General features: G+C 66.3%; 52 protein-coding genes (2 of these 52 only partly in view). 30 read left to right on the top strand and 22 right to left on the bottom strand.

What is annotated here, in order from left to right:
• Positions 1–599, top strand: the 3' portion of a protein-coding gene (locus tag ACMGDH_RS14285; RefSeq protein WP_436828627.1) for an S-methyl-5'-thioadenosine phosphorylase. 268 nt of this gene lie to the left of the window's left edge; 599 of the gene's 867 nt are visible here — the last part of the coding sequence; its start codon lies off the left edge, out of view; the stop codon is at positions 597–599.
• Positions 600–803: 204 nt separating this feature from the next.
• Here ACMGDH_RS14285 and acnA read toward each other — a convergent pair whose 3' ends face one another.
• Together acnA and ACMGDH_RS14275 are read right to left on the bottom strand one after the other, a co-directional pair.
• On the bottom strand, positions 804–3,473 hold the full coding sequence (gene acnA / locus ACMGDH_RS14280; protein ID WP_436828626.1) for an aconitate hydratase AcnA: 2,670 nt from the start codon (positions 3,471–3,473) through the stop codon (positions 804–806).
• A 556-nt stretch (positions 3,474–4,029) separates the two neighbouring features.
• Positions 4,030–5,622 carry a peptide MFS transporter gene (locus tag ACMGDH_RS14275; RefSeq protein ID WP_436828625.1) on the bottom strand — a complete coding sequence of 531 codons (1,593 nt, stop codon included), beginning with the start codon at positions 5,620–5,622 and terminating at the stop codon, positions 4,030–4,032.
• A 123-nt stretch (positions 5,623–5,745) separates the two neighbouring features.
• Between ACMGDH_RS14275 and ACMGDH_RS14270 the strand changes: the two genes are divergently transcribed.
• From ACMGDH_RS14270 to lepB, 3 genes are read left to right on the top strand one after another with little or no spacing between them, the layout of a single operon-like run.
• Positions 5,746–6,345 carry a nitroreductase family protein gene (locus ACMGDH_RS14270; protein ID WP_436828624.1) on the top strand — a complete coding sequence of 200 codons (600 nt, stop codon included), beginning with the start codon at positions 5,746–5,748 and terminating at the stop codon, positions 6,343–6,345.
• A gap of 18 nt (positions 6,346–6,363) precedes the next feature.
• A complete protein-coding gene (locus tag ACMGDH_RS14265) occupies positions 6,364–6,720 on the top strand; it encodes a GntR family transcriptional regulator (RefSeq protein ID WP_436828641.1) in 357 nt (118 codons plus the stop codon).
• A 5-nt stretch (positions 6,721–6,725) separates the two neighbouring features.
• Positions 6,726–7,589 (top strand): signal peptidase I, encoded by an 864-nt coding sequence (gene lepB / locus ACMGDH_RS14260; RefSeq protein ID WP_436828623.1) that lies wholly within the window; start codon positions 6,726–6,728, stop codon positions 7,587–7,589.
• On the opposite strand, the gene ACMGDH_RS14255 is transcribed toward lepB, so the two are convergent.
• Positions 7,579–9,270: an acyl-CoA dehydrogenase family protein gene (locus ACMGDH_RS14255; RefSeq protein ID WP_436828622.1), complete on the bottom strand. Its 1,692-nt coding sequence runs from the start codon at positions 9,268–9,270 to the stop codon at positions 7,579–7,581. The two genes, lepB and ACMGDH_RS14255, sit on opposite strands and share 11 nt — an antisense overlap.
• A 110-nt stretch (positions 9,271–9,380) precedes the next feature.
• On the opposite strand from ACMGDH_RS14255, the gene ACMGDH_RS14250 reads away from it, so the two are divergent.
• Positions 9,381–10,286, top strand: a complete 906-nt coding sequence (locus ACMGDH_RS14250) for an L-threonylcarbamoyladenylate synthase (protein ID WP_436828621.1) — start codon at positions 9,381–9,383, stop codon at positions 10,284–10,286.
• An 89-nt stretch (positions 10,287–10,375) separates the two neighbouring features.
• Complete coding sequence (gene aqpZ / locus ACMGDH_RS14245) at positions 10,376–11,107, top strand: aquaporin Z (RefSeq protein ID WP_436828620.1); 732 nt, start codon at positions 10,376–10,378, stop codon at positions 11,105–11,107.
• Positions 11,108–11,284: 177 nt separating this feature from the next.
• Here the strand turns inward: aqpZ and msrA are convergent, their stop codons facing one another.
• Positions 11,285–11,830 carry a peptide-methionine (S)-S-oxide reductase MsrA gene (gene msrA, locus ACMGDH_RS14240; RefSeq protein ID WP_436828619.1) on the bottom strand — a complete coding sequence of 182 codons (546 nt, stop codon included), beginning with the start codon at positions 11,828–11,830 and terminating at the stop codon, positions 11,285–11,287.
• Positions 11,831–11,925: 95 nt separating this feature from the next.
• Between msrA and galE the strand changes: the two genes are divergently transcribed.
• Positions 11,926–12,924: a UDP-glucose 4-epimerase GalE gene (gene galE / locus ACMGDH_RS14235; RefSeq protein ID WP_436828618.1), complete on the top strand. Its 999-nt coding sequence runs from the start codon at positions 11,926–11,928 to the stop codon at positions 12,922–12,924.
• An 18-nt stretch (positions 12,925–12,942) separates the two neighbouring features.
• Here the strand turns inward: galE and ACMGDH_RS14230 are convergent, their stop codons facing one another.
• From ACMGDH_RS14230 to ACMGDH_RS14215, 4 genes are all read right to left on the bottom strand, one after another.
• Entirely contained in the window at positions 12,943–13,653 is a 711-nt protein-coding gene (locus ACMGDH_RS14230) for a phosphatase PAP2 family protein (protein ID WP_436828617.1), read from the bottom strand.
• 22 nt (positions 13,654–13,675) lie between these two features.
• The gene (locus ACMGDH_RS14225; protein ID WP_436828616.1) at positions 13,676–15,787 is read right to left on the bottom strand and encodes a TonB-dependent receptor; all 2,112 of its coding nucleotides are present in this window, start codon (positions 15,785–15,787) and stop codon (positions 13,676–13,678) included.
• 112 nt (positions 15,788–15,899) lie between these two features.
• Positions 15,900–16,619: an energy transducer TonB gene (locus ACMGDH_RS14220; RefSeq protein WP_436828615.1), complete on the bottom strand. Its 720-nt coding sequence runs from the start codon at positions 16,617–16,619 to the stop codon at positions 15,900–15,902.
• Positions 16,620–16,630: 11 nt separating this feature from the next.
• A complete protein-coding gene (locus ACMGDH_RS14215; RefSeq protein ID WP_436828614.1) occupies positions 16,631–18,718 on the bottom strand; it encodes a TonB-dependent receptor domain-containing protein in 2,088 nt (695 codons plus the stop codon).
• Positions 18,719–18,834: 116 nt separating this feature from the next.
• Here ACMGDH_RS14215 and ACMGDH_RS14210 point away from each other — a divergent pair, with 116 nt between their 5' ends.
• The 9 genes from ACMGDH_RS14210 to ACMGDH_RS14170 all read left to right on the top strand — a co-directional run bounded on the left by ACMGDH_RS14210 (position 18,835) and on the right by ACMGDH_RS14170 (position 26,735).
• Positions 18,835–19,626: a DUF4198 domain-containing protein gene (locus tag ACMGDH_RS14210; RefSeq protein ID WP_436828613.1), complete on the top strand. Its 792-nt coding sequence runs from the start codon at positions 18,835–18,837 to the stop codon at positions 19,624–19,626.
• Positions 19,627–19,652: 26 nt separating this feature from the next.
• Complete coding sequence (locus ACMGDH_RS14205; protein ID WP_436828612.1) at positions 19,653–20,138, top strand: EF-hand domain-containing protein; 486 nt, start codon at positions 19,653–19,655, stop codon at positions 20,136–20,138.
• Between the two features lie 11 nt (positions 20,139–20,149).
• Entirely contained in the window at positions 20,150–20,596 is a 447-nt protein-coding gene (locus ACMGDH_RS14200) for a hypothetical protein (protein ID WP_436828611.1), read from the top strand.
• Positions 20,593–21,408, top strand: coding sequence for a ferredoxin--NADP reductase (locus ACMGDH_RS14195; RefSeq protein ID WP_436828610.1), 816 nt, complete (start codon positions 20,593–20,595; stop codon positions 21,406–21,408). Before ACMGDH_RS14200 ends, ACMGDH_RS14195 begins: the two co-directional genes overlap by 4 nt.
• A 63-nt stretch (positions 21,409–21,471) precedes the next feature.
• On the top strand, positions 21,472–22,752 hold the full coding sequence (locus ACMGDH_RS14190; protein ID WP_436828609.1) for a BNR repeat-containing protein: 1,281 nt from the start codon (positions 21,472–21,474) through the stop codon (positions 22,750–22,752).
• Positions 22,753–22,844: 92 nt separating this feature from the next.
• Complete coding sequence (locus ACMGDH_RS14185; RefSeq protein WP_436828608.1) at positions 22,845–23,702, top strand: GNAT family N-acetyltransferase; 858 nt, start codon at positions 22,845–22,847, stop codon at positions 23,700–23,702.
• A 6-nt stretch (positions 23,703–23,708) separates the two neighbouring features.
• Entirely contained in the window at positions 23,709–24,440 is a 732-nt protein-coding gene (gene recO / locus ACMGDH_RS14180) for a DNA repair protein RecO (protein WP_436828607.1), read from the top strand.
• 139 nt (positions 24,441–24,579) lie between these two features.
• Positions 24,580–25,632: a 3-isopropylmalate dehydrogenase gene (leuB, locus tag ACMGDH_RS14175; protein ID WP_436828606.1), complete on the top strand. Its 1,053-nt coding sequence runs from the start codon at positions 24,580–24,582 to the stop codon at positions 25,630–25,632.
• The gene (locus ACMGDH_RS14170) at positions 25,629–26,735 is read left to right on the top strand and encodes a glycosyltransferase family 2 protein (protein WP_436828605.1); all 1,107 of its coding nucleotides are present in this window, start codon (positions 25,629–25,631) and stop codon (positions 26,733–26,735) included. Before leuB ends, ACMGDH_RS14170 begins: the two co-directional genes overlap by 4 nt.
• A 3-nt stretch (positions 26,736–26,738) precedes the next feature.
• On the opposite strand, the gene ACMGDH_RS14165 is transcribed toward ACMGDH_RS14170, so the two are convergent.
• Positions 26,739–28,061, bottom strand: a complete 1,323-nt coding sequence (locus tag ACMGDH_RS14165) for a glycosyltransferase family 39 protein (protein WP_436828604.1) — start codon at positions 28,059–28,061, stop codon at positions 26,739–26,741.
• A gap of 62 nt (positions 28,062–28,123) precedes the next feature.
• On the opposite strand from ACMGDH_RS14165, the gene ACMGDH_RS14160 reads away from it, so the two are divergent.
• From ACMGDH_RS14160 to ACMGDH_RS14145, 4 genes are read left to right on the top strand one after another with little or no spacing between them, the layout of a single operon-like run.
• A complete protein-coding gene (locus ACMGDH_RS14160) occupies positions 28,124–29,329 on the top strand; it encodes a trans-sulfuration enzyme family protein (RefSeq protein WP_436828603.1) in 1,206 nt (401 codons plus the stop codon).
• 2 nt (positions 29,330–29,331) lie between these two features.
• Positions 29,332–29,736: a Co2+/Mg2+ efflux facilitator ApaG/CorD gene (apaG, locus tag ACMGDH_RS14155; RefSeq protein ID WP_436828602.1), complete on the top strand. Its 405-nt coding sequence runs from the start codon at positions 29,332–29,334 to the stop codon at positions 29,734–29,736.
• A complete protein-coding gene (locus ACMGDH_RS14150) occupies positions 29,733–30,524 on the top strand; it encodes a LysR family transcriptional regulator (protein WP_436828601.1) in 792 nt (263 codons plus the stop codon). The genes apaG and ACMGDH_RS14150 overlap by 4 nt, the downstream gene beginning before the upstream one ends.
• A 14-nt stretch (positions 30,525–30,538) precedes the next feature.
• A complete protein-coding gene (locus tag ACMGDH_RS14145) occupies positions 30,539–30,799 on the top strand; it encodes a hypothetical protein (RefSeq protein WP_436828600.1) in 261 nt (86 codons plus the stop codon).
• Between the two features lie 238 nt (positions 30,800–31,037).
• Here ACMGDH_RS14145 and ACMGDH_RS14140 read toward each other — a convergent pair whose 3' ends face one another.
• Genes ACMGDH_RS14140 through ACMGDH_RS14125 form a run of 4 tightly spaced genes read right to left on the bottom strand, consistent with a single transcriptional unit; the run spans position 31,038 to position 34,307 of the window.
• Positions 31,038–31,538: a hypothetical protein gene (locus ACMGDH_RS14140; RefSeq protein WP_436828599.1), complete on the bottom strand. Its 501-nt coding sequence runs from the start codon at positions 31,536–31,538 to the stop codon at positions 31,038–31,040.
• Complete coding sequence (locus tag ACMGDH_RS14135; RefSeq protein ID WP_436828598.1) at positions 31,535–31,789, bottom strand: hypothetical protein; 255 nt, start codon at positions 31,787–31,789, stop codon at positions 31,535–31,537. The genes ACMGDH_RS14140 and ACMGDH_RS14135 overlap by 4 nt, the downstream gene beginning before the upstream one ends.
• Before the next feature lie 53 nt (positions 31,790–31,842).
• Complete coding sequence (locus ACMGDH_RS14130; RefSeq protein ID WP_436828597.1) at positions 31,843–33,018, bottom strand: glycoside hydrolase family 88 protein; 1,176 nt, start codon at positions 33,016–33,018, stop codon at positions 31,843–31,845.
• Entirely contained in the window at positions 33,015–34,307 is a 1,293-nt protein-coding gene (locus ACMGDH_RS14125; RefSeq protein ID WP_436828596.1) for an oligosaccharide MFS transporter, read from the bottom strand. The genes ACMGDH_RS14130 and ACMGDH_RS14125 overlap by 4 nt, the downstream gene beginning before the upstream one ends.
• Before the next feature lie 155 nt (positions 34,308–34,462).
• Here ACMGDH_RS14125 and ACMGDH_RS14120 point away from each other — a divergent pair, with 155 nt between their 5' ends.
• The 6 genes from ACMGDH_RS14120 to ACMGDH_RS14095 all read left to right on the top strand — a co-directional run bounded on the left by ACMGDH_RS14120 (position 34,463) and on the right by ACMGDH_RS14095 (position 45,605).
• Positions 34,463–35,530, top strand: coding sequence for a LacI family DNA-binding transcriptional regulator (locus tag ACMGDH_RS14120; RefSeq protein ID WP_436828595.1), 1,068 nt, complete (start codon positions 34,463–34,465; stop codon positions 35,528–35,530).
• Positions 35,527–36,444 (top strand): ROK family protein, encoded by a 918-nt coding sequence (locus ACMGDH_RS14115; RefSeq protein ID WP_436828594.1) that lies wholly within the window; start codon positions 35,527–35,529, stop codon positions 36,442–36,444. The genes ACMGDH_RS14120 and ACMGDH_RS14115 overlap by 4 nt, the downstream gene beginning before the upstream one ends.
• Before the next feature lie 278 nt (positions 36,445–36,722).
• Positions 36,723–39,629 carry a TonB-dependent receptor gene (locus tag ACMGDH_RS14110; RefSeq protein ID WP_436828593.1) on the top strand — a complete coding sequence of 969 codons (2,907 nt, stop codon included), beginning with the start codon at positions 36,723–36,725 and terminating at the stop codon, positions 39,627–39,629.
• A 112-nt stretch (positions 39,630–39,741) separates the two neighbouring features.
• Entirely contained in the window at positions 39,742–41,121 is a 1,380-nt protein-coding gene (locus ACMGDH_RS14105; protein ID WP_436828592.1) for a glycosyl hydrolase family 28 protein, read from the top strand.
• Between the two features lie 52 nt (positions 41,122–41,173).
• Complete coding sequence (locus ACMGDH_RS14100) at positions 41,174–43,138, top strand: glycoside hydrolase family 97 protein (RefSeq protein WP_436828591.1); 1,965 nt, start codon at positions 41,174–41,176, stop codon at positions 43,136–43,138.
• 103 nt (positions 43,139–43,241) lie between these two features.
• Complete coding sequence (locus ACMGDH_RS14095) at positions 43,242–45,605, top strand: glycoside hydrolase family 95 protein (RefSeq protein WP_436828590.1); 2,364 nt, start codon at positions 43,242–43,244, stop codon at positions 45,603–45,605.
• Between the two features lie 18 nt (positions 45,606–45,623).
• Here ACMGDH_RS14095 and ACMGDH_RS14090 read toward each other — a convergent pair whose 3' ends face one another.
• Entirely contained in the window at positions 45,624–46,445 is an 822-nt protein-coding gene (locus tag ACMGDH_RS14090) for an IclR family transcriptional regulator (protein ID WP_436828589.1), read from the bottom strand.
• Between the two features lie 135 nt (positions 46,446–46,580).
• On the opposite strand from ACMGDH_RS14090, the gene ACMGDH_RS14085 reads away from it, so the two are divergent.
• The 3 genes from ACMGDH_RS14085 (at position 46,581) to ACMGDH_RS14075 (ending at position 49,152) form a co-directional block, all read left to right on the top strand.
• Positions 46,581–47,594, top strand: coding sequence for a zinc-binding alcohol dehydrogenase family protein (locus ACMGDH_RS14085; RefSeq protein ID WP_436828588.1), 1,014 nt, complete (start codon positions 46,581–46,583; stop codon positions 47,592–47,594).
• Positions 47,595–47,680: 86 nt separating this feature from the next.
• Positions 47,681–48,475, top strand: a complete 795-nt coding sequence (locus ACMGDH_RS14080) for an ATP-binding cassette domain-containing protein (protein WP_436828587.1) — start codon at positions 47,681–47,683, stop codon at positions 48,473–48,475.
• Between the two features lie 44 nt (positions 48,476–48,519).
• Entirely contained in the window at positions 48,520–49,152 is a 633-nt protein-coding gene (locus ACMGDH_RS14075) for a TetR/AcrR family transcriptional regulator (RefSeq protein WP_436828586.1), read from the top strand.
• Here ACMGDH_RS14075 and ACMGDH_RS14070 read toward each other — a convergent pair.
• The 8 genes from ACMGDH_RS14070 to ACMGDH_RS14035 form a co-directional block, all read right to left on the bottom strand.
• Positions 49,144–49,383: a hypothetical protein gene (locus tag ACMGDH_RS14070; RefSeq protein WP_436828585.1), complete on the bottom strand. Its 240-nt coding sequence runs from the start codon at positions 49,381–49,383 to the stop codon at positions 49,144–49,146. The genes ACMGDH_RS14075 and ACMGDH_RS14070 overlap by 9 nt on opposite strands.
• 110 nt (positions 49,384–49,493) lie before the next feature.
• The gene (locus ACMGDH_RS14065; RefSeq protein WP_436828584.1) at positions 49,494–50,000 is read right to left on the bottom strand and encodes an Hsp20/alpha crystallin family protein; all 507 of its coding nucleotides are present in this window, start codon (positions 49,998–50,000) and stop codon (positions 49,494–49,496) included.
• 73 nt (positions 50,001–50,073) lie between these two features.
• Complete coding sequence (locus tag ACMGDH_RS14060; RefSeq protein ID WP_436828583.1) at positions 50,074–50,568, bottom strand: Hsp20 family protein; 495 nt, start codon at positions 50,566–50,568, stop codon at positions 50,074–50,076.
• Positions 50,569–50,703: 135 nt separating this feature from the next.
• Positions 50,704–50,952 (bottom strand): usg protein, encoded by a 249-nt coding sequence (locus tag ACMGDH_RS14055; protein ID WP_436828640.1) that lies wholly within the window; start codon positions 50,950–50,952, stop codon positions 50,704–50,706.
• A gap of 17 nt (positions 50,953–50,969) precedes the next feature.
• Positions 50,970–51,206, bottom strand: a complete 237-nt coding sequence (locus tag ACMGDH_RS14050) for a hypothetical protein (RefSeq protein WP_436828642.1) — start codon at positions 51,204–51,206, stop codon at positions 50,970–50,972.
• Positions 51,207–51,329: 123 nt separating this feature from the next.
• Entirely contained in the window at positions 51,330–53,312 is a 1,983-nt protein-coding gene (parE, locus tag ACMGDH_RS14045; protein ID WP_436828582.1) for a DNA topoisomerase IV subunit B, read from the bottom strand.
• A 245-nt stretch (positions 53,313–53,557) separates the two neighbouring features.
• Entirely contained in the window at positions 53,558–54,652 is a 1,095-nt protein-coding gene (locus tag ACMGDH_RS14040) for an FUSC family protein (protein WP_436828581.1), read from the bottom strand.
• A 253-nt stretch (positions 54,653–54,905) separates the two neighbouring features.
• Entirely contained in the window at positions 54,906–55,556 is a 651-nt protein-coding gene (locus ACMGDH_RS14035; protein WP_436828580.1) for a GcrA family cell cycle regulator, read from the bottom strand.
• 52 nt (positions 55,557–55,608) lie between these two features.
• Between ACMGDH_RS14035 and ACMGDH_RS14030 the strand changes: the two genes are divergently transcribed.
• Positions 55,609–56,060: the 5' portion of an ABC transporter permease gene (locus tag ACMGDH_RS14030; RefSeq protein ID WP_436828579.1), read on the top strand. It continues 391 nt past the right edge of the window; 452 of the gene's 843 nt are visible here — the first part of the coding sequence; it begins with the start codon at positions 55,609–55,611; the stop codon falls past the right edge of the window.

Raw genomic sequence — 56,060 nt, 5'->3', positions numbered from 1 at the left:
GGAGCCTGGTCGAGGAGCGGCCGCCGGGGAGCTTCACGATCGTCGACCAGTTCATCGACCGGACCAAGGGGCGCCCTTCGAGCTTCTTCGGCAGCGGGATGGTGGCACATGTGTCGATGGCAGACCCGGTCTGCCCGCGGCTATCCGCGCTTGCTGCCGAGGCGAGCCGTGCGGCGGGCGCCGATACGCATGTCGGCGGCACCTATCTGGCGATGGAGGGGCCGCAGTTCTCGACTCGCGCCGAAAGCCATCTCTACCGCAGCTGGGGCTGCCATGTCATCGGCATGACTGCGATGCCCGAGGCCAAGCTCGCTCGCGAGGCCGAGCTTCCCTATGCGCTGGTCGGCATGGTCACCGACTATGACTGCTGGCGCGAGGGCGAGGAAGCAGTGGATGTCGCGCAGGTGATCGCACAGCTATCGGACAATGCCGGGAAGGCGCGGGCGCTGGTGATGCACCTGCTGCGTAGCCTTCCCGAAGAACGTCCTCCGTCGCCAATCGACACCTGTCTGGACACCGCGCTGATCACCGCGCCGCATGTCCGCGATCCGGCTCTGCTGGCGAAGCTCGATGCCGTCGCGGGGCGGGCGCTGGGCTGAGCTCGGCCGCCAGTTTTGACTCTTTCACGGAAACGCGATCAATCTCGTAATTTTATTTCGCGCCGCTAGGCATTCATCTGCGCTGTGAAAGATCAGGCGGCGTGTAGCCGCCGATCCAGGCAAGCAGACGAAATCCTATTCTTCAAGCGCTTTTTGCGGAGCCGCCGCCCGGCCGAGACCGGTGCGGCGGCCGCAAAGCCCTCCTCAGGCTGCGAGCTTGCGCAGCACGTAATGGAGGATGCCGCCGTTGAGGAAATACTCCAGCTCGTTGACGGTATCGATCCGGCAGCGGGTGAGGAAAGTCTCACTGCTGCCGTCGGCGCGGGTGAGCTTGACCTCGACGTCCTGGCGCGGGCGCAGGTCTGCGACACCGGTGATAGTGAAGGTCTCGCTGCCGTCGAGCTTGAGCGTCTCGCGCGTCACCCCTTCGGCGAACTGGAGCGGGAGCACGCCCATGCCGACGAGGTTCGAACGGTGGATGCGCTCGAAGCTCTCGGTGATCACTGCGCGGACGCCGAGCAGGTTGGTGCCCTTGGCCGCCCAGTCGCGCGACGAGCCGGTGCCGTACTCCTTGCCCGCGACGATCACGAGCGGCGTGCCGTCTGCCTTGTGGCGCATCGCTGCGTCATAGATCGGCATCACCTGGCCGCCGTACCTGGTCATGCCGCCTTCGACGCCCGGCACCATCTCGTTCTTGATGCGGATGTTGGCGAAGGTACCGCGGACCATCACTTCGTCGTTGCCGCGGCGCGCGCCGTAGCTGTTGAAGTCCTTGCGGGAGACCTGGTGCTCCTGGAGGAAGACGCCCGCAGGGCTGTCCGCCTTGATCGAGCCCGCCGGCGAGATGTGATCCGTGGTGATCGAATCGCCGAGGATCGCGAGCGGCTTGGCCTCGACGATGTCCTGCACCGGTGCCGGCGTCATCGACATGCCCTCGAAATAGGGCGGATTGTGGATGTAGGTCGAGCTGGCGGGCCAGCGATAGGTGTCCGAACCCTCGACCGTGATGCCCTGCCAGTGGCGGTCGCCCAGATAGACGTTGCCGTAGCGCGAGCGGAACATGTCGTCGTCGATGTTGGCGGCGATCAGCCCCTGGATCTCCTCGTTCGAGGGCCAGATGTCCTTGAGGAACACGGGGCCGTTGGTGCCCTGGCCGATCGGCGTCTCGTACATATCCTCGGTCACCGTGCCCTTGAGCGCATAGGCGACCACGAGCGGCGGCGAGGCGAGGAAGTTGGCGCGTACGTCGGGCGAGACGCGGCCTTCGAAGTTGCGGTTGCCCGAGAGGACCGAGGCGGCGACGATGTCGTTGCCGTTGATCGCGGCCGAGATGGGCTCGGCGAGCGGGCCCGAGTTGCCGATGCAGGTCGTGCAGCCATAGCCGACCAGATTGAAGCCGATCGCGTCGAGATCCTCGCTGAGGCCGGCCTTGTTGAGATAGTCGGTGACCACCTGCGAGCCCGGGGCGAGCGAAGTCTTGACCCAGGGCTTGCGCGTGAGGCCGAGCGCGCGCGCCTTGCGGGCGACGAGGCCGGCGGCGATCAGCACCGAGGGGTTGGACGTGTTGGTGCACGAGGTGATCGCGGCGATCACCACGTCGCCGTCACCGATGTCGTGGTCCTTGCCCTCGACCGGAACGCGCGCGGCGTGCTCCTTCTTGTAGACCTTGATGAGATCGCCGTTGAACACTTCGTCCACGGCATCGAGACCGACGCGGTCCTGCGGGCGCTTGGGGCCTGCGAGGCTGGGCTTCACCGTCGACATGTCGAGCTCGAGCGTGTCGGTGAACACCGGCTCGGGACTGTCGACGTCGTGCCACATGCCCTGCGCCTTGGCATAGGCTTCGACCAGCGCGATGGTCTCGTCGGGGCGGCCGGTGAGGCGCATGTAATCGAGCGTCTTGTCGTCGATCGGGAAGAAGCCGCAGGTTGCGCCATATTCGGGCGCCATGTTGGCGATCGTCGCGCGATCGGCGAGCGTCATCGAGTGGAGGCCCGGGCCGTAGAATTCGACGAAGCGGCCCACCACGCCCTTGGCGCGCAGCATCTGGGTGACGGTGAGCACCAGATCGGTGGCGGTGATGCCTTCCTGCAGGCTGCCGGTGAGCTTGAAGCCGACGACTTCGGGAATGAGCATCGACACGGGCTGGCCGAGCATCGCGGCCTCGGCCTCGATCCCGCCGACGCCCCATCCGAGCACGCCGAGGCCGTTGACCATCGTCGTGTGGCTGTCGGTACCGACCAGCGTATCGGGATAGGCGATCGTCGCGCCGTCGGGTGCCTGCGACGACCAGACCGACTGGGCGATATATTCGAGGTTCACCTGGTGGCAGATGCCGGTTCCCGGGGGGACGACCTTGAAATTGTCGAGCGCCTTCGAGCCCCATTTGAGGAACTCGTAGCGCTCGTTGTTGCGCTCATATTCGAGCTCGACATTCTGGCCGAACGACTGCGGCGTACCGAACTCGTCGACCATCACCGAGTGATCGATGACGAGGTGGACGGGGACCTGCGGGTTGATCTTGGCCGCATCGCCGCCGAGCTTGGTGATCGCGTCGCGCATCGCCGCGAGATCGACCACGCAGGGGACGCCGGTGAAGTCCTGCATCAGCACGCGCGCCGGGCGATACTGGATCTCGCGGTTCGAGCGCGCGTCCTTCTGCCAGTCGACGATCGCCTGGGCATCGTCCCTGGTGACCGTCACGCCGTCGTCGAAGCGGAGCATGTTCTCGAGCAGCACCTTCATCGAGAAGGGCAGGCGGCTGATATCGCCCAGCTTCTTGGCCGCCTTGGGCAGCGAATAATAGCTGTAGCTCTTGCCGCCGACGTCCAGCGTGTCGCGGGTGCCGAGCGTGTCGTTGCCAATGGCGGTCATGGGCGCGGGTTTCCTTCCCTGTCTGTCCGGTCCCGGGGCGCTCGGGGAGGCGGCAGAGGCCGCGCGGGCGCGCCGGAAGATGTGCGAATGCCAAGATTCGTGTGCGCCTTAGCGCGGGACTCGGGCGGGGGGAAGGGCGAGGGTGTCCAGAAGGCGAAGTGATCGGCGCCGGCACGGCTTCGGGGCAGATGTGCGCCGCGCGCAGCTTGACTCAGCTTGACTCGTTTACGGGTTTTGCGGGGCGGGTTGCCATGGGCGTGTCGCGGGATTGTGCGCGTGGGAAACGCAAGGGAATTCAAACCGCTCATTGCGATTATGCAGCAGGCGAAATCCTATTTTGCAAGGGTGTTAAGGGCGGAGGTTGCCAACCATTTGGTTGGGTTGGAGTCCAGGACTGACTCCCCTCCCTGCAAGGGAGGGGCGGGGGGTGGGTTGCGAGCGCAAGCGAGCATTTCAGCCGTTCGGGTGAAAGAAAAGACCGGGCATCGAGCCCGCTCTTTTCTACCCACCCCCGACCCCTCCCTTGCAGGGAGGGGAGAGAAAAAGTGGCCCCCGCTCAAATCCGCTCGTTGTCGGTTCGGGTTCCGGGGGCTGCGGGCTCGGCGAGTTGCTTTTCGCCCGCCAGCGCGTGGCCGATTTCGTCCTTGCCGATGGTGTCGAGGTGCATCAGCCGGGTGATCAGCCAGCTGACGGGAATCGCGGCCACGCCGATCAGGATCGTGCCCCAGCCGATCCAGCTGTAGACGACCAGAACCTGATCGGGGTTTGCGCCTTCGGTCATCTTGGCGATCTGCGCGGCGAGGAAATTGCCCGCTGCGGTGCCGAGGAACCAGGTGCCCATCATCAGCCCCACCATCGAGCGTACCGACAGGCGCGTCATGCTCGAAAGACCCACCGGCGAAAAGCACAGCTCGGCGGTGGAATGGAACAGGTAGAGCAGGACGATGAAGAGCATCGGAGTCAGTGCGTCGCCGCGCGCTGCGCCCCAGACAAGCACGACGAAGCCGAGGCCGACCTGTACCAGCCCGAGCGCGAACTTGAGCGATGCGCTGGGCTCGAGCCCGCGTTTGCCGAGCCACACCCAGAGCGCGCCGAACAGCGGCGCGAGCGTGATGATCCAGAAGCTGTTGACCGACTGGAACCAGCTCGCCGGCATTTCCCAGCCGAACAGGTGCCGGTCGACGCGTTCGTCGGTGAAGACGTTGAGCGACGAGCCGGTCTGCTCGAACAGCGCCCAGAACAGCGGCGAAAGCAGGATTAGATAGAGCGCGGCGAGGATGCGGTTCCGCTCGACCTTGGGTAGCGTGAACAGCCCGCGATAGAAGATATAGAGGAAGGTGATCCCGAAGCAGCCCAGCAGTAGCGTGCCGACCAGGCTCTCGTCGCGGATCAGCCACCAGGAGAGCGCAACGCCGCCGAGCGCGCCGAGATAGATCGTCCATTCGTGCGAGAGGCCGATGACGGTGCGGCTGCGGAGCATCGCCGGATCGATGGGCTCGCCCGCGCCGTGGAGCTCGCGACGGAAGAGGACGAATACCACCAGCCCGAGCAGCATGCCGATGCCGGCGGCCCCGAAGCCATAGGACCAGCTCACGCGCTCGCCGAGATAGCCGATGATGATCGGCCCGATCAGCGCGCCCAGGTTGATCCCCATGTAGAAGATCGAGAAGGCGCCGTCGCGGCGCACGTCGTCTCGCGGATAGAGCTGGCCGACGAGCACCGAGATGTTCGCCTTGAGGAAGCCGGTGCCGACGATGATGAAGGCGAGGCCGAGATAGAAGCCGTTGAGGTGGAAACCCTGCGCGCCCTGTGGCCCTTCCATCAGTGCGATGAACAGATGGCCGATCGCGATCAGCACGCCGCCGGCGAGCACGGCCTTGCGCGCGCCCAGATATTTGTCGGCAAGATAGCCGCCGATCACCGGCGCGATGTACACCATCGAGCCATAGGCGCCGTAGACCGCATAGGCGGGATCCTTGGCGAACAGAAAGTGCTTGGTCAGGTAGAAGACCAGGATCGCGCGCATGCCGTAGAAGGAGAAGCGCTCCCACATCTCGGCGAAGAACAGCATGTAGAGGCCGCGCGGATGGCCGAGAAACGTCTTGGCGTGGGCGGGGACGCCGCCGCCGGCTGAAGCTGTGGTGGCCATGCGACCGATGCACCTTTCGGATATTCTCATGCCCGTTGCGGGCTAAAACGCGGCAGACTAGCGGCGAATCCCCGAGTGTGAAGAGCGGTTGTTGCGGATGAAACCAGTTGATAGGGCGCCCGAATGATCTTCAACGACCGCTCGACCCCGCTCAGCCTCCTCAAGACCCGTCGCTCGGGCAAGCCACGCGACCTGGTGGCACCGGGGCCGGGCCCCGAGCAACTGCGCGAGATGGCGGCGATCGCGGCGCGCACGCCCGACCACGGCAAGCTCGCACCGTGGCGCTTCGTGATCGTGCCCGACGCGCTGCGGGGCACGCTCGCGGAGAGGCTGGTCGCGATCCAGCGCGCCGAGAAGCCGGACGCTACGGCGCGCGACGAAGAGGCGACGGTGCAGTTCGTCATGCAGGCGCCGGCGCTGGTGGTGGTGCTCTCGGCGCCGCACGAGGAGCACAAGATTCCGCTATGGGAACAGCAGCTCTCGGCAGGGGCGGCGTGCATGAACCTGCTCCACGCCGCGCATGCGATGGGGTTCGCGGGCGGCTGGCTGACCGGCTGGGCAGCCTATTCGGATGCGGTGCGCGACTTGTTCGGCGCCGCGCCGCAGCGGATCGCGGGGTTCGTCTTCATCGGCACGCCCGGGCGCCCACTGGAGGAGCGGCCGCGCGGCGAACTGTCCGAAATCGTACACGAGTGGAGTCACGGGGCTGGACCCACTGGCTGATTGGTGTATTATCGCACCATGACAGCGCTCGAGCATGAAGACAGCCCCGTTTACCTGAAGCTGCGCGCCAGCATCGCAGCGGCGATCCTGCGCGGCGAATACAAGGCCGGGGACCAGCTTCCCTCGGTCCGCGCGCTCGCTGCCGAGCATGGCGCCAACCCGCTCACCGTCGCCAAGGCCTATCAGAGCTTTCAGGACGACGGCTATGTCGAGGTGCGCCGCGGCGTGGGCATGTTCGTGCTGCCCGGCGCGGTCGAACGGCTGCGGCTGGCCGAACGCGAGCGTTTCCTCACCGGATATTGGCCGCGGGTGAAGGAGCATATCGCGCTGCTCGGGCTGGACGCGCGCGAGCTACTGGACCGCGAGCTGGCCTGAGTCCGATGGGCGTGGGGAACGACACGCCGAAGGGTAGCTGGTTGCGCTCGCTGGGTGGCTGGCTGCTGATACTCGCGGGCATTTTCGCCTTTCAGACCGTCGCCGCCAAGCCCTTCTACATTCCCTCCGGCTCGATGATGCCGGCGCTGATCAAGGGCGATCGGCTGGTCGTCAGCAAATATCCCTATGGCTGGTCCTATGCCTCGCTGGCGCTCCACGGCAGCAGCGTGGTGCCGGGCCGGCTGCTCGCGCGGCTGCCCGAGCGCGGCGACATCGTCACGGTGGCGCGGCGCGGCGACGGGGCGGACCTGATCAAGCGGGTGATCGGGCTGCCGGGCGACACGGTGGAAGTGCGAAACAGCCGGCTGGTGCTCAACGGCAAGGCCGTGCCGCGCGTGGCGAACGGAACGGCGATGCTGCCGGTGGACGCCAATCTGCCGTGCGACGACGCGGTCGTCGTGCGGTTCCGCCGGCCAGGGCCGGACGGCAAGCTCTACTGCCAGCTGCCGCTGTTCCGCGAGACGCTGCCGGGTGGGGCGAGCTACGACACGGTCGACCTAGGCAACACGATCCTCGGCGGCGGCTATGTGAGTCCGGGGGACAATTTCGGGCCGGTACGGGTGCCCGAGGGACATGTGTTCCTGATGGGCGACAACCGCGACCAGTCGGCCGACAGCCGCTTCGGACTCGACGAGAAGGGGCTGGGCGGGCCCGTGCCGTTCGAGACGATCGGCGGGCGGGCGGAGATCATCACCCACTCGTACGATGGCAGCGCTTCCTGGCTCAACCCGGTGAGCTGGATGACGGCGCTACGCGGTGGACGCGCGGGCGAAGGGCTGCGGCCCGAGCATTCCGACGTCAGGCGGTGAAGGCCGCGGCATCGATCGAATAGAGCATGTCCGCGCTCGCCATTGCCGATGCGCGGAGGCCCAGCGCCTCGGGGACGATCTGGGCGACGTAGAAGCGGGCTGCGGCCTGCTTCATCCGGAGGAAGGCGGGATCGCCTTCGCTGCCGGCGGCGACGCGGCCCTGGTCCTCCATCAGCCAGCCGCATACCGCGACCGAGAGCATGGTGAGGAAGGGGTAGCTGCCGGCGAGCTTGTCGTCGGTATCGGCGCCGAGCAGGTAGCGGCCGACTTCCTCGCAGGTGTCGACGAGCTGGAGCAGCACCGGGTCTTCGGCATCGCCGCGCATCTCCGCCAGGAGCGCGAGCAAGGTCGCGCCATTGTCCATGCCGAGCTTGCGGCCGACGAGATCGGCGGCCTGGATGCCGTTGGTGCCTTCGTAGATCGGCGTGATCCGCGCGTCGCGGAAATGCTGGGCGGCGCCGGTCTCCTCGATATAGCCCATCCCGCCATGCACCTGGATGCCCAGGCTCGCGACTTCGTTGCCCAGATCGGTGCCGTGCGCCTTGGCGAGCGGAGTCAGCAGCTCGACGCGCTTCTCGGCAGCGACGTCGCCCGCGCGGGCGCGGTCGAGCTGGCCGAAGGCGTAATGGACGAGCGCGCGTGCGGCCTGGGTCTGCGCTTTCATCCGCAGCAGCATGCGGCGGACGTCGGGATGCTCGACGATCGCCGCGGGCGCGCCGGCGCGGGTGCCCTGGATGCGTTCGCGGGCGTAGGCGACTGCGCGCTGGGTGGCGCGCTCGGCGACCTGGACACCCTGCAGGCCGACGTTGAGCCGGGCGTTGTTCATCATCGTGAACATCGCGCGCATCCCCGCGCCCTCGGCACCGACGAGCTCGCCGATGCAATCGTCATGATCGCCGAACGAGAGCACGCAGGTGGGCGAGGCGTGGAGCCCCATCTTGTGCTCGATCGAGACGGTGCGGACGTCGTTGAACGCGCCCGGCGTGCCGTCTTCGTTCAGCCGGTATTTGGGGACGAGGAAGAGCGAGATGCCCTTGGTGCCCGCGGGCGCGCCGGGCGTGCGGGCGAGGACGAGATGGATGATGTTCCCGGCCATGTCGTGATCGCCGAACGAGATGAAGATCTTGGTGCCCTTGATCTTCCACTTGCCGTCGCCGGCCGGTTCGGCGCGGGTCTTGAGCGCGCCGACGTCCGAGCCGGCTTGCGGCTCGGTGAGGTTCATCGTGCCGGTCCATTCGCCGGTCGACAGCTTCGGAAGATAGAGCGCCTGCTGCTCGGGGTTGCCATGATGGATCAGTGCCTCGACTGCGCCGACCGTGAGGATGGGCGCGAGCGCGAAACCCATGTTGGCGGTGCCGAGCGTCTCGAGCACGGCCGCCGTGAGGCTCACCGGCAGCCCCTGGCCGCCGAACTCGGCGGGCGAGCCGATCGTGCCCCAGCCGCCCTCGACATAGGCGCGGTACGCATCGGCGAAGCCCGCGGGCATCTTCACGCCCTGCTCGGTCCACTTCGGGCCGTCGGTATCGCCGAGGCGGTCGAGCGGCGCCCATTCGCCCGCGGCGAACTGGCCCACGCCTTCGAGCACTGCGCCGGCCATTTCGGCGGCCTCTTCGCCCAGATCGGCGAGGCGGACGACATGATCGAGCACGAAGCGCTGCTCGGCGGTGGCGGGAGTGAACATGGCATCCTCTCTTGTGGCTCGCTTGCCGGGCGTATAGCCCCGCCGAAGTGAGCCCGACAAATCCACGGATATTACCCTACGGCGAGGCCGCGATCGCGGATGCCGCGCACATGATTCGTGCGGGCGGATGCGTCGCGGTACCCACCGAAACCGTCTACGGGCTCGCTGCCGATGCCACCGATTCGCGCGCGGTAGCGGGCATATACGCGGCCAAGGGACGGCCGAGCTTCAACCCGTTGATCGTGCACGTCCCCGACCTTGCCGCCGCCGAGCGGATCGCAGTGTTCGACGATGCCGCGCGCGATCTCGCCCGGCGGTTCTGGCCGGGACCGCTGACCCTGGTGCTGCCGGTGCGGCCCGAGGCCGGGATATCGTCGCTGGTGACCGCGGGACTCGACACGATCGCGCTCCGGGTGCCCGACCACCGCGCGATGCAGGCACTGCTCGATGCGGCCGGGCTGCCGCTCGCGGCCCCGTCGGCCAACGCCAGCGGGTCGATCAGCCCGACGCGCGCGGAGCATGTCGCGAAGAGCCTTGGCGGAAGGATTCCGCTGGTGATCGATGACGGGCCGACGCCGGCGGGGATCGAGTCCACGATCGTGTTCGGGCGTGAGGTGCTGCGACCCGGGCCGCTCAGCGAAGCCGATCTGTTCCCCGGCGACGGCCGTGGCCCAGCATCGGATCGATCGGCAACTGGGCCCAGGCCTTCGCCGGGGAGCGTCAAAGTCACTGCCCCCGGGCAGCTCGAAAGCCATTATGCGCCTGCCAAGCCGCTGCGGCTGGACGCTGCCGAGCGCCGGGCAGGCGAGTGGCTGATCGGGTTCGGTGCGCTGGGAGGAGACGACAATCTCTCCCCGGGCGGAGACCTGGTTCAGGCTGCCGCCAATCTCTTCGATGCGCTCCACCGTGCCGACGCATCGTCGGCGCCTGCCATCGCCGTCGCGTCGATCCCAGAGAGGGGCATCGGGGCCGCCATCAACGACCGCCTCCGCCGTGCCGCGCACCCACGCGGATAACCCCGATTTACTGTCGCGTGGGAAAGCGTAGTCTAGCCTTCTCAGTACGACGCGTAACAATCGGAGAAACAATCGCGGGAGTGGGCAAGATGACCAACATGCAGCGTGGACTTGCGGAGTTTATCGGGACCTTCTGGCTGGTGTTCGGCGGCTGCGGCAGCGCCGTGCTGGCCGCGGCTTTTCCGGACGTGGGCATCGGCCTGCTCGGCGTTTCGCTCGCCTTCGGTCTCACCGTTCTCACCATGGCCTATTCGATCGGCCATATCTCCGGCTGCCACCTCAATCCCGCGGTGACCGTGGGGCTGTGGGCGGGCGGGCGCTTCGCCGCCAGGGACATACCGCTCTATGTGATCGCCCAGGTGCTGGGCGCGATCGTGGCGGTGCTGGTGCTGCGCTACATCGCGAGCGGCGCCGAAGGCTATGCAGGCGGGCTCGCGTCCAACGGCTTCGGCGAGCATTCCCCCGGCGGCTATGCGATGGGCGCCGGGCTGGTGATCGAAGTCGTGCTGACCTTCGGCTTCCTGCTCGTGATCATGGGATCGACCGATGCGCGCGCGCCCGTGGGCTTCGCACCGATCGCGATCGGACTGGCGCTCACGCTGATCCACCTGATCAGCATCCCGGTGACCAACACTTCGGTAAACCCGGCGCGCAGCACCGGCCCGGCGCTGATCGAAGGCGGGATCGCGCTCCAGCAGCTCTGGCTGTTCTGGGTCGCGCCGATCGTCGGCGGCGTGCTGGGCGGGATCGTCTACAAGGCGATGGGCGCCGAAGCGGCCAAGCGTCCCCCGGTGGAGGGTGCTCCGTTGCCTGCGGAGTGAGTGTATCAACCCTCTCCCGCTCGCGGGAGAGGGTGGTCGACCCCGGCGAAAGCCGGGGGAAGGCCGGGTGAGGGTGTGACATAGCCGTCAGTCCCTGCCGCCCTCACGCACCCTCACCCTCCCACCGCCGTAGGCGGTGGGGCCCTCCCTCTCCCGCAAGCGGGAGAGGGCCTGGGTCTAGGCCGCAGCACCTTCCCGGGTGCGATTGGCGAAGCTCTTGCGGAGTTTCCGGAGCTTGGGCGGGATCACCGCCAGGCAATAGGGGTTCCGCTGGCCTTCGCCCTGCCAATATTCCTGGTGATAGTCCTCTGCCGGCCACCAATCGCCGAGCGTCTCGATGGTCGTCACGATCGGCTGGGGCCAGTCGGGCCGGGCGCGTTCGATCGCCGCATAGGCTTCGGCTTCCTGCTCGGCGGAATGCGGGAAGATTGCCGAGCGATATTGCGTGCCGATGTCGTTGCCCTGCCGATTGAGCTGAGTCGGATCGTGCGTCGCCAGGAAGATGTCGAGCAGCTCGCCATAGCTGATCTGATCGGTGTCGAAGGCGATGCGGATCGCCTCGGCATGGCCGGTGTCGCCCGAGCAGACTTCCTTGTAGGTCGGGTTCGCCTTCGTGCCGCCGATATAGCCGCTCTCGACCGACTGGACGCCGATCACGTCGTTGAACACTGCTTCGGTGCACCAGAAGCAGCCGCCTGCGAGCGTCGCGGTTTCGATCGTCATCAAAATCTCCTCACTTCGTCGCCCGAAGATAGGGAGGCCATGGCGCGCTGCAAACGGGGCGTATAGTGCTGCACCCGCGAAATGGAGGGTGAAGAATGCGCAACGGTACGGTGCTGGTGACGGGTGGGGCGGGCTATATCGGGAGCCATGCGGTGCTGGCGCTGCTCGATGCGGGCTGGAAGGTGGTCGTCGTCGACAATCTCGTGACCGGTTTCGACTGGGCGGTGGACAAGCGCGCGAAGCTGGTGGTCGCGAGCATCGAGGACGAAGCGACCGTCCGGCAGGTGATGCGCGACGAGGACGTGATCGCCGTGATGCACTTCGCGGGATCGGTGGTGGTGCCGGAATCGGTGAGCGATCCGCTCAAATATTACCGCAACAACACCGTCGCGAGCCGTTCGCTGATCGAAAGCGCGGTGGCCGCGGGCGTGAAGCATTTCATCTTCTCCTCGACTGCCGCGACCTATGGCATCCCCGAGAAGGTGCCGATTTCGGAGGACACGCCCAAGGCGCCGATCAATCCCTATGGCATGTCCAAGCTGATGACCGAGATCATGCTCAAGGACGTCGCGGCGGCGCATCCGCTCAACTATTGCGCGCTGCGCTATTTCAACGTCGCGGGCGCGGACCCGCAGGGGCGCAGCGGCCAATCGACTGCGGGCGCGACGCATCTGATCAAGATCGCGGCCGAAGCGGCGACGGGCAAGCGCGGCCATGTCTCGGTGTTCGGCACCGATTTCGCGACCACCGACGGCACCGGGGTGCGCGACTATATCCATGTCACCGATCTTGCCGCCGCGCATGTCGACGCGCTCGACCTGCTGATCGCGCGGCCCGAGGAGAGCCACACGATGAACTGCGGCTATGGCCGTGGCTTCTCGGTGCTCCAGGTGCTCGACGCGGTCGACCGAGTGACCAACATGAAGATCGAGCGCCGGATGGAAGGCCGCCGCGCAGGCGATCCCGACGCGCTGGTGGCCGACAACAGCAAGATCCTGGCGACGCTGCCGTGGCGGCCGAAGCACGACGATCTGGAGGGGATCGTCAAGGACGCGCTGGCGTGGGAACGCGCGCTCGCCGAGAGGCGGGGCTGAGCCCGTTCAACGGGAGTTTCAGCGCCTGCGGAACAGGCGTAGCTCGATTCCCCACCAGAGCAGTGCCCAGCAGCTGCCGAAGGCCCAGCCGGCGAGCACGTCGCTGGGCCAGTGGACGCCGAGATAAACCCGACTGACTCCGATCAGCCCGACGAGCAGCATCGCCACCGCAAGCACGAAGCCGCGCATCCGCCAGCCGCGGACCACGGGGAAAATCAGCGTCGCCAGCGTAAGGTACACGATCGCGCTGTTGGCCGCGTGTCCGCTGGGGAAGCTGTGCGACGCCTCTTCCATCAGCCGCTCGATCAGGTCGGGACGCGAGCGGGCGATGAGCGCCTTGACCAGCGTCACCGCGAGCGCGCCGAGAGTGGTCGCGGCCAGGACGAACAGCGCCGAACGGAAGCGGCGGCGAAGCGCAAGGAAGCTGGCCGTTACCAGCACGACGAGCGTCAACACCGTCGTGCTGCCGAGCGCCGTCACGTCGCGCACCGCAGAGGGAAGCCAGTGCGGGCCCAACGGCTGCTCGGGATGGCCGGGGGCGCGCATCGCGAGGATGATCGCGCGGTCGAGCTCGGCCGCATCGCCATCCATTATCTCGTGCCCGAACCAGACCACGCCCAGCAGCAGGAGCGCCACCGCGCCGAGCATCACGATCGGCCAGGGAACCCGGCTGGACGCCGTCCTTTCGGGCTTGAGCGTGGAGGCGGGTTCGGGCGGCGGGTTTTGCATGCCCCCTATTACCGCCTGCGGATCAGATCTCCACGCGCAGCGTCGCGCGGATGTCGCGGCCGGCGAGCGGGGCATAGTCCTTGAGCACGCTGGTGTGGCGGCGCGCCTCGACGTCGAAGATGTTGTTCGCCGAGAGCATCAGGCTGGTGTTCGAGCGGTTGCCCCACGGTTTCCAGGCGATCGATGCGTTGACCAGGGTGAAGCCGTCGGTGGGCGTCTCGAACGCGGCGATGCGGTCCTGCTCGAAGCTGTGCTCGACCTCGACACGGCCGGTCAGCGAATCCGATTGCGCCTCGAGACCGCCGAGCAGGCGGAGCGGCGGGATGCGCGGCGCGGGGCCTTCGTCCACCACTTCGGCATGGACATAGTCGGCGAGCGCATCGGCGTTGATCGCGAAGCCGCCGACCGTTCCCAGCCGTGCCGAGCCTTCGATCTCGAAGCCATAGTAGCGCGCATCGGCCTGGTTGTACTGGAACACCGGCAGATCGTCCTCGATCTCGCCGGTGGGCGCGTCGTAGATATAGTCGCTGAACCAGTTGTAATAGGCTGCGGCCGAAAGGCTCCAGCCTTCGCCCGTGCCCTTGAGCGTCGCCTCGACGCCCCATGCCTTTTCGGTGGTGAAATCGGGGTTGCCGATCTCGAACGCCTGGGTGCCGGCGTGTGGGCCGTTGGCGAACAGCTCCTCCTGGGTCGGCGCGCGCTCGCTGCGCGAGAGGTTCACGCCGAAGCGCAGCTGGTCGGCGAGCGCATAGCTCGCGCCGAGCGAGGCGGAGAGGCTGTCGAAATTCCGGTCGAGCAGCGGGTTGCCGATATCCTCGTCGGCCTGGGCGCGGAGCGAATTATGTTCGTAGCGCAGCGCCGCTTCGGCCTTGAGCGCGCCGAAATCGAGCGACTGGAGCGTGAACAGCCCATATTGGCTGCTCTCGGTGCGCGGCAGGAACTTCTCTTCGCCGATGATGCGCGTGTTGCGCGTGGCGAATTGCGCGCCGGTCACGCCTTCCCATTCGCCATGGGTTTCCTGGACCAGTTCCAGCCGGCCCTCGAAGCCCTGGCTGTAGAAAGTGGTGCCGACCTCACCGGTGTCCTCGATCTCGCTGTGCTGATAATCGGCCGCGGCGAGCCGCATGCGGATCTGGTGGATGCCCGCGGTTTCGGTGAGGATGTCGCCGCGGACGTCGAAGCGAGTCTGCTTGGCGTGGAGCTGCACTGCCTCCGCTTCGACCGAGGGATCGAGCGAATAGCGGATCGGCACGCCGTAGAGGCTGTCGTAGCGCGAGACCGAGAAGCCGAGGCTGCCGCGTTCGTCGACGATCGCGGCGCCGCCGGCTACGTCCCAGGTGCGCGCGCCGGTGTTGGGGACTTCGCCCTTCAGGTCGGCGAGTTCCTGGATCCCGGGGTCGGCGCTCGCCGCCGCCTGCGCGCGCAATTCGGGAGTCAGGACATAGCCGCCGCTGCGCGTGTCGCCGGTCTTGGTATAGCTGCCGTCGGCGTGGACGACGAGTTTGCCCGCCACCGGGATATCGGCGACGCCCGATACCGAGCGCTCGTCCGCGGCGGTGCCATAAGTAGCGAGCCCGTCGAAATGGAGCGGGCTCTCCGCCATGTGGCGCGGGATGCGGCTGTCGATCACGTTGACCACGCCGCCGATCGACGAGGGGCTGAACAGCAGGGCCGCGGGGCCGCGCAGCACTTCGATGCGGTCTGCAGTGAGCGGGTTGATGATCGCGGCGTGATCGGCCGAGGTGTTCGACACATCGATGCTGCCGACGCCGTCGATCAGCAGCCGCGCGCGATCGCCGGTGAAGCCGCGCAGCACCGGGCGCGAGGCATTGGGGCCGAAGGAAGTGGCGGAGACGCCGGGCTGCGAGGCGAGCGTCTCGCCGATCGTGGTGCGACGCTCGCGGGCCAACTCCTCATTGGTGAGCACTGCGGTGCCGCCGAGCACATCGGCGGTGGCGCGGGCGCGCGTGCCGGTGATGACGACTTCCTGCGCGGGCTGGTCGTGGTCCTGCTGCGGCTTCGTGGGGCTGGCCGGCGCATCGGGAGCGGGGGCCTTCTCTTCGGCATGGGCGGGGAAGGCGAGCAGTGCGGCGGAGGCAAGCAGGAAGGTACGCAGCATGGACGATCCAGACATATGGAGAGGCATTGCTGCGCTGCAGTAGCCGGGATGTTATATGGTATCAAGATGCGTTTGCCGGCTTTGCGGCATGTTGCGCAGGCCGGTGCGCGCCGCATTCTTTGGCCGGTCAGCTCCGGAGCAGGAATTCGATCGGGGCGCTGAACTCGATCCGGTCTCCGGCGACTTCGTCGGGCGCCTTCGGATAGGGCACCGCGCGCGACAGCATCGCCAGGCCTTCGCGGTCGAGCAGATCGACACCCGAGCTGCTGACGACGCGGCCTTCGAGGAGGCGACCGTCGCGATCGAGGACGAAGCGGACCCGGACGATCCCCTCCTGACGCCGCATCCGCGCATGCCTTGGATAGGTCTGGTGCGCGAGCAGCCAGGCGCGGATGCGCGCGGCATAAGCGCGGCTCTTGCCGTGGGCTGCGCCCGTGCTCGCGCCGTTCGGAGCCGCCTGCGAAGGGAGGCTGGCGGACTGAGCTGCCGGTGCTGCCGGTCTGGCCGGTGCGGGGGCGGGAGCGGCCGGAGCTGGCGCCGGTGCTGCAACGGGGGCGGAGACGGGCATGAGCGCTGGCGTGCGGAGGATCGGCTCGGGCAGCGGAGCGGGGGAGGGTGCGGGTTGCTGCACTTGCTTCGGCGTTGGGGGAAGCGGTTCGGCAATGGCGGGCGCTGGTTCCGCCGGAGTCTCCTCGCCGCTCTCCGCACCGAGGGCGATCAGCGTCATCGCGGGTGCGGGCGTGCGGGTCTCCTCGCGCGCCACGCCGATCAGCGCAAAAGCGGCGACGACGGCCCCGCAGGCTGCGGCCGAAAGCCCGGCGGAGACCGGATCGAGTGCGCGCCGCACCTCGGCCGGCCCTAGAAACCGACCGCCGCGCTGACCTTCAAGGTCCGCCCCTCGGCGGCGAGCGAGGACAGGTGCCGCTGAAAATATTTGTCGAAGACGTTGTCGATCGCGATCCGGAACTCGAAGCCTTGCGCGGCGCCGTGGCGCGGCTTGAACCCGAAGAAGAGATCGTGGACCGAATAGCCCGGAGTCGCGAGCGCGGCATTGGACACCTTGTCCTGATCCTCGGCGAACTCGCCCGACCAGCCGCCCGACAGACCCGTGGCCGGATCGGAATAGCCCAAGGTCAGCCGGTATTCGTTGGCGGGAATGGTGTTGAGATACGCGTCGTTGAGCGTGTCGCGGCCGTCGATGATCGTGGCGCTGCCGCGGGTGTAGAAGCCGCCCAGACCATATTCGGCCTCGACCTCCACGCCCTCGAACCGCGCCTCGCCGACGTTGACGAAATAGGGGGAAGTGGCGGTGCCGCGCGTGATCAGGTCACGCACATTGTTGCGGAACGCGGTGGTCTTGAGTCGCAGCTTGTCGGCGTGCGCGGCGAGCCCGTCGAACGCTAGGGTGAAGCCCAGCTCATAATTGTCGGACTTCTCGGGCTTGAGATCGAGATTGGCGTTGTTGGCGGTGTTGCTGGTGCGGCTGTAGAGTTCGTCGAGCACCGGCATGCGCACCGTGTGCGCGATCGAGCCGAACAGCGAGAACCAGTCGGTGAACGCATAGCTTGCCGCGAGCTTGGGCGAGACGCCGCTGTTGCTCACGGGTGCCGTGCCGGGGATCGTGACTTCTTCGCCGCCCACGAGCGCCTTGCCCGGCGCCAGCTCGGACCAGTCGGCGCGCACGCCGGGGATGATCGTCAACCTGTCCGACCAGAGGATCTCCGCCTGGGCGAAGATGCCGTATTTGGTCATGTCGCCTTCGGGGTGTGTTGCCGCGCCCGGAGTTATGACGCCGGTGGTTGCGCTCTTGCGCGGGTTGCGCCGTTCCTGCTCGCTCCACTGGCCGCCGAGGATCAGGATCGTCGTCCAGTCGCCGCCCATGTCGAAGCGCGAGCTGTTCTGAAGGCGCGCCTGCTTGGTAGCATAGGAGAATTCGGAATATTCGAGGTTGCCGAGGAAAGCCGTCTCGGTCTGGTGGACGTTCGAATCGGCCCAGGAGAACTGCGCCTCGACGTCGAACCATTTGCTGCCGTTGAAATCGTTGACATAGCCGACGACCGCGGTCTGGTCGTGGACCTTGCGGCGCACCGGCGTGGCCGCGAAGGCTTCGGCCTGGTCGTAGATCTGGGTGCTGTCGCTGATCCAGTCCTGGTAGGATGCCCAGAAGGCGTGGTTGCGGTTGCCGCCGATCGCGACGCGGCCCTTGACCAGCCAACTGTCCGAGAGCGCATCTGAGGGGATCACCTCGTCGCCGTTGCCGTCCGTGTAATGGCCTGCGCGGCGATAATTGTAGCTGCCCAGCAGTTCGACGCCTTCGGCCGGTTCGGCCGCGACGATGCCGGAGAGGAGATGGGCTTCGGCGTTGGTTTCGGTTCCCGCCTTGAGCCGCACCGCGATCGGATCGCCGTCGCGCAAGAAGTCCGAGGCGTCCTTGGTAGTGAAGTTGACGACACCTGCCAGCACGCCGGCGCCGTAGAGCGTCGAGGAGGCGGGGCCGCGCAGCACCTCGACGCGCTTGTAGAGCTCGGGCTCGCCGAAGAAGGCGCCCATCCGGTACTGCTCGAAGAATTTGGTGACGCCGTCGACTGCCATCAGGATCCGGCTGTCCGAATCGGCGAGGCCGGTGCCGAGGCCGCGGATGTTGAACCCCTGACCGAGCGCGCTGACCCCGCCCTGTACGCTGATGCCGGGCATCGTCTCGAGGAGCTCGCCGACCGTGGTCGCCTGCGCCTCGTCGATATCTTCTTGGTCAAGAGTAGTGACTGCCTGGGGCGTGTCGATCGCGACCTTCTCGGCGCCCGCCGAGACGATGAGCCGGTCGAGCGTCAGCTCGGTTTCGGCTGGCGCGGGCTCCGCCTGGCCCGTCTCCTGGGCATGGGCGACCGCCGGCAGCGCCAGCAGTATCGCAGTGCCGGCGCGCAGCAGCGCCTTCGGAAGCATCGTCATCGTATCGAACCCCTTTGCTCGGTTTTGGACCCCGCCCCGTCGCATAGCGGCTGAAATTGATATTGCAAGTGAGTCGCAATAGCTATAGTTGACCGGCAACCAAAAGGGGATCGAAAATGCAAATTCGAAGGATGATACGGCTCGGCATGCTCGGCGGACTGCTTGCGATCGGGGGCGCGGCGCAGGCGCACATGCCCTATCTGCTCCCGAGCCTGTTCGACGCGGGGAGGACCGATCATGTGACGGTGCAGGCATCGTTCGGCGAGGATGCGTTCCAGCCCGAGGTCGCGATGCGCGACGCGCCGTTCCACTTCGTCGGGCCCGACGGCGCGCGCGGGGAGATCGGCACGGTGACCTATCTTCGCGACCTCTCCATCTTCGAGGCCGATCTCAAGGCGCAGGGCACCTATCGCCTCACGACCGGACAGCGGCTCGGCCGCAAGGGCAAGATGTACCAGGTCGACGGCCGCTGGGTGATGGGGGGCGAGGGCGGCGCGCCGCCGGCAGGCAGGCAACCGGTCGAGGTCCAGAGCGTGACGCTGGCCGAGGCCTATGTCACGCGGGGCCAGCCCACCACGGCCGCGCTCAAGCCGGCGGGTCAGGCGCTGGAGATCCAGCCGGTGACGCATCCCAATGCGATCACCAGCGGATCGGACGCGGGCTTCGTGCTGCTGTTCGACGGCAAGCCGCTTGCCGACACCGAAGTGACGCTGTTCCGCGCCGCCGGCAACTACGACGGCCGCAAGGTGGCCGGTCAGGTGCGCACCGACGCTACGGGCCGCTTCACGCTGCGGCCGACCGACGCGGGCATCTACCTGATCCTCGCGCGGCATCGGACCGAGGCTCCCGCGGGGAGCCAGACCCCCTATCGCAGCTACACCTACACGCTTGCATTCGACGCCGCCTGAGCGGCTTACCAGCCAGGAGATTTGCCATGAACTTTCGCCATCTGCTCGCCGCGGGCGTGATCGCCGCCGGCTTCACCGCGCTTCCCGCCGCCGCCCAGCACGCGGGCGACGCCTTCATCGCCGCGTTCGATTCGAACGGTGACGGCAGCCTGACCCGCGCCGAATATGACGCGGCGCGCGCGGCGCGCTTCAAGGCCACCGACGCGGACGGCGACGGTGCGTTCTCCGAGGAGGAATATGTCGCCGAATTCACCGCGCGGTTCGAGCAGCAGCTCGCCAAGTCGGACCGCAGCGCGGAGAAGAAGGCAGAGGAACGCCAGCGCCAGATCCGTCAGACGCACGTTCGCTTCGGCGTGCTCGACACCAACAAGGACAGCCGGATCGGCCGCGACGAATATGACCGCGTCGCCGAACGCTCCTTCGCCGAGCAGGACGCCGACAAGAACGGAATCGTGGCCGCAAACGACGTTGCGGCGACCACTGCCAAGCGGACAGCCGCGCGCGCGGAATAAGGAAGCACGCGATGTACCGCTTTCTCGATCGGCCGATGCATGCGCTAGACGGCACCTGCCGGCTGCTCGTCTGGGCGATGCGGACCTGGGTGGCGGCCGCGCACGGCGGCCGCTGCGCATGCGCCCGGCTCGCCCCGGCATTCGCCGCCGCCGGGATCGAGCCCGCGCTGCGCGACTTCGGCTTCGCGATGCACCTGCTCAACTGCGAAGGCACCGGGCAGCTGCGCTTCCGCCCGCCCGATTGCCATGCGGTGGGGGACGACGAAGCGCGGGTGCTCGCGCTGTTCGCCGCGGCGATCGGCGGCATGCCCGAGCTCGACGGGATGGCGGCGCAACTGGTGCGCGCACCTTATGCACTTGCATTGCAGCGCGCTCTAAACGAATTGGCTGCGGCTTTGTGGAATGCGCCGGTCCCCGACGACTTCCCGATCAACTGGACGAGAGACTCCCTTTCATGAACATGCACGCGCCCTCCCCGGCGCTGATCCCCGAGCACTCGAGCTTCGCCACCTGCCAGGTTCGCTGGGTGAAGCATTGGAACGAGCATCTGTTCAGCTTCGCGATCGAGCGCCCTGCGAGCTTCCGCTTCCGCTCGGGCGAGTTCGTGATGATCGGGCTGCCCGTCGACGGCAAGCCGCTGATGCGCGCCTATTCGATCGCGAGCCCCGAATGGGCCGAGGAGCTCGAGTTCCTCTCGATCAAGGTGCCCGACGGCCCGCTCACTTCGCGGCTGCAGATGATCAAGCCCGACGACCAGCTCTATCTGTCGCGCAAGCCGACCGGCACGCTGGTGGCCGATGCGCTGCTGCCGGGTAAGCGGCTGTTCCTGCTCTCGACGGGCACGGGCCTCGCGCCCTTCCTCAGCATCATCCGCGATCCGGACATCTATGAGAGGTTCGGGCAGATCGTGCTGGTGCACGGCACGCGCCGCGTGAGCGATCTCGCCTATCACGATCTACTCACCTCGCAGCTTTCGGGCGATCCGCTGGTGGGCGATCAGGCGCTGCTCCAGTTCCACTATATCCCCACCTGCACGCGCGAGCCCTTCCGCACCCAGGGGCGGATCGGCGCGCTGATGGAAGACGGCACGCTCTTCCGCCCGCCGCTGGGCGGTGCGCGCGAGTTCGATCCCGAGACCGACCGGGTGATGATGTGCGGCAGCACGCCGATGATCCGCGAGCTCGCGACGCTGCTCGACGCGCGCGGGTTCGAGGAAGGCGCGAACTCGGCGCCCGGCCATTATGTGCTGGAGCGCGCGTTCGTCGGCTGAGTTTTGCCATCTTCCGGCTTCGCGCTAAGCCGCGCCTGGTGCGCAATACGGCGGGGCCCGGCGATGATCCTGAGACATGGTGCGGCGGCGCTCTGCTGCGTTGCGGCGATTCCCGCGGCTGCCCAGGCGCCGGCGATCTCCGCGATTGACCGCGTCTGGTCGGCGCATCCGGTCCAGTTCGGACTCGCGGCCGACGAGCGGCAGATCGTGGTTGCCTATTACGGCGCCGAGCGGCAGCTTACCGTCGCGTCGCGTTCGCGCACCAAGGGGGCTGCGTGGCGCTACCGGAAGCTGCCGAGCCGGACGGGGTGGGACAGCCACAATTATCTCGCCGTCGCGATAGACCGCGCTGGGCAGATCCATGTGACCGGCAACATGCACAATGATCCGCTGGTCTATTTCCGGAGCGAGATTCCCGGTGATGTGCGCTCGATGCGCGCCGTGCCCGAACTCGCGAACCCGGCGCTGGAAAGGCGGATGACCTACCCGCTGTTCCTCCGTACGCGCGAGGGGCGGCTGGCGCTCAAATATCGCGACGGCGGTAGCGGCAACGGCAACGAGATCTACAATGTCTACGACGAGGCGACGGGCAAATGGGCGCCGCTGCTCGCGACGCCGCTCGCCGACGGAGAAGGCAAGCGGAACGCCTATTTCGTCGGGCCGGTGCCGGGGCCGGACGGCCGCTTCCACTTGACCTGGGTCTGGCGCGAGACGCCCGACGCGGCGACCAACCACGATCTTTCCTATGCCGTGAGCAGCGATCTGGTGCGGTGGGAGCGATCGGACGGAACGCCGATCGAACTGCCCGTCCGGCTCGGCACGTCGGAGATCGTCGATCCGGTGCCGGTGCGCGGTGGCATCATCAACAACAACACGATCATCGGCTTCGACAGCGCCGGCCGAGCGATGATCGCCTATCACAAATATGACTCCGCCGGCCGCATGCAGATGTTCGTCGCGCGGCGCGATGCGGCGGGGTGGCGCGTCGTGCAGGCGAGCGACTGGAAGGATTTCCGCTGGGATTTCGGCGGGGGCGGATCGCTCGACTTCCGGCTCTCGATCGAGAGCGTCGGGGCGTTGGACAACGGCCAGGTGCGGGTGCGGGTCCGCCGCGACGGGGTGCCCCGCGACCTGATCCTCGACGAGCGCACGCTGGCACGGATCGGCGAGCGCCAGGTAGAGCCCGACCCGCGCCTCGCGCGTATCGAGCGGCCCAAGGGCATGCAGCTCAACAGCGTTTCGGCGGGCGATGTCGCGATCGCCTGGGCGACGCTGCCGCCCAACCGCGACATGCCGCGTGCCGATATTCCCCAGCCGACGATCCTTCATTTCATCGAGCAGTGATCGAACCAGGACACCCGCGCGACTCACGTTGAGACAGGCGAGGTGGCCGGGGCGCCTACACAGTTCGCCGCGCCGTGCTAAGGACGGCCGCAATGACGAGCGAAACCGGGCAGGCGCTGAAGTTCGGGATCGGCGCGCACGCTTTCCAGCAGGTGCCGCTGAGCCTCGGCGATGCGCTGCGCGGCGCGCTTCCGGAACTGCCGCCGCTCGCGCGCGAGGCGTCCGGCTATGCGCTGAGCTCGCTTCCCGAGACGATGGTGGAGGGGGCAGTTGCTGCATCGGGCAAGATGCTGCCTCTCGTCCGCCGGCACGCGGTGCGGCGCTATGTCGATCTCGGGATCGGGTTCGACGCGTGGTTCGACGCGCTGGCGCCCCAGCTTCGCGACGAGCTTCGCGGCAAGGCGCGCAGGATCGCGGGCGAATGCGGCGGCGACCTGGATGTGCGCAGCTTTCGCACGCCCGCCGAGATCGCGACATTCCACGATCACGCGTTGCGGATTTCCCAGCGGAGCTACCGATGGCGCCTGCCGGGCTGGGCGCCGCCCGATACCGCCGAATTCGCGGCCGAGATGCAGAGCCTTGCCGCTGCCGATCAGGTTCGCGCATGGCTGCTCTACGTGGCGGGAGAGCCTGCCGCATTTCTCTATTGCCCCGCGGAGGACGGGAGCGTGGTGCTCGGCCATTCGGGACACGACCCGGCGTTCCGCGACTGGTCGCCCGGCGCGGTACTCCGGCTGGAGGCGCTGCAGGAGCTCTTCGACGAAGGACGGTTCGCGCACCTCGACCTTGGCGAAGGAGTGCGGCGGAACGAACGCGCCCTGGCGACCGGCGAGCTCGAATGCGTCGATCTGCTGCTGCTCCGGCCCAGCCTGGCCGACCGGCTGACCATCGCGGCGCTCGACGGCTTCAGGCGCGCGGTACGCCTGGGGTTCGCGCGGAAGCGAGGGTAGGCGGCCGTGCACCTTCGCGCCGAAGCCATCGTCCTCTCCGTTCGGCAGCACGGCGAGCATGGCGCGGTGGTGCGGGCGCTGACCGAAAGCGACGGAGTGCAGCCCGGTTATGTGCGCGGCGGGCACAGCCGCACGCTCCGGCCGGTGCTCCAGCCTTCGAACCTGGTGCTTGGCGAATGGCGCGCGCGGACCGAGGAGCAGCTCGCGGGGCTCACCGTGGAGCTGATCCACAGCCGCGCGCCGCTGTTCGGCGAGCCGCTTCCCGCCGCCGCGCTGCAATGGGCGACTGCGCTGACCGCGGCGACCTTGCCCGACGCGCAGCCTTATCCGCGGCTTCATGCGGCGCTGGACGGGCTGCTCGCGGCGATCGAGGCCGCGCCCGCGGCGCGTGGCTGGGCAGTGGCACTGGTGCGCTACGAGCTGCTGCTGCTCGCCGAGCTGGGCTTCGGGCTCGATCTCGAACGCTGCGCCGTGACGGAGAGCGGTGATGATCTTGCCTATGTCAGCCCCAAGAGCGGGATCGCGGTCAGCCGAGCGGGCGCGCTGGGCTATGAGGCACGGCTGCTGCCGCTGCCGGCGTTCCTCACTCTCGGCGGCGCTGCCGAATGGGACGACATATTGGGCGGGCTACGGCTCACCGGCCATTTCCTGGAGCGCGACCTGCTGATCGGCAAGGGCGCCGAACTGCTCGCGGCGCGCGCGCGGCTGGTCGACCGGCTCAAGCGGGCGGTTGCGTGACGGGGCAACCGCGGGCAAAGCGTCTTTCTCCGTTCGCGCTGAGCTTGTCGAAGCGCCGTCCTTCATTCGAGGTTCGGTGCGAAAGAAGACGGGCCTTCGACAAGCTCAGGCCGAACGGGTCCTAACTGGAAAGAATCGAATGCCGCTGATTGCAGTTCTGCCCGGCGACGGGATCGGGCCCGAAGTCACCACCCAGGCGCGCCGGGTGCTGGAAGCGCTGAACCTGGATCTTCAGTTCGAGGAAGCTCCCGTCGGTGGTGCCGGCTATCTCGCGCATGGCCGGCCGCTGCCCGATTCGACGCTGGCGCTCGCCAAGCGCGCCGACGCTGTGCTGTTCGGCGCGATCGGCGATCCGCGCTTCGACGCGCTCGAGCGGCGGCTGCGCCCCGAGGCGGCGCTGCTCGGCATCCGACGCGAGCTGGGGCTGTTCGCCAACATCCGCCCCGCGACGCTGCTTCCGGGCATGGAAGGTGCCTCGTCGCTCAAGCCGGAGGTGGTGCAGGGGCTCGACATCGTCATCGTCCGCGAACTGACCGGCGACGTCTATTTCGGCGAGAAGGGGCGGCGCACCAATGTCGAGGGGCTGCGCCAGGGCTTCGACCTGATGAGCTACAACGAGGCCGAGGTCGAGCGGATCGCCCGCGTCGGCTTCGAGATGGCGCGGCGGCGCAAGCACAAGCTCTGCTCGGTCGACAAGGCGAACGTGCTCGAGACCTCGCAGCTGTGGCGCGACGTGGTGAACGACATCGCCACCGAATATCCCGACGTGCACCTGACCCATATGTACGTCGATAACGCCGCGATGCAGCTCGTGCGGGCGCCGACCGAGTTCGACGTGATCGTCACCGGCAACCTTTTCGGCGACATCCTTTCGGACCAGGCGAGCATGTGCGCAGGGTCGATCGGGCTGCTGCCTTCGGCCTCGCTGCGCGCGTGGAGCGGCGACAACGGCATGTACGAGCCGATCCACGGCAGCGCGCCCGACATCGCCGGTCAGGGCAAGGCCAATCCCTGCGCGGCGATCCTCTCGGCGGCGCTGCTGCTGCGCCACTCGCTTTCGAACGAGGAAGCGGCGCAGCGCGTGGAGAAGGCCGTGCGGGCCGCGCTGGCGAACGGGGCGCGGACAGCCGATCTGGGCGGCAGCCTCTCGACCGAGGAAATGGGCGACGCGGTGCTGCGGGAGCTTCGGTGAACGACCGCCTGCTCGAGCTCGCGGTCGTCATTCCGACCTTCAACGAGCGCGGCAATGTGCCCGTGCTCGTGGCGAAGCTCGATCAGGTGCTCCAGGGCCGCAACTGGGAAGCCATCTTCGTCGACGACGACAGCCCGGACGGCACCGCCCAGGCAGCACGCGAGCTGGCGCGGGTCGATCCGCGCGTGCGTGTGATCCAGCGCATCGGGAGGCGCGGGCTTTCCTCCGCATGTGTGGAGGGCATGTGTGCCACTGCCGCGCCCTTCGTCGCGGTGATCGACGGCGACTTGCAGCACGACGAGACGCTGCTGCCCCGGATGCTCGATGCGCTCGAAGGAGATGCGAAGCTCGACCTGGTGGTGGGGTCGCGTTTCATGGAAGGCGGCGGCACCGGCGACTGGGACCGCGACCGTGTCGCCAAATCGGCACTCGCCACGCGCCTCGCGCGCCACGTGCTCAAGGCCGAGCTCAGCGACCCGATGAGCGGCTTCTTCATGATCCGCACCGAGATCGTCCGCGCTCTGGTGCCGCGGCTCTCGGCGATCGGCTTCAAGATCCTGCTCGACATCATGACGGCCTCGCCGCGCCCGCTGGTGTTCGCCGAGCTTCCCTATGTCTTCCGCGTGCGGACCGAGGGCGAGAGCAAGCTCGATCACGTCGTGGCGATGGAATATCTGATCGCGCTGTACGACCGGATGTTCGGAAAGGTCGTGCCGGTGCGGTTCGCGATGTTCTCGGCGATCGGGGCGCTGGGGGCGGGCGTGCATTTCGCCGTGCTGGGGCTGCTCTTCGGGCCTGCGCGCCTGAGCTTCGTGGCGGCCACGGTCGTTGCGACGCTGGCGGCGATGACCTTCAACTTCTTCCTCAACAACGCGCTCACCTATCGCGAGCGGCGGCTCAAGGGCTTTCGCCAGCTGCTCGACGGCTGGGTGAGCTTCTGCATCGTCTGCTCGGTGGGGGCCGTCGCGAACGTGGGCGTCGCGGCGTTCCTCCACGACGCGCGGCACGGCGACTGGCGGATCTCGGCGCTGGCGGGGATCGTCGTCGCGGCGGTGTGGAACTTCGCGCTTTCGTCGCGCTTCACCTGGGGGCGGTACAAGTAAAGGTTAGCGCCAGCTGCTGAACCACATCCAATAGTTGAAACCCTGCGAGGCCTGGAGCGGCGAGGCCGCGAGGATCGGGTAGAAATAGACGAAGGCCACCAGCGCGAGCGCGGTGAACCATTCCTCCCACCCCTTGTTGCGTCCGCGATCGAAGTGATCGAACGCGACCGCGAGCACCGCGCACAGGAAGATGCCGGAGAGGTGGTAATAATAATAGAACCCCAGTGATTTGGGGATCACGATATAGATGCCGAGCGATGCGGCCCAGAGCAGCGCCATCGCCAGCGGGCGGATCGCCCTGGTTCGGAACCAGGCCCAGAAACAGGCCAGCACGCCCACCAGACCTGCCCACATGATCACCGGATTGCCGATCAGCAGCACGCCGCGCTGGGCGCCATTGTCCCACTCGTAGAAATACCAGATCGGCCGGATCAGCAGCGGCCAGCTCCACCAGTCGGACTCGTAATTGTGGCGGGCGAGCACCTGCGTCTGCGCGGCGTACATCTCGGCCTGGAGGCGGAACAGGCCGGGGAGATCGATCGGGCCGATCGCGTAGAAGAATGCGGGCAGGAAGGTGACGAAATAAGTGACGATGCTCACCGCGCCGAGCAGCAGCAGGCCCGGGATGGCGGGCAGGCCGGGCCAGTGGGGCTGGTCCTTGCCTGCCAGCGCATGCGCGAGCGGTTTCTTCGCCAGCCGCGCGTCGCGCACGCGGATCACGAGGAAGGCGAGGCCCGCCAGCGCGACATAGGGGATCGCCGCCCATTTGGTGCCGACCGCGAGCCCCAGCAGCACGCCCGCGCCGATCCAGCGCGCGAGCACCTGCCGCGGGCTTCCGTGCATCGCCCAGAGCATCAGCACCATTGCCCAGATCAGGAAGGCGCCGAGAAAGATGTCGAGCATCGCGGTGCGCGCCTGGACGAACACGCTCTGGTTGAGTGCGACGAGCACGGCGCCGACCAGCGCGGGACGCATCCGTCCGCCCATCAGCAGCCAGAGCAGCGCGAAGACGCCGAGCACCGTCGCAGTGCCCGCAAGCGTCGCGAAGGCGCGCCAGCCGAAGGGATTGTCGCCGAAGATCGCCATGCCCGCGGCGATCAGCTCCTTGCCGACCAGCGGATGCTCGATGTTGCGGGGGGCCGAGAGATCGAGCAGCGCCTGCGCGGCCGGCACGTAATGGACCTCGTCGAACATGATCCGGCTCGGCTGGTCCAGGTGGATCGTGAAGAGCAGCTGGGCGGCGATTCCCAACAGCAGCGCGACGAGATAGGGGCGGGTGCGAAGGGCCTTGAGGCGATCGAGCATGGCCTTCCGATAAACGATCATTTCGCCGACGTCATGCCGGACTTGGTTGACGGCAGGGGCGCCCCCCTTGCAAAGCAGAATGCATGAAGCGTCATACAGGCCAGGATCGCAGCGTAACCCGCAACTGGAAGCCCGCCACCCAGGCAGTGCGCGGAGGCACCGCGCGCTCCGAATGGGGCGAGACGAGCGAGGCGATCTTCCTCACCTCCGGCTATGCCTATGATTGCGCGGGCGACGCCGCCGCGCGCTTCGCCGGCGAACAGCAGGGCATGACCTACTCGCGGCTGCAGAACCCGACGGTCGAGATGCTCGAAGAACGGATCGCGCTTCTCGAAGGCGCCGAAGCCTGCCGCACGATGGCGACCGGCATGGCCGCGATGACTGCGGCGATCCTGTGCCAGGTGGGCGCGGGCGACCATATCGTTCAGGGGCGCGCCGCCTTTGGTTCGTGCCGCTGGCTGACCGACACGCTGCTGCCGCGCTTCGGCGTGGAGACCACGGTGATCGACGCACGCGATCCGCAGCAGTTCGAGGATGCGGTGCGGCCGAACACCAAGGTCTTTTTCTTCGAGACCCCGGCCAACCCGACGATGGACGTGGTGGATCTGGAAGCCGTGTGCGGCATCGCCCGCAGGCACGGCATCGTCAGCGTGGTCGACAATGCCTTTGCCACTCCGGCGCTGCAGCGGCCGATGGAGTTCGGCGCGGACGTCGTCGCCTATTCGGCGACCAAGATGATGGACGGGCAGGGGCGTGTGCTGGCGGGTGCAGTGGCGGGATCCGAGGACTTCATCAACAACGTTCTGCTGCCCTTCACGCGCAACACCGGGCCGACGCTGAGCGCATTCAACGCCTGGGTGGTGCTCAAGGGGATGGAGACGCTCGACCTGCGCATCCGCCGCCAGAGCGAGAATGCGCTGAAGGTCGGCCGCTTCCTCGAAGGCCGGGTGCCCCGGATGAACTTCCCGGCGCTGCCAAGCCATCCCCAGCACAATCTCTTCATGCGGCAGATGTCCGACGCGGGATCGATCTTCTCGTTCGAGGTCGAAGACCGCGCCCAGGCGCACGGGCTGCTCGACGGGCTCGAACTGATCGACATCTCTAACAACATCGGCGACTCGCGTTCGCTGATGACGCATCCCTCATCGACGACGCATTCGGGTCTGGCGGAGGAGAAGCGCCTCGAAATGGGCGTTACCGAAGGCATGGTGCGGATCAACGTCGGGCTGGAAGATGCCGAAGACCTGATCGCAGACCTCGACCAGGCATTGCGAGGCGTCGGGCTGTGATCATGAAGGGACTGTTCACCGACGAAGCCGAGACTCGCGGCATCGTGGTGCGCGTCTCGGTTTCCTATCTGCCCGAACAGTCCGAGCCGCACCGCGGCCGCTGGTTCTGGGCCTATCATATCCGCATCGAGAATGAATCCGCGGTGGCCGTGCAACTCCTCACCCGGCACTGGATCATCACCGACGGGCGCGGCGTGCGCCATTCGGTGGAGGGCGAGGGCGTGGTGGGCGAGCAGCCGATGATCGATCCGGGTGCGAGCTTCGACTATGTCTCGGGCTGCCCGCTTTCGACGCCGACGGGTTCGATGCAGGGAAACTATCATATGATCGCAGAGGATGGCGCCGCTTTCGACGTCGCGATTCCCAAGTTCGCACTGGTCGCGCCTGCAGTGACGGGGGATTTGTGAAGCGTACCCACCTTCCCCTGAACGGTCTTCGCGTGCTCGACGCGGCGGCGCGGCACTTGTCGTTCACGCGCGCGGCGGACGAGCTGGCGGTGACTCCGGCTGCGGTCGGTCAGCAGATCCGTGCGCTGGAGGATACGTTGGGCGTGGTGCTGTTCCGCCGCACGACCAAGGGGCTCGAGCTCACGCCCGAGGCAGAGGCGGGGCTGGTGGCGCTGCGCGCGGGTTTCCTCCAGTTCGAGGAATCGGTGCGCGCGATGCAGGCGGGGCAATCGTCCAAGTCGCTGACGATCGCGGCGCCGCGCGACCTCACCGCCAAATGGCTGATGCCGCGGCTGGCCGAGATCGCGCGCAACGACGGCGAACTGCGCTTCATGCTGGTGCCGGCCGACGAGGCGATCGACTTCACCGAGGCGAATCTGGACCTGGCGATCCGCTGGGGTGAGGGCCCCGGCGAGCATGAGGGCGAGGCGATCGAGAGCGACGGCATGGTGACGGTCGAGCGGCCGGGCGGCGGGGCGGACACGCCGATCGCTTGGACGGGCTGCCGCGCGGAGGACGCGACTTCGCTGGTGCGTGTCGCCGATGCGGGGCTCGCGCTCGATGCTGCGGCCGAAGGGCTGGGCCGCGCCACCGTGCCCGAGTTGCTCGCGCGCGGCGACATCGCGGCGGGCCGGGTGATCGTGATCGGCGAGGCCGAATCGTCTCGCCTGGGCTATTGGATGGTCGCGCCGCTGCCGCAATGGCGGCAGAAGAAGGTCCGCGCGCTGGTCGACGCGCTGGCGAGCTGAGCCCCGCACCCGACATGACACGGCCCAATCTCAAGGATCCGGCGGAGCGCGCCGCCTATCAGCGCGAGCTGGCAGGGGTGGCGCGCCGACTGCGGCTTTCCGGTCTCTTCATCGCGCTCGCCGGAGCGGTGCTGGTGGTGCTCGCGCGCCGCGCGCTGCTGCCGCTGCCCTTGTGGGGTGCGGCGATCGTGCTCGGCCTCGGCATGATGCTGATGATCACCGCCATCGCCACGCGCAGCCGCTACCACCGGCTGCGGATGGCGGAGGAGGATTGAGACGGGTGGACATTCTAATCGCCCTCTCTGAAGCAAGGGGGAGAGCGAAGCTGAAGCCCGCCCAGGTCGCGAGCCAGTTTTGACTCTTTTCGCGGAAACGCGTTCGATCTCGTAACATTATTGCGCGTGCGGCACGCTGTTCCAGGACGATGTCAAAGAGCGGGGCCGGGCGCAGAGCCAAGCAGGCGAAATCCTACATTGCAAGGGGCACGGTCCCATGAAGCGGCGGCAGGCAGGATCAGCGAGAGGCGATGGCCAGGATATCGACCAGCACAGAAGCGGCTCCGATCGCGAAGAGAATTCCGCCGACGATACCGCCCGCCAGCGATACGCCGCCGGCAGCTGCGATCTCCGTCATCCCGCCGCCGGTTTCCTTGATCTGCGCAATTTTCCGCACCGCGTCCTGAACTACGACCGACTTCGCCATGGCTGCGAGAACGATCATCACGCCCAGCAGACTGGGTGCGCGATCGAGAAACAGCGCGAAGCCGAGAGGGACCAGCAGCAGGACTGCGCCGATCGCCCACTGCCTGCGATACAGGAACCAAGCGAACCCGAAGATCAGCGCGGGCCAGCACCAGCTCCAGGCGACGCCGGTACCTGAGAGCAGAAACTTTTCGCGCGTCCGTTCCCATGCCGGCCGGAAGCGCTGGGCGTTGGGCCCGAGATAGGCGGCGACCTCTTCCCATTCGCTTTCCTGCCAAATGCGGGCATTGCGCTCACGCCTCGTCTCGCTCATGCGTCGATGACTTCCTCGTCGAGCCGCGCCGCATTTTCCTGGTTCTCGGCATGCGCGAGCAAGGCTTCGATGTCCTCCCTGGGAGGGCAGCGCCTAGCAAGGCACGCTTCCAGACATTCTTCGCTGTCCGCAAGTGAAACGCCGGTCACGACGATGGTCGTGCTCTCGTTCTGGTCCTGCGGGGCGGCGGAAGCGCGGGGAGTGCCGCCAACAGCAACAAGATTCTGCGCATCTCTGCACTCCTTGGTCATGCCCCTAGAAGATCAGAATCCATAGCGAACCGCAACAATACTCTGGTTTGTACCTAGGCCCAGTAACTCGACCACACATGGCGAAGCCGCATCAGCGCTTCCATGTAGAAATAGTCGCCCCAAATGCAGGCTTCATCCACTCCGGCGCCGTTCGGCATGTGATACACCGCGTGAAGGAGCAGCGCATTGGACCCTTCCACAGGGGCCAGATAGTTGGCGCCGAGCTCCTTGGCGATCCGCCATGCCCAGTTCGCGAAGATATCGCGGCGCGAGTCTGACAGGGGCAAGGCCCTGGCGAGCTCGATCAGCCCGCAGGCGGCGATGGCGGCTGCCGAGCTGTCGCGCGGCGTCGTGTCGTCGGTGAAGATCAAATCCCAGCAGCAGATGCCGTCACTGGGCAAGCGGTTCAGGAAATAGCTGGCCAGGCGTGCAGCCAGCTCCACATGCTCGGGATCGCCGGTGTGCAGACCGCCGAGAGCAAAGCCATAGATGCCCCAGGCCTGTCCGCGCGCCCAGCAACTGTCGTCCGAATAGCCCTGATGCGTGCTGCCGAAGCGCGGGCGTCCGGAGGCGGTGTCGATGTAGAAGGTGTGATAGGTGGAGGCATCGGGGCGCACGAGATAGCGCGCGGCCTGCCGGAGATGGCGCGTTGCGGCGTCGGCATAGGTCCGATCGCCCGTCTCCCGCCCTGCCCAGAAGAGCAAGGGGAGGTTCAAGTTGCAGTCGATGATCATCCTGCCGCGCTGGGCGGGATCGCGCATGTCTCCCCAGGCCTGGATCACCTCGGCAGTGGGATCGAAGCGGCGGAGGAGCAGCTTTGCCGCCTCCAACCCTGCAGCGCGCCCGGCTTCGTCTCCGGTGAGCCGGTACGCGGCACAGGCCGACAGCGTGTAGAGGAAGCCAAGATCATGGTGGTCGACATGCACGCGCCGCTTGATCCGGTCGGCGAACGAAATGACGTTCTGCTGCGCTGCCACCTTGTAGCGATCCTGCCGCGTGAGCTCCCAACCGAGCCAGAGCATCCCGGTCCAGAACCCGTTGGTCCATTCGACGTTGTCGATGGGCGAATAGGTGCCGCTCTCGCTCGACGGCGCAGGGAAATGGTCGGAGAATTGCGGCATCGTGCGCTCGAGGCGCACCAGCGCGGCCGCAATCAGCCGGTCCAGTTCTTCGGCAGTCGGGGGGCTGGTCTGGAACGGCGGTATCGGCTCCTTCGCAATGTCGCTCATCGATCGATCGCTCCGAGGGGTTGGACATCATTTCCGCCTGGAGGATCCAGAGGAGCGACACTTGGTGGTGGATCGCTGCGTGTCGTGCCGATCTCAGCCGGCGTGGGCGACAGCGCGAACCAGGAGGCTGCCCAGAACACGAGGGCGAGCCCGGCGATCAGGAAATAGGTGTTCTGGAAGCCGATGAGGTCATAGCTCATGCCGGCAAGCGGGGAGAGGATCGCAAGGCCGAGCGAATGTCCGAAGCTGACGCCGACCATGTACACGGTCGAGGCGTGCCGCGGCTCGAAATGAAAGGCGATGTAGCGGAAGAGTGATACGGCCAAAATCGGGAGCTCGACAGCGTGCAGCATCTTGCAGGCGGAGATCGTCAGCGGTCCGGTGGCGATTCCGGATGCGGCGATGCGCACGATCATGATCGCAGTCGCGAGCAGGAGGCCGTGAGTCGCGCCGATGCGGCGGACCAGAAGCGGGGCGACGAACATGCCCCCTGCCTCGACGAAGATCTGCGCGGAATTGAGATAGCCGAACATCGCGTTGCCGGCTTCGCGCGTGGGGAACAGCGACGAGAAATAGAAGGGGAATTGCTGGTCGTAGACGAGGTAGAGGTTGGTCACGCCCAGGATGAGCACCATGAAGGCCCAGAACTTCGGCTGCACCAGGAGAGCCGCCGAATCCCGTGGCGTGAGCCGATCGGCCGCCGCTTGCTGCGTCGAATCGGGTTCGATCCGGGCGAAGGCGAGGATGGGCAGCAGGAGGAGACCGGCAACGCTCGCGAGATAGAAATTTATACCCGGATCGAGATTGTAGAGCCGGCCGGAGAATACCGCAGCGCTGGCGAAGCCGAGCGACCCCCACAGACGGACCCGGCTGTATTCGAAGCCATATTTGCGGCCGACCCGATCGACATAGCTTTCGAGCGCATAGCTGCCCGCAATGAAGGTGAAGCCGAGATAGATTCCGCCGACGACCGCTCCGACAACGATGTTCCAGCGCAACAGGGGAGCGTAGAGGAAGCTGAAGAACAGGCCGGACAGAAGGACGAGAACAGCGATGCCCGCCGGCACGACCTTCCGGAAGCCCATCCGATCGGAGAGATAGCCGTAGATCGGCTGGGCGCACATCGCGCCGATGAAATTGGCGGAGAATACGGTGCCGGTCTCGATGCCGTTCAGCCCTAGCGACTGGGTGAGCCAGATCGACAGCAGCGACATCGCCATCGCCTGGGCGAAAAAGAAGCAGAAAATGAACGCGCTCAGCGCGGCATAATTGCGCCGTGTCTCGGACACTCGCTGGCCCTCTCACCTGTTATCGATATCACACTAGGCCGTTTTGGGACAGATTGGCAAGCGAGTGTGGATTGACGGAAAGGGAAATTCTGTTACCGATACCAGAAGGCATTGGTGCCGCACATGCATCTTAGCTGAAAGCGTGCAGAATCGAAATGGCGGAGCAGGATGGGTCTGAGGGCGGCAATGGGCCGAAGCGCAACATCTTCACGATCCATGACGTAGCCCGCCACGCCGGTGTCTCTTCGATGACCGTATCGAGAGTCATCAATGGCGCGAAATACGTAAGCAAGGAGATGAAGGAGAAGGTCAACGCTTCGATCGAGGCGTTGAGCTATTCGCCCAATCTCACCGCGCGCAGCCTCAAGAGCGATGTCAGGATCGGCGCGCTCTACAGCAATCCGAGCTCGTCGAATCTCGGCGCCTTCCTGATGGGAGCATTCCGCCAGAGCGGCGCAAGTGGCTGCCAGTTCATGATCGAACCGGGCGTGACCGAAGAAGAGGCCCTGCTGGGCCTGGACCGGCTCATCGAGGCCGGCGTCGGCGGCGTTATTCTCCCGCCGCCCTTATGTGATTCCCCGCTGGTGCTGGAAAAGGCCAGTGCCGCTGGCGTGCTGGCGCTCGCCTTTGCCACCGCGGTTCCGCGCGACGGTGTCTCGGCGATCGTCGTCGACGACTACAAGGGCGCGTTCGACATGACGCGCCATCTGATCGCGATAGGGCACCGTGCGATCGGGTTCATCCAGGGCGATCCGAAACATTCGCCTTCGCAGCGCCGCGAGCAAGGCTATAGGGCGGCGCTCGCCGGAGCGGGCGTCAGGATAGACCCGGCGTGGGTGGCTCCGGGGCTTTTCACCTATAGATCGGGGCTCGATGCCGCGCGACAGCTGCTCTCCCTGTCGCCCCGGCCGACGGCGATCTTTGCGAGCAACGACGATATGGCGGCCGCGGTATCCGCGGTGGCGCAAGGCATGGGCATGGCGATCCCGCGAGATCTGAGCGTCGCGGGTTTCGACGATGCGCCGGTGGCGTCCACCGTCTGGCCGGAGCTCACGACGATCCGCCAGCCGATCGGGGACATGGCCGGGACTGCCGTGGCGATGCTGACCGAGCAGGTTCGCCTCGCTCGCAGCGGCGGTACCGTCTCTGCTCAGCATGTGCGGGAGATGCTTACGCTCGTCGAGCGCAATTCGACCGGCCCTGCTCCCGGGAGCGAAGGGTGAGCGATAACCCGGGGGCGGCCGCACCTTTGGTGGGCGCCATCGAGGCCGGCGGAACGAAGTTCGTTTGTGCCGTCGGAAATCCCGGAAGCGGCCCGATTGAATCCGTCACGCTGCCCACGCGGGATCCGGACAGCACGTTCGAGGACGTCGCTGCCTTCTTCCGCGCCATGGAGCGGCACGGAAGGCTTGGCGCGATCGGCATCGGTAGCTTTGGCCCGCTCGATCTCGAGCCGGGCTCCGTCACCTATGGCCAGATCCTCCGCACTCCGAAGCCGGGGTGGGCGGGTGTCGATCTGATCGGCCGCGCGCGCCGGATCGCGGATGTTTCGATCGTGCTCGATACGGACGTCAATGCGGCAGCACTGGCGGAGAGCGCAGCGGCGGGGCCGGGGATACGCAGTCTTGCCTATGTGACGGTCGGCACCGGCATCGGCGTAGGGCTGGTGATCGATGGGACGCCGATCCACGGGCTCGGTCACCCGGAGGCCGGGCACATGCTGATCCGCCGCCATCCCGCGCATGAAGGCTTCGGCGGCATCTGCCCTTTCCACGGGGACTGTCTGGAAGGTCTGGCCAGCGGCCCTGCCATCGAAGCGGCATGGCGCATGCCGGCTTCAGCCATCCCTGCCGGACACCCCCATTGGGAGGTGCAGGCCTGGTATCTCGCGCAGCTGTGCGCGACTCTGCTCCTCACGGTAGCGCCCGGCCGCATCATCCTGGGCGGCGGCGTGATGAATCAGCACCAGCTGTTCGGGGCGGTCAGGCTACTGACGTTGGATATTCTCGGCGGCTATCTCACGTCGGTGACCGAGGCGAGCATCCATGCGTTGATCGGCCCGCCACAATGCAGCGAACCGCCCGGGCTTCTCGGCGCGTTGTTGCTGGGCGAGCGCGTGGCGCCGCCGAGAGGCTGAACGCTCTCCACCGGGCATTCGCTCGCTGCTCGCTGCTTTCCGTCGCCAGGTCATTCTGCTCGCGCCAGCGATCCCCACAGGCTTGCTGTGTCGGCGCGGCAACATATTACCGCAAAAGTCCGACTTATTAACGATGGCCTCCGCGGGGCTCTTGTCAACGGTATATGTGATCGGTAACAGAACATCTGCTACCGATAACAGATCAGCGATCGGGCGAACCGATGCGCTGGCGGCGGGAGATTTTCGCGCGTCTCAGAACGCAGGAAGAAGGAGGGGATATGAATACGACGTCCAGGATTGCAGTCGCGCTGCTTTGCACCACCGCCGCTATTCCGGCCTGGGCGCAGGATGCTGCGCCTCAAGCTGCAACAGAGCAGCGGCAAAGCACCGAAGACGAGGAGATCGTCGTCAGCGGCATCCGCGAAAGCCTCCAGTCCTCTGCGCAGCGCAAGAAGAACACCAATGAGGTGATGGACACCATCAGCGCCGACGACATCGGCAAGCTGCCCGACAACAATGTCGCGGCGACGCTCTCACGCGTGCCCGGGGTGCAGGCATACCGGTTCGGTGGCGAATCGGCTTCGCCGGTCGGCCAGGGCAGCGGCCTCACCATTCGCGGCCTCTCGGGCCAGACTTCGTCGCAAGTCGACGGCCGCGCCTACATCACGGCGGGCGGACGCGAGTTCAACGTCGAAGGCGCGAGCCCCGGCATGGTCGCCGGCATCGATGTCTACAAGAATCCCTCTGCAGAACATATCGAGGGTGGCATCGGCGGCCTCGTCAACATCCGCACGCGGCGCCCCCTGGACTTCAACGGGACAGTGGTTTCGGCGTCCGTCGGCGGCCGCTACAACGATCTCGGCAAAAAGGTCATGCCCGAGCTCTTCGCTTTGGGCTCCACGCGGTGGAACGTGGGCGATGGCGAGATGGGCCTGCTGCTGGCGGGCTCCTATTCGCGCAGCTTCAATCGTGGCGACAACAATCCAGCAGGCGGCGGCACGTCGATCCGTCGCCCGATCCATGGCGACAGCGCGGAATATGCGGCGCTCGGCTTGAACCCCGCCTATGCGGGGCGGGCGGACGTCGTCTACCTGGCCGATGTCGCCGACCCGCTCGCACTTCCCCCGGCGCAGAGGGAGAACCTGGTCTCCACGGTGACGGAAGCGCACAACGTTTTCCAGGAAGACTATCTGCGTACGCGCAAGGGGCTGAACGGGGCGTTCCAGTACAAGCCCACGCCCGATCTCGAATTCTATCTGGATGGGAACTACAACTTCTATCAATACCACCAGAACTACCGGTTCCTGAACATCACCAATTCCCGGTACGTGCAGGGCCTCACCACGACTCCGTTCGCGATCGACGAGGAACTGGCCAACCGGAACAGCAACGGCGGCACGAACGAGCTGCTTTCCGGCACCCGCTTCGCCACCGGTACATTCCTCAATTCAGGCGCGGTCACGATCGGCGGCGATGAGCGGAGCAATTACAGCACCTATCTGCTCGGTGGCGGCCTGAAGTGGCAGGTGACCGATCAGTTCGACGCCCATTTCGATTACTCCTATGTGCAGGCCGAACGTTCGCAGGACAATCGTTCGGTCACGTCCTCTGCGGCGGCCGGCCTGGGCTGGGACGTGTATCGCGACCTGACGACCCGCCCTGCGCAGCTCGAGATATCGGGTCCCGATCTGTCGAGCCCGGCAAGCTGGGTGCTCAACAACTATGCCAATGGCACCAATCAGCTGTGGGACGACAATGCGGCCGCCGCGGCGCTGGACCTGCGCTATCGGCCCGACAATTCCTTCATCAAGGCGCTGAAGGCGGGTTTCCGCTATTCGGTCCTCGAGAGCCGCTATCACAATTATTCCTTCAGCGGGCGTAACCTGACGACCGACGGGCTGGCGCTCACCCCCAGCCAGTCGAACGCGATCCCGGTGACGTCGGTGACGGACCTGTTCGAATATTCGCCGTCCAACTTCATGAATGGCGACATGGGCTATCGCGGCGGTTTCATCGTGTTCTCGCCCGACGCACTGCTAGGCGACAATGTCCGCTCGCGTTTCCCCCAGGCCGGGATCCTGCCGGAGGACGATCTGGCGGAGAACCTCCTCAACCGCCGATACATCCGCGAGCGCACCTATGCGGGCTATGCGGTCGCCGAGTTCGGCCTGCTGGAAGACAGGATCCTCGGCAATGTCGGCGTCCGCGCAGTGCGGTCGGAGGGCTTCGCCCGGGCGATGGTCAACACCCAGGCGTCGCCGACTTCGCCGATCGTGATCGTTCCCAACGAGGCGTCGTCGTCCCGCTGGGACGTTCTGCCCAGCGCCAACCTGTCGTGGCGCATCACGCCGGATACGATCCTGCGCCTGGGCTATGGCAAGGGCATTACCCGCGCCAACACGGACCAGCTCAATCCGTCGATCGCAGTGAACACCAGCACCGGCACGGGCACCCGCGGCAATCCCATGCTGGAGCCGCAGAAGGGGGATAATTTCGACATCTCGCTCGAGCATTATTTCTCGCCGGTGAACTATGCGGCGGTCGCCCTGTTCTACAAGGACATCAAGGGCTTCTTCAGCGGCATCTCCCAGTGCGAGACGGTGCCGACCTACCCGGCCTATTCGGGCGTGACGCCCAACAACTGCCCTGCCGGCCAGTATATGATCACGCAGACGGTCAACGCCGCGGACGGCTGGGCCAAGGGGGCAGAAATCTCGGCCCAGACCTTCTTCGATTACGGCTTCATGCCGAAGTTCCTGCACAGCTTCGGCGCCTCGGGCTCGTTCACTTATGTGGATACCAAGAACCCGCTGATCCTGAACGGAATCCTGACCGACACGCCGCAGCCGTTCACCTCCAAATACAATTGGACGGCATCGGGCTTCTACGAGGACGATTTCCTTTCGGCGCGCCTGGTCTACACCTATCGCTCCGAGGCGATCCTGTTCGGCGTCTCGCCGAACCCGATCGACGGCCGTTACATCCGCTCGTTCGGGCTGCTCGACGCTTCGATGTCGTTCAAGCTGACCCCTAATGTTTCGCTGTCGCTGACTGCCGAGAATCTCACCAACGTCGCCGCCGATCGGTTCGTCGGCGAGCCTGACCTGCGGACGGGCATCGAACGTCAGCATTTCGTGAACGGCCGCAACTACAGCGCGACGCTGCGGGTCCGTTTCGGAAACTGAGTCTGCCCCCGGACATCCTCGGGAGCGCCTCGGCGCTCCCGATTTTCTTCAGCTATTGTCACGCGGTGAGTTCAGGATGACGATGATGGCCGTGCGCGCAGGGAGGGGAGTAGTGTTTTCGCTGGCCCTGGCCTGGGCGATGCCGGCGGCCGCCCAGATGGCGGATGGCAAGCTGCACATCCACGAGTTTCCGCAGGGCAAGGCCTTCTGGTCGCACCTCAACGATGATTTCACGGTGCGGGTGCGCTCACCCGGCGGTGAGTGGCGCGATCTCTACGAATACATCGTCAGGATCGACTCCGATCGGCCGCAGAACGCTTCGATGGTGTTCTTCGACATCGGCGGACCGGTGGAGGTTGCGGTCAAGAAGAACAATGGCGACGTGCGCCGTGTCCAGGTGCGGCCGGATTCCGCGGGCGTGCAGGCGCGGCTTGCCGGAAACACCGTCTATTTCACGCTGCAGAAGCCTGCCAAGATTTCCGTCGAGTTCGACGGTGATCGGCTGAACAATCTGCATCTTTTCGCCAATCCGATGGAGACCGGACTGCCGATTTCGGGGCCGGACGTGATCTACTTCGGCCCGGGCGTGCACAGCCTTCCCGAGGGGCAGAAGAGCTTCAAGATTCCTTCGAACAAGACGGTCGTGATCTCGGGCGGCGCGCTGGTGCAAGGGATGATCGAGGTCCGCGAAGCGGAGAACGTCCGGATCGTCGGGCATGGCATCCTGGAGGGTGGGCAGGAAGGCGTCCTGGTGGCGCATTCCCGCAACGTCACGATCGACGGCCCGATCGTGCTGAACCCGAAGCACTATACGGTTCAATGCGGCCAATCGACGGGCGTGACGATCCGCGAGCTCAAGGCGTTCAGCGTCGGGAGCTGGACCGACGGCATCGACCTGATGAGCTGCTCGGACGTCGAGATCGACGGAGTGTTCCTGCGCAATTCGGACGATACGATCGCGATCTACGGCGGGCGTGGCGAATATCGCGGGGACGCGCGCAACTATCGGATCACCAATTCGATCCTGTGGGCGGACATCGCCCATCCGATCAATATCGGGCTGCACGGCACGCCGGGTGAATCGGAGGTGATCGAGAACATCAGCTTCCGCGATATCGACGTGCTGGGGCACGACGAGGACGACCGCGAATATCAAGGGGTGATGGCGATCACCGACGGCGACAACAATCGCGTGCGCAACATCCGCTTCGAGGACATTCGGATCGACGACATCCAGGAAGGAATGCTGTTCAACCTGCGAGTCGTCTTCAACGGGAGATACAGCCATGCGCCGGGCGGCGGCATCGAGGATGTCGTGATCCGGAACGTCCGCTTCAAAGGCGGTGACATCAACCGCCCGGTCATCTCGGGCCACTCCGAGAACCGCCGGGTCCGCCGCGTGACCATCGAAAATGTCACGGTCGCCGGAAAACGATTGAAACGCTCCGACATCGCCGTGGGGCCGTTTGTCGATGATCTTGTCGTGCGGTGAATGCGCGCGGCTGCGGGCGATCGCGGCCGAGGCAATGGGGAGACCTGAGTCCATGTTCAACCGCTCGCTCGATCGCCGGATGGTGCTTCTGGGGGGATGCGCGACGCTCGCGTCGATGCCTGCTCTGGCTAAGTCTAAGGATGAGAAGGCGGGCGAGGCTGTCTCCCCGGACGGTGCGCTGCGTGTGCGCCTGGCGTTGGGAACCGCGGGCCCGGTCTGGAGCGTGCGGTGGCGCGATCGGACGATCCTGGCGCCCGGCGCGCTGGGGCTGGTCCTGTCGAACGGCCGTACCCTCGGCCCCGGCGCGCGGCTCCTGAATATCTCGCGTCAGACGATCTCGGGCGAGTGGACGCCGCCATTCGGCATCCGCACGCGCTATGATCAGGCATGCGACGAAGTGCGTTTCGACCTGGCCGATCCCGCGACAGGCGTGAAGTTCAGCGTTCTGGCTCGCGCATATGACCATGGTTGCGCGCTGCGCTACCTGCTGGTCGATGCCGGCAAGGTGGGCCGCCTGACATTGGCGGGCGAGGCGACACGATTCCAGCTGCCCCGGGGTGCCAAGCTCTACGCCAGCCGCGACGAGGGCGAATATCAGGTCACGCCGGCCTCAGGCCTGAACCCGGCGCCGCATCCGGACCTGACGGCCAGCTCGGACACGGGGCCTCTCGCCGATCTGCCCGTCACTGCGCTGCTGGACGGCGCCGCGGTGCTGATCACCGAATCCGACCGCCTGCACTACCCGCGTGCCATGCTGCGTTCCGCCCCGGACTCGGCCGATGGCCTTGCCGTCCATCTGATGCACTATCCCGCGCGCGCCACAGGCTATTCCGGTCCGGGCGACACCCCGCCCGAGCCCAGCTTCACCCTGGCTTCCGGACAGGCGACGCCGTGGCGGGCGCTGATCGTGGGGCCGGACGAGGCGTCGCTTCTGGAACGCGCAGACCTGATCCCGACTCTGGCGACACCCAATCAGCTCGGCGACGTGCGCTGGGTTCGCCCGGGCCGCGCCATCCGCGTCCGGAAGCCCTATTCGACCGAAGGCGCGCTGAAGGTGATCGACTTCGCCGAGCGCCGGACGCTCGAATATATCGAGTTCGACGCGCACTGGTATGGCGACGGCACCGATCCCAGCGATGCCTCGCGCCCGATTGCCGGCCTCGACATGCAGAAGGTCATCGATACGGCCAAGGGGAGGGGTATCGGCGTCATCCTCTACGTAGATCGCGTGCCTGCGATGCGCCAGCGCGACGAAATACTGGCGACCTATCGCGCCTGGGGCGTGGCCGGGATCAAGTTCGGTTTCGTCTGGGAGGGGCGCCAGAGCGATAACGATTTCATCTACGATCTGGTCAAGGCCTGCGGCGAGCACCGGCTGCTGGTCAATCTGCACGACAATCTCCGGCCGGCCGGGCTGGAGCGGACCTTGCCCAATTACGTCGCGCTGGAAGGCGTGCGGGGCAACGAGCAGTTCCCGACCGCCACGCACAATGTGACTCTGCCGTTCACGCGCGCCATCGCCGGTCCGATCGATTACACGATATGTTACGCCAACGAGAAGAACCGGACCACCAACGCGCACCAGCTGGCGATGGCGGCGGTTTACTATAACCCGCTCACCTTCCTCTACTGGTACGATACGCCCGAGAAATATGCCGGCCGCGAATGGCCGGAGCTGCGGTGGTTCGACGAATGCCCGACCACATGGGACGAGACCAGGGTGCTGGCCGGCAAGATCGGTGAATATGTCGTGGTTGCGCGCCGCCACGGCCAGCGCTGGTTCCTGGGCGCCATGACCAACGAGCGCGCGCGCGAGCTGAAGATCCCGCTCGACTTCCTGGGGGCCGGCAAGCGCAGGGCGAGCATCTTCGCCGACGGCGAGCCCGGCGAGCAGCCGATGCGCACGCCGGTGGTGATCCGCGAAGCGATGCTGGACGGAACGGAAACCCTGACGCTCGATCTCAAGCCGAGCGGCGGCCAGGCGATCCTGTTCGAGGCGGCGGAGCAGATGTCCTAGGGCGGGTGTCCGGGTGCGTCCTCTTCCCGGTTCCTATGATTTTACTAGTGAAATGAAATTCTACGAGTGATACCCCTTCACTATAAATCAGGGGAGAGGATGAATGCCGAACGCGTCGCTGTTTCCCAGGACCAGCCGGCGAGGCGCGCTCGGTCTGTTCTCCGCAGGCGCCGCGCTCGCTGGCGGCGCGGTTCGCGCCGCACCAAGGGCTCGGCTCGACAATGTGCTTTGGTACGAGAGCCCGGCCAAGGAGTGGACCGAAGCCTTGCCGGTTGGCAACGGCAGGATCGGCGCGATGGTGTTCGGCGGAATTGCCAGCGAGAGAATCCAGCTCAACGAGGACACGCTTTGGGCGGGGGCGCCCTATGACCCCGTCAATCCTCGCGCGAAGTCGAGCATGGAGCAGCTGCGCAAGCTGATCTTCGACGGCAGATATGCCGAGGCCGAGGCGTTCGCCGACGCCAATGTCATGGCCAAGCCGTTGCGCCAGGCACCATTCCAGACGATCGGAAGCCTGATCCTTTCGATGGACGGAATCGGTGACGCTGTGGCGGAGCGATACCGGCGCTCGCTCGACATCGATGCTGCAGTGGCGGAAACCGAGTTCACGATCGGCGGCACCATCTATCGGCGCCGCGTCGTCGCGTCGCCGGTCGATCAAGTCATTGCGGTTCATCTGTCAGCGAATCGCCGGAAGGCGATCAGCTGCCGCATCGGCTTCACATCGCCGCTCGAGGAGTGGAAGGCGGCTGTGGAAGCCGACGACACGCTGCTTCTCGCCGGGCGCAACGATGCGCATGGCGATATTGCGGGCGCGTTGCGGTTCGAAGCGCGGCTTCATGCTCGCGCGAAGGGCGGCCGAGTCTTTCAGGCTGGGCAGGAGCTCGCAGTCGAGGGTGCCGACGAGATCACGCTGCTGATCGCGATGGCGACCAGCTACCGCCGCTTCGACGACGTGAGCGGCGACCCTGCCGCCATCACCCGGGCGCAGATTGCAAAGGCGTCCCCGCGCAGCTTCGCCGCGATCGCCGCGGCTACTGCCGCCGAGCACCGGCGCCTGTTCCGCCGTGTCACGATCGATCTGGGTTCCACCGCCGCGGCCGAGCTGCCCACCAATGTGCGGATCCGCCAGTCCGAGACCGTCCAGGATCCCGCGCTCGCCGCGCTCTATTTCCAATATGGACGCTACCTGCTGATCTGCTCGTCGCGGCCCGGCAGCCAGCCCGCCAATCTGCAGGGCATCTGGAACGACAAGGTCAACCCGCCCTGGGGCAGCAAATACACGATCAATATCAACACCGAGATGAACTATTGGCCGGCGGAACCGACCAATCTTCCCGAGTGCGTCGAGCCGCTGATCCGGATGGTGCGGGAGATAGCGATCACCGGCGCACAAACCGCGCGTGAGATGTATGGCGCGCGGGGCTGGGTCTGCCACCACAATACCGACCTGTGGCGCGCCACCGCCCCGATCGATGGTGCAAAATGGGGACTCTGGCCGACCGGAGGCGCGTGGCTGTGCACGCACCTTTGGGAACATTACGAGTATAACCCTGAAAGGGCTTATCTCGCATCGATCTATCCCATTCTGAAGGGCGCCACCCAGTTCTTCCTCGATACGCTGCAGACTGATTCCAAGACCGGACGGCTGGTGACGAATCCCTCGATCTCGCCCGAAAACGTCCACGGCCATGGCTCTTCGCTGATCCATGGGCCGACCATGGACATGCAGATACTGCGCGACTTGTTCGGCCAGACCGTCGCTGCCGCGAACATTCTGGCCGAGGACGCGAGCTTTGCCGCCGAAGTTACCGCGGCGCGCGATCGACTGCTGCCGATGCGGATCGGCGGGCAAGGGCAGCTCCAGGAATGGCCGGAGGATTGGGATGCCGGTGCCAAGGATCTTCACCATCGGCACGTGTCGCACCTCTATGGTCTCTATCCGAGCTGGCAGATCGACATGGACAATACGCCCGAGCTGGCGGCCGCCGCCCGGCGGACGCTGGAGATACGCGGCGACAAGGCGACCGGCTGGGCGACCGCATGGCGGATCAATCTCTGGGCGCGCCTTAGACAGGGCAACCGCGCGCATTCGATCCTGCGCTTCCTGCTGGGTCCCGAGCGAACCTACCCAAACATGTTCGACGCGCATCCGCCGTTCCAGATCGACGGCAATTTCGGCGGCGCCGCAGGGATCGTCGAAATGCTCCTCCAAAATCATGGCGAAGTGATCCATCTGCTTCCGGCGCTCCCTGAGGCGTGGCCCTCCGGATCGGTGACGGGGCTGCGGACCCGCGGCGGTTGCCTGGTGGACCTGAGCTGGCGCAACGGGCGGCTGGAAACGGCCCGGATCCGCGGCGGCATCGCCGGGCGGCGGATCGTGCGTCTGGGGGAAGCCCGGCGCGAAATCCGGATCCGGCCGGGCCGTGAGGTTCGCCTCAGAAGCCGCGATTTCGCGCGCGGGTGATCCGTAAGGGGAGGGACGCTAGGCGTGCACCTCTTCAACGGCTTCGGACCAGCCGAGGCCGTTGGAGACCCGGCGCGCGGCGCTCCGCAACAGCTGCCGCGTTTCCTCCAAGTCGGTCTTCTGCGATCCATCGATGGTGATCAGGAACGGCACCGTGAGCGCCGCCACGACCTGGCCGTCGAACCCGAAGACCGGATAGCTCATGTCGGTCACGCCGGCCGTCCGGGCACTGGGCTGCATCTCATAGCCTTGCATCCGGACCACCCCGAGCCGCTCTTCGAGCCGATCGAGAGGAAGGCTTGCCGGCCGAGGCAGCGAAGCAAGCAGGCTCGCGCGGTGTTCCTCTGCGGCGAAGGCCAGCAGCACATGCCCCGAGCAGCTCGTGATGAGATCGACGCTCGCGCCGAGCCGCATGCCGAACCCGACCGGCCCGATGTTCTCCTGCCGCTGGACCACCATTCCGCGTCCGTCGCCCCGCACGACCAAATGGCAGGACTGATTCGTCTGAATGGAGAGATCGTGCATGATCGATGCCGCGACCTGGGTGAGTTCCTGCGCCGGCGTTGCCCGGAACGCGACGTCGAGCACCTTGAACGTCACTCGAAACTTGTCGTTATCGGGGTCGCGATGCAGCCATCCGCGGCGCTCCATCACGATGATCACGCGAAAGACTTCGCTGATCGAGCGGCCCAGGCGCTGTGCGATCTCGCTTATCGAAAGGCCGGCGGCGTTGGAGGCAAGCAGCTCGAGAATGTCGATGCTCTTCTCGAGCGCGGGGGCTGAATAGCTCCTCCCTTTATTTTCGTCGCGCGCCATGTCCGCGTTGACGCCCCCTTTCATGCCTATCCTCTATCGCGCCGGGGCCAATGTGACAACGCGCTCCAGGCTTGTGCTCCTCCGTAAGTACAAGTAAATTCTACTGGTGAAAGTTATGCCGCGTCTTCCTTCGCTGATGCTGCTTGGTCCAGCGCCGAGATGATGCAGGTCGTCGTCTGTGCCGAGCCGGGGGTTCTGATTCGTGAGAAGCGCGCCCGGCCCGTCCGCGCCCCAGGGCAGGTGCTGATCCGTGTTCGGCGGGTCGGAATGTGCGGGACGGACTTCCATATCTTCCGCGGCACCCAGCCCTATCTCACCTATCCCCGGATCATCGGGCACGAGCTCGCGGGAGAAGTGGTCGAGGCCGATGAAGGGGGGCGGTTCGCGCCGGGCGCCGTCGTCTGCATCATGCCCTATCTCTCCTGCGGCAGCTGCGTGGCGTGCAGGAAAGGGAAGACCAACTGCTGCGCGCGCATGGAAGTGCTCGGCGTCCACCGCGACGGCGGCCTCGCGGAATATGTCGCGGTCGACGCGCGCTTCGTGGTCGGCGCGGACGGGCTGACTCTCGATCAAGCCGCGATGGTGGAGTTCCTGTCGATCGGCTTTCATGCCGTCGAAAGGGCATCGGTCGGCGAAGGCCAGAAAGTGCTCGTCGTCGGAGCGGGGCCGATCGGCATGGCGGCAACGCTCTTCGCCAGCCGCCGCGGCGCGGAAGTGACTGTGCTCGACGGCAATCGCGATCGCGCGCGCTTCTGCGTCGACGCGCTCGGTGCGCGCAACCTGGTCAGCCTCGATGAGCCGGTGCATCGGCGCCTGGAGGAACTGAGCGGGGGCGACTGGTTCGATGCGGTGTTCGATGCGACCGGGAGCGCCGCTGCGATCGAAACCGGGTTCGGCTATGTCGCGCATGGCGGCAGCTATGTGCTCGTGTCGATCGTCGCATCCGACATCCGCTTCAGCGATCCCGAATTCCACAAGCGCGAGACCACGCTGCTCGGCAGCCGGAACGCGACGGTTTCGGATTTTGTCGCAGTGATCGACGCGATCCGTGAGGGCGGAATCCCAACCGCGGCGATGCACACCCATAGCGGCCGACTGGCGGAGTTGCCGGCGCTGATGAAGGACTGGATGGCACCGGGCAGCGGAGTGATCAAAGCGATCGTGAAGATCTGAGCGAGCACTGCTGAATTGCAGGTGTTGCGAATTGTTCGCAACTAGCCTATCCCGACCGACTGTCGGTCGGTGGAAAGGGTATAGTCATGCAGCGGGCTCCGGCAATCTCGGCGATCAACGAGGACTTGGCAGCGATCTTACCTTGTTTGCCCGCGACGCCGACGGTCGTGTTCGACTGCGTTCATGCGCATCAGCCAGAGCTGCGGCGTCCGTTGCTGGACGGAGTGACCTTCACTGCGGCAACGGGTGAGATCACGGCATTGGTGTGCGCGGCCTGGCCGACGCTTCATCATTGCGCGCGCGCCTTGCTTGGAACGCTGGAGCTCAGTGCGGGCAGCATCCTGCTGAAGGGTGCTGCTCTTGGCAGTGTCCCGATTGACAGGATGCGGGGTGCGATCGGCTGGGTTCCCAGCTTGACGGATTTGCAGGGGACCATCCTCGAGCGTCTTCGCGCCGCTTGTCCTGCCGCTGGGCAGATGGAGGTAGAACGAGCGGCGAGCCTGGCGTGCGTCCACGACGCGATCGTCCGGATGACGCGAGGATATGAGTCTCCGCTTGCGCATCCGTCGCTCTCGCCCGGCACCAGGCAGCGTATCGAAATCGCCGCGGCCGTTCTCGAGCGGAAGCCGGTGATACTGATCGATGAACCCGGACCAGAGCTCGCTGACGACGAGCGTGCGGCCTTGCTGATCGCGGTCGAGCGGCTGCGAGGCGACCACACTGTCGTCCTGCTCGCGAGAAGCATTGCGGGCACTCGTATCGCCAACTCGATCGTCGTGCTGGAGGACGGGCGCGTGTTCGAGGAAGGGCCGCCCGAGGCGTTGCTCGATTGGGGCGATCGATATGCGCAGCTGGTCCGGGCGCCTGGTGGGCTGCTTTGACGTCCTTGTCTCCACATTCGCGGGCGCTCCGCCTATGCGAAGGCATGACCGCAGCTGCTTCTCCGTCCGACGCCAAATCCACCGCGCTCGCCGCCCGGACCAAACCGGCCGACGTTCGGCGCGAGGAGCTGATGGACGCGGCCCAGGCCCTTTTCGTGCGCTCCGGCGTGGCGCGGACCAGCATCGACGAGATCGTCAGCGCCGCGGGGGTCTCGAAAGGGGGTTTCTATCATCATTTCGCGTCCAAGGACGAGCTGCTGGCAGCGATCCAGGACCGATTTGTCGCCGAATTCCTCGAAGTGATCGTGGCTGCCCAGGCTGCGGTCGAGCCGGTTGACTGGTTCCGGCGCGTCGATGCGATAGTTGCGGCGAGCGTTCGCGAGTTCTTCGCAAAGCTGCCCCTGCACGACGTGGTATTTCACGAATATCGGGCCGTCGACCGCCGCGAGATGAACGAGAATCTGGTCGTGGATTACTTCGAAGCCTTCCTCTGCGAAGGTCGGGAGGAAGGCGCCTGGAGCGTCGCGCGTCCCCGCCTCACCGCCATCATGCTGTTCCATGCGCTCCACGGCGCATGCGACGAGGCCGTGCTGGCGCCGGATGTGCTGAGCGAGGCCGAGGTGACCGAGGCCCTGCTGCAATTCTTCCGCCGCGTACTGGGTGCTACGTCAATCTGATTCCTCGAGCTCGACAGGGTCGCGGGCGGCGGCATCGGCTGCTTCCAATATGGCGCTTATCCGTGCAACCCGCGGCGTTGCCGGCGCGGGCTCCGGCCGCGGAACCTCGTCGCCGCGCACACGATACGCCGCCTCGACGAGTTCGCCGGGCAGTGGCTGAAGCGCGACGATCTCGACCAGGAACCGATCGGCGATCGGCCCGGTGACGGAAATCACTTCCTCACGCGTCATGGCGCAGGCTCCTCCATTCAGTTCCAGCTGCGGATGACGACTCCGTCGAGTTTGCCGCTCGTGCCGGTATGAAGCCGCGCCGGCGCAGGCCGGCGCTGTGGCAGTCTGGGTCAGTGGCGCGTGCCGCCGGTCCCGATCGGAATCCGCCGGCCGCGGCTCGCCTCCTGCGACCTCGGCATCCGGACGGTCAGCACGCCGTCGCGGAAATCGGCCTCGCACTTGGTGTCGTCGGCGCCGTCGGGCAGCGCGATCGAGCGCTCGAAGCGGCCATAATAGCGTTCCGACCAGCCGCGATCCTTGTCCTGATGCTCGCTCTTCCGCTCGCCGCGGAGCGTCAGGACGCCGTCGTGGACCGACAGATCGATGTCCTTCTCGTTGAGCCCCGGCAGTTCGGCGGTGACCGTCACTTGATCGTCGCTCTCCTTCACCTCCAGACTAGGCCAGCCGAGGCTGGTGCCGGCGAGCGCGCGGGCCCCGCCGAGCGCCGGCGCACGGAAGAAGCCGTCGAACAGCCGATCCATTTCGCGGCGAAGCTGGGTGAAGGGGCTTTGCTCCTCGTCGCGGAAGAGCGTGGGCGCCGGGTTCTCCTGCCCGCGCCACGGAATCAAATCACGCATTGCCATGATCCATCTCCTTGGTTGCTGGCGAAGAGGGTCCGCCGCCCTTGCGGTGCGGCGGGCCCGGTTCGTCTTACGCAGCTTCGAGCTGCCTGGTGTTCCCGCTCGCGTTCGAGGACGAATCCTCGATGCGGCGCGCATCGCCGCCGCCCGAGCCGATCGCGATCTTGCGGGGCTTCATCGCCTCGGGAATCTCGCGCACCAGCTCGATCGAGAGCAGGCCGTCCTCGAGCGAAGCATTCTTCACCTGGACATAGTCCGCCAGGCCGAAACGCCGCTCGAAGTCGCGCGCGGCGATGCCGCGGTGGATGTAGCGGCTGTCGTCGCTGTCCTTCTTGCGGCCGGTGACGACGAGCATGTTCTGCTGCGCCGTCACGTCGATCTCGTCGGAGCGGAAGCCGGCCACCGCCATGTTGATGCGGTAGCGGTCCTCACCGTCATGGACGAGGTCGAAGGGCGGATAGCCGTCGGTGATCTGGGTAGTGAGGCCGTTCTCAAGCAAGTCGAACAGCCGGTCGAAGCCGACGGTCGAGCGCCGGAACGGCGTGAAGTCGAAGTTGGTCCTCATATCCAAGTCCTCCTGTGAGCAACGAGTCTATGAAGATGCGTCCGAGAGAGCGGACGCGCTCTCCATGCCGGATCCTGCCGGCATCCGGCGCAATTTATCTGGTTCGAAAAAAGCGGTTTTCAAGGCCCATGGGAGTCAGTTGATCGTGATCACGCCATCCACAGCCCGCCACTCCGAAGGTCCGATCAGATGCTTGTGCGCAATCCGGATCGAGTGGAGCGCCGCTTCCACTTCGCGCCGCCAGTGATCGAGGAACTGGTGGAGCACCGGAAAGCGAGGCGCCACGTCATATTGCTGCCAGACGAACAGCTGCAGCAGATGCGGATGATCGGGCATGTAATAGTGAATCTCGGCAGTGGTGAGCCCATAGCCTTCCAGCTGCATCAGCAGGTCACGATCGATCACTGGAGCCGCTCTCCTTCGCCTGGTCTGTCGAGCTGACGGAGCGCCGCGAGAACCTCGTCGACCGGGACCGGGTGCGGAAGCTCGGGCGGCTTGCGGAGCGCCGGCTGGGATTCGATCGCGTGCCTATCGGAAGCCCAGGACGCCAGGATCATGCGCTTGACCTCGGGCATGATCGCCGGATGGCGGACCACGTCGCCTGGACGCTTGAACGGAATGCGAGCGTGGAGAGACACTTCTACCTCCTTTCTTCCATTCGCTCCTTTCCTCTGGGGGCGTAACGCCCGACCGGCAGATTTGTTGAATCCTGCCAGCAAGTTCAAGCACCTGGCCGTGCCGTTCCCGCTTCGTCCAGCACCTCAGGCGTCGATCACTTCCTCGTCGAGCCGTGCGGCGTTTTCCTGGATGAAGGCGAAGCGGTGCGCGGGGTTGTTGCCCATCAGCCGATCGACCAGGTCCTTCACGTTGGCCCGCTCCTCATATTCCTGCGGCAAGGTGACGCGCAGCAGCCCGCGCGTCCTCGGGTCCATCGTGGTTTCCTTGAGCTGGTTGGGGTTCATCTCGCCCAGCCCCTTGAAGCGGCTGACCTCGACCTTCTTGCCCTTGAACTCGGTCGCCTCGATTTCGATGCGGTGCGCGTCGTCGCGGGCGTAGAGGCTCTTGCTCCCCACCGTCAGCCGATAGAGCGGCGGCTGGGCGAGGTAGAGGTGCCCGCGGCGGACCAGATCGGGCATCTCCTGGAAGAAGAAGGTCATCAGCAGCGTCGCGATGTGTGCGCCATCGACGTCGGCGTCGGTCATGATGATGATGCGCTCGTAGCGCAGATTGTCGGGCACGCAGTCCTTGCGGGTGCCGCAGCCCAGCGCCAGCACCAGATCGGCGATCTCCTGGTTGGCGAGGATCTTGGCGGAGGTGGCGCTGGCGACGTTGAGGATCTTGCCGCGGATCGGCAGGATCGCCTGGGTCTTGCGGTCGCGCGCCTGCTTGGCCGAGCCGCCCGCCGAATCGCCCTCGACGATGAACAGCTCGGTGCCCTCCGGGCTGTCGGCGGCGCAATCGGTGAGCTTGCCGGGCAGGCGCAGCTTGCGGCCCGACGTCGCGGTCTTGCGCTTGACCTCGCGCTCCTGCTTGCGGCGGAGGCGATCGTCCATCCGCTCGAGCACATAGCCGAGCAGCGCCTTGCCGCGGTCCATGTGATCGGAGAGGAAGTGGTCGAAATGGTCGCGCACCGCGCGCTCGACCAGCGCCGTCGCCTCGGGCGAGGTCAGCCGGTCCTTGGTCTGCGACTGGAACTGCGGCTCGCGGACGAAGACCGAGAGCATCAGCTCGGAGCCGACCATCACGTCGTCGGCGGTCAAGTCCTTGGCCTTCTTCTGGCCGACGAGCTCGCCGAATGCGCGCATCCCGCGGGTGAGCGCCTGGCGCAGGCCCTGCTCGTGGGTGCCGCCGTCGGGCGTGGGGATGGTGTTGCAATACCAGCTGTAGCTGCCGTCGCTCCACAGCGGCCAGGCCACCGCCCATTCGACGCGGCCCTGGCCGTCCGGAAAATCCTGTTGCCCTGAGAAGAACTCGGCGGTGGCGCATTCGCGGGTGCCGAGCTGTTCCTTGAGATGATCGGCGAGGCCGCCGGGGAACTGGAACACGGCCTCCGCCGGGATCTCGTTGTCCGCGATCAGCGAGGGATCGCACTTCCAGCGGATTTCGACGCCGGCGAACAGATAGGCCTTGGAACGCGCCAGCTTGTAGAGCCGGGCGGGCTTGAAGTGGAGCTCGGGGCCGAAGATCTCGGGATCGGGAGTGAAGGCGACCGAGGTGCCGCGCCGGTTGGGCGTGCCGCCGAGTTGCTCGAGCGGTCCGAGCGTCTGGCCCTGGCTGAAGCGCTGGCGATAGAGTTGCCGGTCGCGCGCGACTTCGACCACGGTATCGACCGACAGCGCGTTGACCACCGAAACGCCGACGCCGTGGAGGCCGCCCGAGGTGGCATAGGCCTTGCCCGAGAACTTGCCGCCCGAGTGGAGCATCGAGAGAATCACTTCGAGCGCCGACTTGTCGGGGAATTTCGGGTGCGGGTCGATCGGCATGCCGCGGCCGTTGTCGACGATGGTCAGCCGGTTGCCGGCCTCCAGCGTGATCTCGATCCGGTTGGCGTGGCCGGCGACCGCCTCGTCCATCGCATTGTCGAGCACTTCGGCAGCGAGGTGATGGAGCGCGCGCTCGTCGGTGCCGCCGATGTACATGCCCGGACGCCGCCGCACCGGCTCGAGCCCTTCGAGGACTTCGATCGAGGAGGCGTCATAGGTTCCGGAGGGAACGCCGGGTGCGGCAAACAGGTCTTCTGACATGATCGAGTTATAGGGTCCCGGGTTTTTGCGGTGCAAGGGCGGCGGGTCAATTGACCCAGATTGACTCGTTTGCGGGGTTTTTTCGCTGCGGTTGACTCGGCTAAGTTATTGATTTCGCATAAGGTGCAAGTTGAGGCTCGTGCCGGCTGCCAACCAAATGGTTGGCAATTGTAAAGGCGTCTCCCGAGCCTATCGTGACCGTAGCAGCGAAAGCATGTGTAGGACAGAACAAAAAGGAAACGCGTTCAACCCCGATCACCGGCGGCACGGCCGGCGATCCGAAGCATCCAGCCGCCGACCCTCGCGCGGAAGCCGGCGCTGTGCAGGCAGGCCGCGCCGAGGAAGCCGATGAACGCGCCGAGCAGCGTGTCGAGGAAGCGCGCAATCATCAGCGCGTCCGTATCGGCGTGGCCGAGCGTAGGCGCTTCGGTGAGCAGGATCGCGAGCGGGGTGATGAGAACCGCCGCGAAGCCATAGTGGCGCACCACTGCGGTTTCGATCACGAAGGTGAGGGCGATGATCGCCGCGGCGATTTCCCAGGGCGTGGTGACGACGCTCACCGCAGCCCAGGCCAGCAGCAGCCCGATCGCGGTGCCGAGGATGCGGTGGACCTGACGCGTCCAGGCCGCGCGCAGCGACATGCCCTGGATGACGGCGAGGCAGCTGATCGGGACCCAATAGGGCTTATCGAGCTGGAGCAACTCGGCGATCGCGAGCGAAATACCGACGAAGAGCCCGATGACGATCGAATCGAAGATCACGAAATCGAAGCTCGGCGGCGGGAGCGGCTCGACCGGGACCGGAGGGCGGCGGCGCAGGATGTGAAGGCTGTAGATAAGGGCAATTATCGCCGCGTGGATCGTCCCGATCGCGAAGATGCCCGCCCTCATGGGCAGGCTGGCGAGATCGCCCGGCGAGAATATGCCGATCGCCATAGCCATGACGAAGAACAGGCTGCCCGGTGGCCCGAGCCGATAGAAACGGCAGACCATCGTCACAAGCACCGCGCCAAGCGTGACGATGGGCACCTTCGCGACCGGCAGCAGATGGCTCGCCATCCCCAGCGTGTAGCAGGCGATCATGCCGAAGGCGCAGGCCATCAGCGTGACCATCCGATGCTGGAGCGCTGTGGCGGGCAGATAGAGGAAGACCAGCCCTGCCAGCGAGCCGATCAGCCCCTCCGCCAGCCGGCCGGACGCAGCGCCCGCGAGCATCGGCCCACCGCTGGCCAGCGCTGCGGCGACCGGCATTTCCCACGGACGATCGCTGCGCTGAATCGTCGTCAGCTCGACCCATTCGCGGCGCGCGGCGCTTCCGATGCTGTCCCAGCCGATGGCCATGGCACGAAGCTATAGTCTGTTTCAGCAGGGCTGAAACAGTGCGGCACCGCCCTCCGCAGCCTTTCCATCGATGCTGCGCATCGCCGGAACCTCGGGCTGCTCCGCCCGCTCCCCCACCCGGCCACCCCTATGATGCTGCCGTTGGATGGCCGGGTGGGGGAGCGGGCCGGTGCCGATCCAGCAAAGCGGGACTTGCAGCGTAGAAGCAAGAAGGCCGCGGATCGCTCCGCGGCCTTCTGGTCCGATCCGATGCTCAGCGCCCCCGGGCGCCGCCGAACGGCAGCGGGGGCGGGGGGCGACGGTCGCGGCGCGGGAGCTGGGCCTGATAGGCCTGGCCGCAGTGCGCGACGCAATAGGGGAAGCCAGGATTCACCTTGTCGCCGCAGAAATGGAAATCGGGCTCGCCGGGGTGGCCGAGCGGCCATTTGCAGATCTTGTCGTTGAGATCGAGCAGGCTGGTCTTGCCCGCGATCGCCTCGCTCGGCTTGGCGGGCACCAGGCGGCGCGGCGGCGCCGGCGCGATCGGCGGCGACTGCTCGCCGGGGTTCTGCCGAACGAAGCCGCCGGGGCCGACCGAGCGGAGCACCGGCCCATCCGATGCCGGGCGCGGCGCTGCGGGCTCGGCGGCGGGAGCGGCAGCGCGCGGTGCCGGGGCCGGCGGAGCCTGAGGGGCGGGTGCCGCGGGCTGCGGCGCAGCGGCGGGCGCCGCGGCCTTGGGCGCGGATTCGGCCTTGGGCTCATTGGCCTTGACCGGCGAAGGGCGCGACTGAAGGCCCAGCCGGTGCGCCTTGCCGATCACGGCATTGCGCGACACGCCGCCCAGCTCCTCGGCGATCTGGGTCGCGGTCATGCCGCTGTCCCACATCTTCTTCAGCGTATCGATGCGCTCGTCGGTCCAGCTCACGTATCTTCCTTCAACTTGCGGGCGGCGCGGCCAGCGTCTACGCGAACCCGCGATGAGCAGCCACTCCGATACCGGTCATAGCCTCCCCGAGCCCGGCGTTCCGGTGTTTCGCAACGTGAACTGGGGAGGATTGCGTACCCTCTATATCAAGGAGGTGCGCCGTTTCTTCAAGGTGCAGCTCCAGACGATCTGGGCGCCGGCAGTGACGACGCTGCTTTTTCTGGTGATCTTCACCGTCGCGCTGGGCGGCGGCGGGCGGACCGTGGAGCTCCAGGGCCGGCCGATCCACTTCGCCGATTTCATCGCGCCGGGGCTGATCGTGATGGGAATGCTCCAGAACGCCTTCGCCAATTCGAGCTTCTCGCTGCTGGTGGGCAAGATCCAGGGGACGATCGTCGATTATCTGATGCCGCCGCTTTCGACCGGCGAGCTGCTGGCGGGACTATGCGGCGGCGCGGTCACGCGTGCCTTCTGCGTGGGCGCGGCGGTGTGGGTGGCGATGCT

Origin of the sequence: Sphingomonas radicis (assembly GCF_051400635.1) — a bacterium.
Taxonomy (GTDB): domain Bacteria; phylum Pseudomonadota; class Alphaproteobacteria; order Sphingomonadales; family Sphingomonadaceae; genus Sphingomonas.
The sequence above is the reverse complement of the archived record's forward strand: the minus strand, read 5'-3'. Positions and strand labels throughout refer to the sequence as shown.

What these genes read in the sequence shown, in the direction of transcription:
- acnA (WP_436828626.1), bottom strand. Translation starts at nt 3,473, where the DNA reads ATGACCGCCATTGGCAACGACACGCTCGGCACCCGCGACACGCTGGAC.
- ACMGDH_RS14275 (WP_436828625.1), bottom strand. Translation starts at nt 5,622, where the DNA reads ATGGCCACCACAGCTTCAGCCGGCGGCGGCGTCCCCGCCCACGCCAAG.
- ACMGDH_RS14270 (WP_436828624.1), top strand. Translation starts at nt 5,746, where the DNA reads ATGATCTTCAACGACCGCTCGACCCCGCTCAGCCTCCTCAAGACCCGT.
- ACMGDH_RS14265 (WP_436828641.1), top strand. Translation starts at nt 6,364, where the DNA reads ATGACAGCGCTCGAGCATGAAGACAGCCCCGTTTACCTGAAGCTGCGC.
- lepB (WP_436828623.1), top strand. Translation starts at nt 6,726, where the DNA reads ATGGGCGTGGGGAACGACACGCCGAAGGGTAGCTGGTTGCGCTCGCTG.
- ACMGDH_RS14255 (WP_436828622.1), bottom strand. Translation starts at nt 9,270, where the DNA reads ATGTTCACTCCCGCCACCGCCGAGCAGCGCTTCGTGCTCGATCATGTC.
- ACMGDH_RS14250 (WP_436828621.1), top strand. Translation starts at nt 9,381, where the DNA reads ATGATTCGTGCGGGCGGATGCGTCGCGGTACCCACCGAAACCGTCTAC.
- aqpZ (WP_436828620.1), top strand. Translation starts at nt 10,376, where the DNA reads ATGACCAACATGCAGCGTGGACTTGCGGAGTTTATCGGGACCTTCTGG.
- msrA (WP_436828619.1), bottom strand. Translation starts at nt 11,830, where the DNA reads ATGACGATCGAAACCGCGACGCTCGCAGGCGGCTGCTTCTGGTGCACC.
- galE (WP_436828618.1), top strand. Translation starts at nt 11,926, where the DNA reads ATGCGCAACGGTACGGTGCTGGTGACGGGTGGGGCGGGCTATATCGGG.
- ACMGDH_RS14230 (WP_436828617.1), bottom strand. Translation starts at nt 13,653, where the DNA reads ATGCAAAACCCGCCGCCCGAACCCGCCTCCACGCTCAAGCCCGAAAGG.
- ACMGDH_RS14225 (WP_436828616.1), bottom strand. Translation starts at nt 15,787, where the DNA reads ATGTCTGGATCGTCCATGCTGCGTACCTTCCTGCTTGCCTCCGCCGCA.
- ACMGDH_RS14215 (WP_436828614.1), bottom strand. Translation starts at nt 18,718, where the DNA reads ATGACGATGCTTCCGAAGGCGCTGCTGCGCGCCGGCACTGCGATACTG.
- ACMGDH_RS14210 (WP_436828613.1), top strand. Translation starts at nt 18,835, where the DNA reads ATGCAAATTCGAAGGATGATACGGCTCGGCATGCTCGGCGGACTGCTT.
- ACMGDH_RS14205 (WP_436828612.1), top strand. Translation starts at nt 19,653, where the DNA reads ATGAACTTTCGCCATCTGCTCGCCGCGGGCGTGATCGCCGCCGGCTTC.
- ACMGDH_RS14200 (WP_436828611.1), top strand. Translation starts at nt 20,150, where the DNA reads ATGTACCGCTTTCTCGATCGGCCGATGCATGCGCTAGACGGCACCTGC.
- ACMGDH_RS14195 (WP_436828610.1), top strand. Translation starts at nt 20,593, where the DNA reads ATGAACATGCACGCGCCCTCCCCGGCGCTGATCCCCGAGCACTCGAGC.
- ACMGDH_RS14190 (WP_436828609.1), top strand. Translation starts at nt 21,472, where the DNA reads ATGATCCTGAGACATGGTGCGGCGGCGCTCTGCTGCGTTGCGGCGATT.
- ACMGDH_RS14185 (WP_436828608.1), top strand. Translation starts at nt 22,845, where the DNA reads ATGACGAGCGAAACCGGGCAGGCGCTGAAGTTCGGGATCGGCGCGCAC.
- leuB (WP_436828606.1), top strand. Translation starts at nt 24,580, where the DNA reads ATGCCGCTGATTGCAGTTCTGCCCGGCGACGGGATCGGGCCCGAAGTC.
- ACMGDH_RS14165 (WP_436828604.1), bottom strand. Translation starts at nt 28,061, where the DNA reads ATGATCGTTTATCGGAAGGCCATGCTCGATCGCCTCAAGGCCCTTCGC.
- ACMGDH_RS14160 (WP_436828603.1), top strand. Translation starts at nt 28,124, where the DNA reads ATGAAGCGTCATACAGGCCAGGATCGCAGCGTAACCCGCAACTGGAAG.
- apaG (WP_436828602.1), top strand. Translation starts at nt 29,332, where the DNA reads ATGAAGGGACTGTTCACCGACGAAGCCGAGACTCGCGGCATCGTGGTG.
- ACMGDH_RS14145 (WP_436828600.1), top strand. Translation starts at nt 30,539, where the DNA reads ATGACACGGCCCAATCTCAAGGATCCGGCGGAGCGCGCCGCCTATCAG.
- ACMGDH_RS14140 (WP_436828599.1), bottom strand. Translation starts at nt 31,538, where the DNA reads ATGAGCGAGACGAGGCGTGAGCGCAATGCCCGCATTTGGCAGGAAAGC.
- ACMGDH_RS14135 (WP_436828598.1), bottom strand. Translation starts at nt 31,789, where the DNA reads ATGACCAAGGAGTGCAGAGATGCGCAGAATCTTGTTGCTGTTGGCGGC.
- ACMGDH_RS14130 (WP_436828597.1), bottom strand. Translation starts at nt 33,018, where the DNA reads ATGAGCGACATTGCGAAGGAGCCGATACCGCCGTTCCAGACCAGCCCC.
- ACMGDH_RS14120 (WP_436828595.1), top strand. Translation starts at nt 34,463, where the DNA reads ATGGCGGAGCAGGATGGGTCTGAGGGCGGCAATGGGCCGAAGCGCAAC.
- ACMGDH_RS14110 (WP_436828593.1), top strand. Translation starts at nt 36,723, where the DNA reads ATGAATACGACGTCCAGGATTGCAGTCGCGCTGCTTTGCACCACCGCC.
- ACMGDH_RS14100 (WP_436828591.1), top strand. Translation starts at nt 41,174, where the DNA reads ATGTTCAACCGCTCGCTCGATCGCCGGATGGTGCTTCTGGGGGGATGC.
- ACMGDH_RS14095 (WP_436828590.1), top strand. Translation starts at nt 43,242, where the DNA reads ATGCCGAACGCGTCGCTGTTTCCCAGGACCAGCCGGCGAGGCGCGCTC.
- ACMGDH_RS14090 (WP_436828589.1), bottom strand. Translation starts at nt 46,445, where the DNA reads ATGAAAGGGGGCGTCAACGCGGACATGGCGCGCGACGAAAATAAAGGG.
- ACMGDH_RS14085 (WP_436828588.1), top strand. Translation starts at nt 46,581, where the DNA reads ATGATGCAGGTCGTCGTCTGTGCCGAGCCGGGGGTTCTGATTCGTGAG.
- ACMGDH_RS14080 (WP_436828587.1), top strand. Translation starts at nt 47,681, where the DNA reads ATGCAGCGGGCTCCGGCAATCTCGGCGATCAACGAGGACTTGGCAGCG.
- ACMGDH_RS14075 (WP_436828586.1), top strand. Translation starts at nt 48,520, where the DNA reads ATGACCGCAGCTGCTTCTCCGTCCGACGCCAAATCCACCGCGCTCGCC.
- ACMGDH_RS14070 (WP_436828585.1), bottom strand. Translation starts at nt 49,383, where the DNA reads ATGACGCGTGAGGAAGTGATTTCCGTCACCGGGCCGATCGCCGATCGG.
- ACMGDH_RS14065 (WP_436828584.1), bottom strand. Translation starts at nt 50,000, where the DNA reads ATGCGTGATTTGATTCCGTGGCGCGGGCAGGAGAACCCGGCGCCCACG.
- ACMGDH_RS14060 (WP_436828583.1), bottom strand. Translation starts at nt 50,568, where the DNA reads ATGAGGACCAACTTCGACTTCACGCCGTTCCGGCGCTCGACCGTCGGC.
- ACMGDH_RS14055 (WP_436828640.1), bottom strand. Translation starts at nt 50,952, where the DNA reads ATGCAGCTGGAAGGCTATGGGCTCACCACTGCCGAGATTCACTATTAC.
- parE (WP_436828582.1), bottom strand. Translation starts at nt 53,312, where the DNA reads ATGTCAGAAGACCTGTTTGCCGCACCCGGCGTTCCCTCCGGAACCTAT.
- ACMGDH_RS14040 (WP_436828581.1), bottom strand. Translation starts at nt 54,652, where the DNA reads ATGGCCATCGGCTGGGACAGCATCGGAAGCGCCGCGCGCCGCGAATGG.